This window comes from Psychrobium sp. 1_MG-2023 (assembly GCF_030689115.1).
In the GTDB taxonomy this organism is placed as follows: Bacteria; Pseudomonadota; Gammaproteobacteria; order Enterobacterales; family Psychrobiaceae; genus Psychrobium.
On the sequence record NZ_JAUYVJ010000001.1, the window covers coordinates 173,015 to 230,685 of the forward strand.

The 57,671-nt window shown below is 40.5% G+C and carries 47 protein-coding genes (2 of these 47 running past the window's edge); 29 read left to right on the top strand and 18 right to left on the bottom strand.

Features of this window, described 5'->3' with window-relative positions:
- The 4 genes from Q8W26_RS00680 to Q8W26_RS00695 all read left to right on the top strand — a co-directional run.
- Positions 1 to 2,074: the 3' portion of a cache domain-containing protein gene (locus tag Q8W26_RS00680; RefSeq protein WP_101212858.1), read on the top strand. 434 nt of this gene lie to the left of the window's left edge; the window shows 2,074 of its 2,508 coding nt (coding positions 435–2,508); its start codon lies off the left edge, out of view; it ends in the stop codon at positions 2,072 to 2,074.
- Positions 2,075 to 2,133: 59 nt separating this feature from the next.
- Positions 2,134 to 2,889, top strand: a complete 756-nt coding sequence (locus Q8W26_RS00685; RefSeq protein ID WP_101212860.1) for an ABC transporter substrate-binding protein — start codon at positions 2,134 to 2,136, stop codon at positions 2,887 to 2,889.
- 16 nt (positions 2,890 to 2,905) lie between these two features.
- On the top strand, positions 2,906 to 5,050 hold the full coding sequence (locus tag Q8W26_RS00690; RefSeq protein ID WP_101212862.1) for a bifunctional diguanylate cyclase/phosphodiesterase: 2,145 nt from the start codon (positions 2,906 to 2,908) through the stop codon (positions 5,048 to 5,050).
- Between the two features lie 96 nt (positions 5,051 to 5,146).
- Entirely contained in the window at positions 5,147 to 5,683 is a 537-nt protein-coding gene (locus Q8W26_RS00695) for a hypothetical protein (protein ID WP_101212864.1), read from the top strand.
- On the opposite strand, the gene Q8W26_RS00700 is transcribed toward Q8W26_RS00695, so the two are convergent.
- The 3 genes from Q8W26_RS00700 to Q8W26_RS00710 form a co-directional block, all read right to left on the bottom strand.
- Positions 5,661 to 6,953, bottom strand: coding sequence for a glycerate kinase (locus Q8W26_RS00700; RefSeq protein WP_101212866.1), 1,293 nt, complete (start codon positions 6,951 to 6,953; stop codon positions 5,661 to 5,663). The genes Q8W26_RS00695 and Q8W26_RS00700 overlap by 23 nt on opposite strands.
- A 54-nt stretch (positions 6,954 to 7,007) precedes the next feature.
- Positions 7,008 to 8,654, bottom strand: a complete 1,647-nt coding sequence (gene pgm, locus Q8W26_RS00705; protein WP_101212868.1) for a phosphoglucomutase (alpha-D-glucose-1,6-bisphosphate-dependent) — start codon at positions 8,652 to 8,654, stop codon at positions 7,008 to 7,010.
- 129 nt (positions 8,655 to 8,783) lie between these two features.
- The gene (locus Q8W26_RS00710) at positions 8,784 to 9,914 is read right to left on the bottom strand and encodes an S-(hydroxymethyl)glutathione dehydrogenase/class III alcohol dehydrogenase (RefSeq protein WP_101212870.1); all 1,131 of its coding nucleotides are present in this window, start codon (positions 9,912 to 9,914) and stop codon (positions 8,784 to 8,786) included.
- A gap of 113 nt (positions 9,915 to 10,027) precedes the next feature.
- On the opposite strand from Q8W26_RS00710, the gene Q8W26_RS00715 reads away from it, so the two are divergent.
- A complete protein-coding gene (locus Q8W26_RS00715; RefSeq protein ID WP_101212872.1) occupies positions 10,028 to 10,246 on the top strand; it encodes a DUF6500 family protein in 219 nt (72 codons plus the stop codon).
- A 4-nt stretch (positions 10,247 to 10,250) separates the two neighbouring features.
- Here Q8W26_RS00715 and Q8W26_RS00720 read toward each other — a convergent pair whose 3' ends face one another.
- Both Q8W26_RS00720 and Q8W26_RS00725 read right to left on the bottom strand, forming a co-directional pair.
- A complete protein-coding gene (locus Q8W26_RS00720) occupies positions 10,251 to 10,463 on the bottom strand; it encodes a hypothetical protein (protein WP_101212874.1) in 213 nt (70 codons plus the stop codon).
- A gap of 91 nt (positions 10,464 to 10,554) precedes the next feature.
- Positions 10,555 to 10,992 (bottom strand): universal stress protein, encoded by a 438-nt coding sequence (locus tag Q8W26_RS00725; protein ID WP_101212876.1) that lies wholly within the window; start codon positions 10,990 to 10,992, stop codon positions 10,555 to 10,557.
- 277 nt (positions 10,993 to 11,269) lie between these two features.
- On the opposite strand from Q8W26_RS00725, the gene Q8W26_RS00730 reads away from it, so the two are divergent.
- Positions 11,270 to 13,663, top strand: a complete 2,394-nt coding sequence (locus Q8W26_RS00730; protein ID WP_101212878.1) for an EAL domain-containing protein — start codon at positions 11,270 to 11,272, stop codon at positions 13,661 to 13,663.
- Positions 13,664 to 13,689: 26 nt separating this feature from the next.
- The gene (locus Q8W26_RS00735; protein WP_101212880.1) at positions 13,690 to 15,000 is read left to right on the top strand and encodes a GGDEF domain-containing protein; all 1,311 of its coding nucleotides are present in this window, start codon (positions 13,690 to 13,692) and stop codon (positions 14,998 to 15,000) included.
- A 10-nt stretch (positions 15,001 to 15,010) separates the two neighbouring features.
- On the opposite strand, the gene Q8W26_RS00740 is transcribed toward Q8W26_RS00735, so the two are convergent.
- Positions 15,011 to 16,405, bottom strand: coding sequence for a carboxylesterase (locus Q8W26_RS00740; RefSeq protein WP_101212882.1), 1,395 nt, complete (start codon positions 16,403 to 16,405; stop codon positions 15,011 to 15,013).
- A 30-nt stretch (positions 16,406 to 16,435) separates the two neighbouring features.
- Positions 16,436 to 17,248, bottom strand: coding sequence for an ABC transporter substrate-binding protein (locus Q8W26_RS00745; protein WP_101212884.1), 813 nt, complete (start codon positions 17,246 to 17,248; stop codon positions 16,436 to 16,438).
- 151 nt (positions 17,249 to 17,399) lie between these two features.
- Here Q8W26_RS00745 and Q8W26_RS00750 point away from each other — a divergent pair, with 151 nt between their 5' ends.
- On the top strand, positions 17,400 to 18,011 hold the full coding sequence (locus Q8W26_RS00750; protein WP_101212886.1) for a fumarylacetoacetate hydrolase family protein: 612 nt from the start codon (positions 17,400 to 17,402) through the stop codon (positions 18,009 to 18,011).
- Between the two features lie 6 nt (positions 18,012 to 18,017).
- On the opposite strand, the gene Q8W26_RS00755 is transcribed toward Q8W26_RS00750, so the two are convergent.
- From Q8W26_RS00755 to Q8W26_RS00780, 6 genes are all read right to left on the bottom strand, one after another.
- The gene (locus Q8W26_RS00755; RefSeq protein WP_101212889.1) at positions 18,018 to 22,958 is read right to left on the bottom strand and encodes a transporter substrate-binding domain-containing protein; all 4,941 of its coding nucleotides are present in this window, start codon (positions 22,956 to 22,958) and stop codon (positions 18,018 to 18,020) included.
- 101 nt (positions 22,959 to 23,059) lie between these two features.
- Complete coding sequence (locus Q8W26_RS00760; RefSeq protein WP_101212890.1) at positions 23,060 to 23,569, bottom strand: hypothetical protein; 510 nt, start codon at positions 23,567 to 23,569, stop codon at positions 23,060 to 23,062.
- Positions 23,570 to 23,639: 70 nt separating this feature from the next.
- Complete coding sequence (locus Q8W26_RS00765) at positions 23,640 to 26,483, bottom strand: FAD-binding and (Fe-S)-binding domain-containing protein (RefSeq protein ID WP_101212891.1); 2,844 nt, start codon at positions 26,481 to 26,483, stop codon at positions 23,640 to 23,642.
- A 3-nt stretch (positions 26,484 to 26,486) separates the two neighbouring features.
- The gene (locus Q8W26_RS00770) at positions 26,487 to 27,182 is read right to left on the bottom strand and encodes a lactate utilization protein (protein WP_101212892.1); all 696 of its coding nucleotides are present in this window, start codon (positions 27,180 to 27,182) and stop codon (positions 26,487 to 26,489) included.
- Complete coding sequence (locus tag Q8W26_RS00775) at positions 27,175 to 28,671, bottom strand: LutB/LldF family L-lactate oxidation iron-sulfur protein (protein ID WP_101212893.1); 1,497 nt, start codon at positions 28,669 to 28,671, stop codon at positions 27,175 to 27,177. Before Q8W26_RS00775 ends, Q8W26_RS00770 begins: the two co-directional genes overlap by 8 nt.
- Positions 28,672 to 28,673: 2 nt before the next feature.
- Positions 28,674 to 29,447 carry a (Fe-S)-binding protein gene (locus Q8W26_RS00780; RefSeq protein WP_101212894.1) on the bottom strand — a complete coding sequence of 258 codons (774 nt, stop codon included), beginning with the start codon at positions 29,445 to 29,447 and terminating at the stop codon, positions 28,674 to 28,676.
- A 235-nt stretch (positions 29,448 to 29,682) separates the two neighbouring features.
- On the opposite strand from Q8W26_RS00780, the gene Q8W26_RS00785 reads away from it, so the two are divergent.
- From Q8W26_RS00785 to tcdA, 6 genes are all read left to right on the top strand, one after another.
- Complete coding sequence (locus tag Q8W26_RS00785) at positions 29,683 to 30,585, top strand: LysR family transcriptional regulator (RefSeq protein ID WP_101212895.1); 903 nt, start codon at positions 29,683 to 29,685, stop codon at positions 30,583 to 30,585.
- Between the two features lie 23 nt (positions 30,586 to 30,608).
- Positions 30,609 to 31,022, top strand: a complete 414-nt coding sequence (locus tag Q8W26_RS00790) for a hypothetical protein (RefSeq protein WP_101212896.1) — start codon at positions 30,609 to 30,611, stop codon at positions 31,020 to 31,022.
- Positions 31,023 to 31,040: 18 nt separating this feature from the next.
- Positions 31,041 to 32,963, top strand: a complete 1,923-nt coding sequence (locus Q8W26_RS00795) for a hypothetical protein (protein ID WP_101212897.1) — start codon at positions 31,041 to 31,043, stop codon at positions 32,961 to 32,963.
- Positions 32,964 to 33,044: 81 nt separating this feature from the next.
- The gene (locus tag Q8W26_RS00800) at positions 33,045 to 33,938 is read left to right on the top strand and encodes an aspartoacylase (RefSeq protein ID WP_101212898.1); all 894 of its coding nucleotides are present in this window, start codon (positions 33,045 to 33,047) and stop codon (positions 33,936 to 33,938) included.
- A complete protein-coding gene (locus Q8W26_RS00805; protein WP_101212899.1) occupies positions 33,931 to 34,125 on the top strand; it encodes a hypothetical protein in 195 nt (64 codons plus the stop codon). The genes Q8W26_RS00800 and Q8W26_RS00805 overlap by 8 nt, the downstream gene beginning before the upstream one ends.
- A gap of 64 nt (positions 34,126 to 34,189) precedes the next feature.
- Positions 34,190 to 34,966: a tRNA cyclic N6-threonylcarbamoyladenosine(37) synthase TcdA gene (gene tcdA / locus Q8W26_RS00810; protein WP_101212900.1), complete on the top strand. Its 777-nt coding sequence runs from the start codon at positions 34,190 to 34,192 to the stop codon at positions 34,964 to 34,966.
- Between the two features lie 108 nt (positions 34,967 to 35,074).
- Here tcdA and Q8W26_RS00815 read toward each other — a convergent pair whose 3' ends face one another.
- Complete coding sequence (locus Q8W26_RS00815; RefSeq protein ID WP_101212901.1) at positions 35,075 to 35,479, bottom strand: SufE family protein; 405 nt, start codon at positions 35,477 to 35,479, stop codon at positions 35,075 to 35,077.
- Positions 35,480 to 35,772: 293 nt separating this feature from the next.
- Here Q8W26_RS00815 and Q8W26_RS00820 point away from each other — a divergent pair, with 293 nt between their 5' ends.
- The 7 genes from Q8W26_RS00820 (at position 35,773) to Q8W26_RS00850 (ending at position 44,886) form a co-directional block, all read left to right on the top strand.
- A complete protein-coding gene (locus Q8W26_RS00820; protein ID WP_101212902.1) occupies positions 35,773 to 36,111 on the top strand; it encodes a P-II family nitrogen regulator in 339 nt (112 codons plus the stop codon).
- 39 nt (positions 36,112 to 36,150) lie between these two features.
- The gene (locus Q8W26_RS00825) at positions 36,151 to 37,410 is read left to right on the top strand and encodes an ammonium transporter (protein WP_370694249.1); all 1,260 of its coding nucleotides are present in this window, start codon (positions 36,151 to 36,153) and stop codon (positions 37,408 to 37,410) included.
- 254 nt (positions 37,411 to 37,664) lie between these two features.
- A complete protein-coding gene (locus Q8W26_RS00830; RefSeq protein ID WP_305471889.1) occupies positions 37,665 to 40,040 on the top strand; it encodes a heavy metal translocating P-type ATPase in 2,376 nt (791 codons plus the stop codon).
- 1 nt (position 40,041) lies between these two features.
- The gene (locus Q8W26_RS00835; RefSeq protein ID WP_101212905.1) at positions 40,042 to 40,440 is read left to right on the top strand and encodes a MerR family transcriptional regulator; all 399 of its coding nucleotides are present in this window, start codon (positions 40,042 to 40,044) and stop codon (positions 40,438 to 40,440) included.
- 188 nt (positions 40,441 to 40,628) lie between these two features.
- Entirely contained in the window at positions 40,629 to 42,365 is a 1,737-nt protein-coding gene (locus Q8W26_RS00840) for a DUF1800 family protein (protein ID WP_101212906.1), read from the top strand.
- A 6-nt stretch (positions 42,366 to 42,371) separates the two neighbouring features.
- Positions 42,372 to 43,730, top strand: coding sequence for a DUF1501 domain-containing protein (locus Q8W26_RS00845; RefSeq protein ID WP_101212907.1), 1,359 nt, complete (start codon positions 42,372 to 42,374; stop codon positions 43,728 to 43,730).
- Positions 43,731 to 43,839: 109 nt separating this feature from the next.
- Complete coding sequence (locus Q8W26_RS00850) at positions 43,840 to 44,886, top strand: NAD(P)/FAD-dependent oxidoreductase (RefSeq protein ID WP_101212908.1); 1,047 nt, start codon at positions 43,840 to 43,842, stop codon at positions 44,884 to 44,886.
- 405 nt (positions 44,887 to 45,291) lie between these two features.
- On the opposite strand, the gene Q8W26_RS00855 is transcribed toward Q8W26_RS00850, so the two are convergent.
- Positions 45,292 to 45,798 carry a prepilin-type N-terminal cleavage/methylation domain-containing protein gene (locus Q8W26_RS00855; protein WP_101212909.1) on the bottom strand — a complete coding sequence of 169 codons (507 nt, stop codon included), beginning with the start codon at positions 45,796 to 45,798 and terminating at the stop codon, positions 45,292 to 45,294.
- Between the two features lie 393 nt (positions 45,799 to 46,191).
- On the opposite strand from Q8W26_RS00855, the gene Q8W26_RS00860 reads away from it, so the two are divergent.
- From Q8W26_RS00860 to bfr (Q8W26_RS00885), 6 genes are all read left to right on the top strand, one after another.
- Positions 46,192 to 46,644, top strand: coding sequence for an Hsp20 family protein (locus Q8W26_RS00860; protein ID WP_101212910.1), 453 nt, complete (start codon positions 46,192 to 46,194; stop codon positions 46,642 to 46,644).
- A 546-nt stretch (positions 46,645 to 47,190) separates the two neighbouring features.
- Positions 47,191 to 47,481 (top strand): hypothetical protein, encoded by a 291-nt coding sequence (locus tag Q8W26_RS00865; RefSeq protein ID WP_101212911.1) that lies wholly within the window; start codon positions 47,191 to 47,193, stop codon positions 47,479 to 47,481.
- 29 nt (positions 47,482 to 47,510) lie between these two features.
- Positions 47,511 to 48,173: a phage shock protein PspA gene (gene pspA / locus Q8W26_RS00870; protein WP_101212912.1), complete on the top strand. Its 663-nt coding sequence runs from the start codon at positions 47,511 to 47,513 to the stop codon at positions 48,171 to 48,173.
- A 129-nt stretch (positions 48,174 to 48,302) separates the two neighbouring features.
- Positions 48,303 to 48,503 (top strand): PspC domain-containing protein, encoded by a 201-nt coding sequence (locus Q8W26_RS00875; protein WP_101212913.1) that lies wholly within the window; start codon positions 48,303 to 48,305, stop codon positions 48,501 to 48,503.
- Between the two features lie 196 nt (positions 48,504 to 48,699).
- Complete coding sequence (bfr, locus tag Q8W26_RS00880; RefSeq protein ID WP_101212914.1) at positions 48,700 to 49,170, top strand: bacterioferritin; 471 nt, start codon at positions 48,700 to 48,702, stop codon at positions 49,168 to 49,170.
- A gap of 11 nt (positions 49,171 to 49,181) precedes the next feature.
- Positions 49,182 to 49,649, top strand: a complete 468-nt coding sequence (bfr, locus tag Q8W26_RS00885) for a bacterioferritin (RefSeq protein WP_101212915.1) — start codon at positions 49,182 to 49,184, stop codon at positions 49,647 to 49,649.
- Between the two features lie 147 nt (positions 49,650 to 49,796).
- On the opposite strand, the gene Q8W26_RS00890 is transcribed toward bfr (Q8W26_RS00885), so the two are convergent.
- On the bottom strand, positions 49,797 to 52,853 hold the full coding sequence (locus Q8W26_RS00890; protein ID WP_305471897.1) for a TonB-dependent receptor domain-containing protein: 3,057 nt from the start codon (positions 52,851 to 52,853) through the stop codon (positions 49,797 to 49,799).
- A 395-nt stretch (positions 52,854 to 53,248) separates the two neighbouring features.
- Here Q8W26_RS00890 and Q8W26_RS00895 point away from each other — a divergent pair, with 395 nt between their 5' ends.
- Positions 53,249 to 55,390, top strand: a complete 2,142-nt coding sequence (locus tag Q8W26_RS00895; RefSeq protein ID WP_101212917.1) for a winged helix-turn-helix domain-containing protein — start codon at positions 53,249 to 53,251, stop codon at positions 55,388 to 55,390.
- A gap of 34 nt (positions 55,391 to 55,424) precedes the next feature.
- Here Q8W26_RS00895 and Q8W26_RS00900 read toward each other — a convergent pair whose 3' ends face one another.
- On the bottom strand, positions 55,425 to 56,363 hold the full coding sequence (locus Q8W26_RS00900; protein WP_101212918.1) for a sensor domain-containing diguanylate cyclase: 939 nt from the start codon (positions 56,361 to 56,363) through the stop codon (positions 55,425 to 55,427).
- 370 nt (positions 56,364 to 56,733) lie between these two features.
- On the bottom strand, positions 56,734 to 57,372 hold the full coding sequence (locus tag Q8W26_RS00905) for a TetR family transcriptional regulator (RefSeq protein ID WP_101212959.1): 639 nt from the start codon (positions 57,370 to 57,372) through the stop codon (positions 56,734 to 56,736).
- Between the two features lie 205 nt (positions 57,373 to 57,577).
- On the opposite strand from Q8W26_RS00905, the gene Q8W26_RS00910 reads away from it, so the two are divergent.
- A protein-coding gene (locus Q8W26_RS00910; RefSeq protein WP_101212919.1) for an efflux RND transporter periplasmic adaptor subunit crosses the window boundary here: on the top strand, positions 57,578 to 57,671 show its beginning. The gene runs 1,043 nt beyond the window's last position; the window shows 94 of its 1,137 coding nt (coding positions 1–94); its start codon is at positions 57,578 to 57,580; its stop codon lies beyond the right edge, outside the window.

The following is a 57,671-nucleotide window of genomic DNA, read 5'->3' on the forward strand; positions in this document are numbered from 1 at the left end:
ACTTCCTCATATTGAAGGGCTCGAGCAGTGGGACTTTCAAGATGTGCGGGGCAATTATATCACCCGAGATATGGGGGATATCATCAGTCGTAATGGCGAAGGTTATTACCGTTGGTGGTTCGTTAAACCATTAAATAAACATCAAGAGTTTGAAAAAATAGGCTTTGGTAAATATTTCGCCCCGTTAGGTTGGTATATTGGTACAGGAGAGTATTTGGTTGATGTTGAAAATGATATTAAGCAGAGGCTACTAAAACGTATTGATAAAATGAATGAGCGTAACGATGAGTATATGTTCATTTTTAACCAAAAGGGGCAAGTGCTTTCACATGCTAACTCGGCTTATCATGGAACTAATCGATTAAATGTACGTGATGAAAATAATGTGTCATTAGTTGAGAGGCTGCTTAGTGTTGCAGAATCTAATTCGAGTGGTGGCTTCTTGCAATATATGGCTTCATTGCAACCATCAACAGGGTTGCCTGCAGAGAAAATTAGTTATGTCACTAAGCTGGATAAGTGGGACTGGATCATTGGGTCTGGTACTTATTTAAATGATATTAAAGCGTATATTTTACAGCGTGAAAGGGTGGTTACTGAACAAAATAGACAGAGTTTGAACAAGCTACTATTCTTGGGCTTAGTGGTCACGTTGTTTTTTGTCATTTTATCCTTTGTTGTTGCTAACTATTTGGCTCAACGCTTTGGAGACTATGAAGAAAGAATTAGCCAGGATTTTAATGAGTTGAACAAGGTTAAAGAGTTGCTGGAGCATCAAGCGCTCCATGACACCTTAACGAAATTGCCAAATAGAGTGTCATTAGATCGCCAAATAAAAAAAGGCATTGAGCGCTCTAAAGCGACTGATAGTAACTTAGCGGTAATGTTTGTTGATTTAGATGACTTTAAGAAGATCAATGATCGCTATGGTCACTCGGTGGGGGATAAGTTATTAGAAGTCTTAGGTGAACAATTTGAAGGTTTATTAGCCGAAGGTGATACCGTTGCTCGATTTGGTGGCGATGAGTTTATCTTTTGTTTCCCCGACTTAACGACCTACGCTCAAGCGGAACGAAAAGTTGATTTAATTCGAGAGGTATTCACTCGAAAATTTGCTATTGATGGTAAAGTCATTTATTCGACTTGTAGTGTTGGGGTCGCAATGTACCCTGATGATGGCGATGACCCTGAGTTACTGATATCTAAAGCCGATATTGTGCTTTATAAATCAAAGAGCACCAAAAAAGGTCACTTCCTATTTTTTAATCCAGAGATAAACACACAAGTTCAGCGTGATTTATTATTAGAGTCAGAACTACGCTCTGCTGTTATTAAGCAGGAGCTTAGCGTACTTTATCAACCGCAAATCGAAGTTAGTAGCGGTAAAATTCAAGGTGTTGAAGCGCTTGTACGTTGGCACAATGAATCTTTAGGGCACGTTTCTCCAGCTGAGTTTATTCAAGTGGCTGAAGATATAGATATTATTAGCCAAATTGGTTTTTTTGTTATCGAACAGTCTCTTCAAGATATTATGACTTACAATCAAGGAGTAAAGGAACCACTCCAGTTGTCTATTAATATTTCGCCAAAGCAACTAATGGAAGAATCGTTCTCTCAGAAACTGTTTGATTTAACTAATCGCGTGGGCGTCGACCGAAGTTTGATCACGCTCGAGCTCACCGAAAATGCATTGATCAGTGATTTAAATAAAGTAAGACCAATTTTACAAACATTACGCGATAGTGGTTTTAAGCTTTCACTGGATGATTTTGGAACAGGCTATTCGTCTTTAAGCTATTTAAGTAACTTGCCGATGAATGAAATCAAGATTGATCGCACATTTATTGATAAGTTTTTAACTAATAAACAAAGTGAATCGCTGGTTAAAACTATTATAGCGATTGGGGATTTTTGTGATTTGGCTGTTGTTGCGGAAGGGGTTGAAACACATGAGCAATATGAGCGTTTACAACAATATCAATGCCATTTAATTCAAGGCTATTACTTTGATCGTCCACTCTCTTTAAACCATTTAATTGAAAACTATCAACGGCAAAAGGTTAACTTGTCATAAAAAATGATTTATGTTTGATGATATGGGATTTAGGCGATTGGATCTCAAAAAGGGATTAGATGGTTAAAAAGTTATTTTTTATAGGGATGATTCTATGGGGACAGGCTGTTTCTGCGAGTACCGTTGAGATTGCCAGTTATTATATCCCAGGCCTTATCGAAGATGAGCATTCAGGTTCATTGGTTCAATTACATCAAGAAGTTATTAAGCGAGCACAGTTAGAGTCAAAATTAGTGATTATGCCTGCTAAACGGGCGCAGTATTCCTTTAAGAATGGTTTGATCTCTGCGTTGTTCCCTACACTTCGCGATAAACTACCGTTACCGATTGAACAAGTGATTACCTCAGAACCTTTTTGGTTAAAGAAAATCATTATTTTTAGCCGAAAAGACTTCCCTCTAATGACTGTTGAGCAGTTGAGTGGTAAAAAAATTGCTGCGGTTCGAGGCTTTAGTTATGGTGATAGTATTGAGAATAATCCACAAATTAAGATTCACTATCAAAAAAATGATCACCTTAATATAAAAAGCTTAATGGCTGGTCATGTGGATGCCATTATTGGTGATAATGTTTCAACGGTTTATGCTTTGCAGCAAAGTGGTCAGAGTCAATATGTAAGTTATAAAGACTCTGATGTAATTGATGTTCTTGATGTGTTCTACGTTTGTTTGAAAAATGAACAGGGACAAGCGTTGTGTGAACAAATTTCTCAGGCGATTAAAACGATGAAATACGATGGTACGCTACTGTTAGACGGGCCTACTGGTACATCTGAATTGAATATAAGCGCTAATAGATTAAATACTAAACCTTGATGAGTAGTAGGGTTAAATGCCAATAAATAAAATACAACAAGTAGTTGAAAGAATATCACGACATGATGGAGCCGATTTCTATCAGTCTATTTGCCTTGCGCTGGGTGAAGTTACTCTTGCTGATTATGTTTTCTTAGCTAAAATCGATCAAATTGAGCTAAAAGCCACGACCCTTGCTGTCGCTTATCAAGATAAAATACTTAATAATTTTAGTTATTTGTTGGCAGGAACGCCCTGTAATGTATTAGCTGGCAATGAGCTTTGTTCACATCAGAGTAATGTTCAAGCCCTATATCCTGATGATATCTTATTGCAGGATATGAATATTGAAGGTTATGTGGGTATTCCAATTGCTGCGCCTTCGGGTAAGGTTGAGGCTATTTTGGTTGCTTTATTTGAGACTGAAATTGCAGACCAGCAACCCATTAGAGCATTATTTTTACTTTTTTCTGGTTTGATAAAAAAAGAGTTGGAAAAGAAAAAGCTATTTGAACAATTACAATTAACAAATCGCGTTATTCAAAATAGTAAAGATGCTGTTGCCATTTGTGATAAGCATGCAAAAATCATTTATGTGAACCGTTCGTTTAGCTCCATTACTGGTTACAGTTTAGAAGATGTTCTAGGGCGGAACCCGCGTATATTAGGAGCGAACAAACAGCCTCCTGAGTTTTATAAAAAAATGTGGCATGAGATATTACACCATGGTGGTTGGCAGGGTGAAATTTGGAACAAACGTAAGAATGGTTCCATATTTCCTGAATGGTTATCTATCAGTGCAATTTATGATGAAAATAATGAAATATCTCATTTTGTCTCATTCTTTTCTGATATTACAGAAAGTAAGAGAGCAGAAGAGAAAATTGTATATCAAGCCAACTTTGATTTACTGACTGGTTTGGCTAATCGTTACCTTTTCATGTCGACATTACAACAAGCGCTTAATGTAAAACAAACTCAGCAACTGCACCTTGCTGTTTTTGTTATTGATGTTGATTTATTTAAAGAGATTAATGACAGCTTAGGCCATAAGTTAGGTGACCGCTTATTGGTTAAAGTGGCGCAGCGATTACAAGGAGTGATCTCAGCCCATGACTTAGCGGCGCGATTAACAGGGGACGGTTTCGCGGTTTTACTTAATAACCTTAATGATTATAAAGAGATTGATCACCTCGCTAGTGAGATAAACGCTGCGTTTTCTTTTCCCATCGAGATTGATCAACACATTATTCCTATCACGGTGAGCTTCGGTATTAGTGTAGCCCCCTTTAATGATATAACCGCAGAAGGGCTATTAAAAAAAGCTGAGCAAGCGATGGTTCATGCGAAGAAAAAACAGCGCGGTAGCTTTCATTACTTTACGCAAGAGATGCAAGATAAAGCCATGAGGCGCTTAAAGCTGAAAAAAGAGCTAGAGCTTGCGTTACAGAACCGACGTTTAAGTGTTGTCTTTCAGCCAATTGTGACATTAAAAACCCGTACAGTTGATAAATTGGAAGCTTTAGTTCGTTGGAATAATAACGGTATCTGGGTGTCACCTTTTGAATTTATAACGCTTGCTGAAGAATTTGGTTTGATTAATGACATAGGAGAGTTCGTCCTAGAACAAGCTTGCCAACAAGTCATTGAGCTTAAAGCTCTGGGCTTCGATCACATGACTATTAATGTCAATCGTTCAATTCATGAATTTAGTATGCAAAGTGCTGACAGCAATACTTGGTTGGAAGTGATCGAACGCCATCAATTACAACCTACTGATATCTGTTTTGAGTTAACTGAGACAGTGTTAGCGCCTGAACAGTCTGGTAATGTTGAGCAATTAACTAGGCTCCAAAATGCTGGTTCAACGATTGCACTTGATGATTTTGGCACGGGATATTCCTCGTTGAGTTACTTGAGGCGCTTTCCGATTGATTTCTTAAAGATCGATCGAGAGTTTATTATTGAAATGACTAACAATGATGATGACAAAGTGTTGGTAGCGACAATTATTGCGATGTCAAAAGCCTTAGGAATGAGAGTTGTAGCAGAAGGTGTTGAAACCAAAGAGCAGTTAGTGGCGCTTGAACTGCTAGATTGTGATTATATCCAAGGGTATTATTTTTCAAAGCCGCTAACACCTGAAGAGTTACCGCTTTTCTTGAAGCAATTTAATTATTAATCAATGCTTGTTAATAATTTCATTGAAGTTTCTTGAGTGTGAAGCAGGTTCGTATGTATCAGGTTATACTTGATGATATGACATAGAGAGGTAGAAATGCGCGTAGTTATAAATGTATTAATGGGCTGTTTCGCGATATTGATTGTGGGTAAAGCAATGGCTTCACAAAATGAAATTACAGTATCACCTGCGTTACTAGAAGACAGTTCTGGATTAGTTTATGTGGGCTACAAGGTTGAAGCGCACTTTGTGAGCCGTTATTTGCAACAAATGCATGCAATATTAGGGGAGAAAAGCTTCAACCAATATCGTGCCGCTCAAGCACTCCGTGATCATGGCAGCTTTCACATCACATTGCTTAACCCTTTTGAGTACCCTAAAGTGGCAACAGTTGATCTAAGCCAGTTAGGTGCTATCAGCTTTGATTTTCAAGGCTTAGGTCGAGCGAGTAATGACGAAAATACAACGTTTTTTGTAGTGGCAAGTTCGGACAAAGCGCAACAGATTCGAAAGCAATTAGGTTTGGGTTATAAAGACTTTCACGTCACTCTAGGTTTTGATAAAAGTGATGTATTTGGTGTCAGTAAAGGCATTGATTCATTAATCAAGGTTAATAAATCAGGATCGCTCTAAAATCATTCACATTGGTTCTAGTAGGGCCAGTGATAATCAAGTCATCGGTTAACTCAAAAAAGCTATAACCATCATTATTCGCTAAATACTCCCCAAGGTTTAACTGCTTTAAATGTGCCTGTTGCATTGTGCTAGGTTGAAATAGGCAACCAGCATTATGTTCGGACCCATCAATGCCATCAGTATCTGCGGCGATGGCATATACCTGCCGCTGAGTTTGTGGCTGCTTAGTTAACGATAGTATAAAGCTTAGTAAGAATTCGCTATTACGTCCCCCTCTGCCGCTGCCTTTTAGAGTAACAGATGTTTCGCCGCCTGAGATGATGACACACGGAGGCTTTATAGGTTGTGTGTGGTTAGCAATTTGTTGAACAATTGCGGCGTGTACTTTGGCTACTTCCTTCGCTTCCCCTTCAACACAATCACTAAGAATCCAGGGGGTAATGCCATAGGTTTGAGCTTTGCTTGCCGCGGCGTTTAATGCTTGTTGTGGCGTACTGATTAAGGTGAATTGATTATTGTATTTGGCTAAGTCGTGTGGTTTTGGCGTCTCTGAGTGAGGATTATTAAGCCATTCTCTAACCGATTTCGGAATTGTTATGACATATTTTTCTAATATAGCCAATGCTTGTTCTGACGTGGTGCTGTCAGGGGAGGTCGGCCCAGAAGCAATAACACTGGGATCATCACCGGGAACATCCGATATTGCATAGGTGTGAATGGTGGCTGGTGCGCACATTTGGGCTAAACGGCCCCCTTTAATGGCTGATAAGTGTTTTCGCACGCAATTAATTTCATCGATGGCAGCGCCACAGCGCAGTAGTGCTGTATTAATGGATTGCTTATCTTGAAAACTTATCCCAACAGCCGGTAAAGGTAACAATGCAGAACCGCCACCGGATAACAAACAGATGACAATATCATCAGCACTGAGCTTCTGAGTCAGAAGTGCTATCTTGTGACTGACCTGTACACCCATTTCATCAGGAACAGGATGAGCTGCCTCTATTACCTCTACATATTGACAGGCTTCCCCGTGTCCATAGGGTACGACAACCAAACCTGTGATTGGTCCTTTCCAGTGTTGCTCTAGGGTTAACGCCATTGCAGCAGCGGCTTTTCCTGCACCGATTACGGTAACGGAGCCTCTAGTATCTTTGGGTAGGTGCTTAGAGAGTGTTTGAGCTGGGTGTGAGGCGCTGATAGCCGTCGCAAATAATTCTTGTAAAAATGCTGTTGGGTTGAAGCTTTTACTATCTACTTGGTTCATCACTGCTCTCAAGACAATGCCCATTAATATTCAATGAGCATTGTCGTTAGTGGGTTATAGACCTGCCTGTTCAAATGCAGCACTGACTATTTGCTGTGCTTCAGTAATGATAGATGCTAAATGGTCTTGACTAACAAAGCTTTCGGCATAAATTTTATAAATTTCTTCAGTGCCTGAGGGGCGAGCGGCGAACCAGCCATTAGCAGTGACAACTTTGATACCACCGATAGCTGCATCATTTCCCGGTGCGTGACTGAGAATACGCTCAATTTTTTCACCGGCTAAGTCATCAGCACTTACAGAGTCGGCACTCAATGAGGTCAGTACTTGTTTTTGTTGTAAATTCGCCACGGCCTCGACACGACCGTAAAATGGCGCTCCTAATTGCTCGACTAACGCTAAGTAATGTTGATGAGGATCTTTGCCTGTAACTGCCAGGATTTCCGCAGCTAATAAGGCCATGATAAAGCCATCTTTATCTGTCGTCCAACAACTGCCATCGCGTGCAATAAATGATGCGCCAGCGCTTTCTTCGCCACCAAAGGCATAGCTTGAGTCGTGCAACCCATCCACAAACCATTTAAAACCGACGGGGACTTCAGATAGTGGGCGGTCAATTAATGTGGCGACTCGGTCAATAAGTGAACTTGAGACTAATGTTTTGCCAATTTTAGCGCTGGTTGGCCAATCACGGTTAGACATTAAGTAATGGATAGCCACGGCAAGATAATGATTAGGGTTCATTAGACCGCCAGAAGGAGTCACAATGCCATGACGATCAAAGTCAGGATCATTACCGACAGCGACGTCAAACTTATCCTTCATGGCAATCAAACCGGTCATCGCATAAGGAGAAGAACAGTCCATACGGATCTTGCCATCTTTATCCAATGGCATAAAGGCAAAGCTAGCATCAACAACGTCATTAACAATCTCAAGATCTAAACCATAGGTTTTAGCAATGACCGGCCAGTAACCGATACCTGCGCCACCTAATGGATCCACACCAATCTTAATACCCGCTTTAGCAATAGCCTGCATATCAATGACTTGGTCTAACTGGTCAACGTAAATTTGAATAAAGTCTTGGCGTTGTAGTAATGGTGAGCTCATTGCGTGCTCAAGGCTAACTTGTTTCACGTCACTTAAGCCATTGGCTAATAGCTCATTAGCGCGTTGCTCTATCTGCTTGGTGATTGCACCTTCTGCTGGTCCACCATGAGGTGGGTTGTACTTTATGCCACCATCAGTTGGTGGATTATGTGACGGTGTAATAATTAGGCCGTCAGCTTGCGACGCTTGCTGTTTATTATGGCTAATAATCAGACGAGAAATCACTGGTGTTGGCGTGAAACCTTCATCTTGTTGTATAACAACAGGGATATCATTAGCGATTAATACACTAAGCGCACTAATAAAGGCAGGTTCTGATAAGGCGTGGGTATCTTTGCCTAAAAAAAGTGGGCCTGTAAGGTTCTGTGCAGTGCGGTATTCTGCAACCGCTTGGCAAATGGCAACGATGTGTCCTTCATTAAAGCTGGTTTTTAATGCATTACCACGGTGGCCAGATGTGCCAAAACTAACTTGTTGTTCAACAAGTTGTACGTCTGGCTGCTTAGTGTAATATTCACTAACTAAGCGACCAATATTGATTCTATCTTGAGGGCGAGCTGGCTGACCTGCATGTGAATGAACGCTCATGAGACTCCTTTATCGTGGCTATTCTGTTTGAAATTGTCTGAAGTATAACGAATATTGGTAGAATTCAATAATCTATTTTATGGCGCTTTTGTGCGTTAAACTTGTTAACGCACGACGAGCTAATGATTATTACTTGTCAAAGTGAACCACACTTCGAATGCTTTCGCCTTGATGCATTAAATCGAAAGCGTTATTGATTTCCGATAATGGCATGGTATGAGTGATAAAGTGGTCTAGCTTGAACTCTCCGGCTAAATAGCGCTCAACATAGTTTGGCAGTTCAGTGCGCCCTTTAACACCACCAAAAGCCGTACCACGCCAGACGCGACCCGTTACTAATTGGAATGGCCGAGTTGATATTTCTTGTCCTGCTCCAGCGACACCAATAATTACAGACTCTCCCCAACCTTTATGACAACACTCCAGAGCACTGCGCATGACATCGACGTTACCAATACATTCAAATGAGAAATCGACGCCACCATCGGTTAGTTCAACAATCACTTCTTGAATTGGTTTATCGTGATTTTTTGGATTGATACAGTCTGTAGCTCCTAATTGCTTGGCTAAATCAAACTTACTTTCATTGATATCGACAGCAATGATACGACTCGCTTTAGCCATCACTGCACCGATGACCGCTGATAACCCAATACCGCCTAGGCCGAAAATAGCTACAGTGTCACCTTCTTGTACTTTGGCTGTATTCATTACTGCACCCATACCTGTTGTTACACCACAACCCAATAGGCAGACTTCTTCAAGTGGTGCTGATGGGTTTACTTTGGCTAATGATATTTCGGGCAGGACAGTATACTCCGAGAAGGTGGAACAGCCCATGTAGTGATAGATAGGTTGGCCGTCTTTGTAAAAGCGTGTGGTTCCATCAGGCATTAACCCTTTGCCTTGTGTCTCCCGAATCTTTTGACAAAGATTGGTTTTTCCGGAAGTACAAAATTTACATTCTCCACATTCTGGAGTGTATAGAGGGATTACATGATCGCCTACAGCTACGCTCGTGACACCTTCACCAACTTGCTCGACAATGCCACCACCTTCATGTCCAAGAATCGTAGGAAAAATGCCTTCAGGATCTTCTCCTGAAAGTGTGAAAGCATCAGTGTGACAAACGCCTGAAGCAACGATTTTCACCAACACCTCACCGGCTTTAGGCAGCATAACATCAACCTCTTCAATGCTTAACGGTTGGTTGGCTCCCCAAGCGATAGCCGCTTTAGATTTGATAAATTGTTGTGACATTATAAATTACCTCGATTTTTGCGTATGATGTGCAGGCTGAATATAGCTAAAAGTATAAGCTAATTAGCTAACATCCAATATATGGAATTAAAAATAATTATTAGGAGTGTTTTATGAGAGAAAGTTTAAGAAAAAAGATTATTACTGTGTGTGATGATAAAATTGCCAAAAAAGGGGATACCGTTGGTGTGTCATTTTATGCTTTCTTTCGAAATAAAAATGATGATCCAGAGCAACTAATGGAAGCGGCACAATGGTGGATTCAAACTCACCAACTGGATCATTTCGAAAAGGCAGTCAAAATTAAACAAATGGTTTTAGAGGGCTGCTAGAGACTTAGGGGTTGTCTTGTTCATTGTCCTCTTGCTTGGTAAATAATCGTTGTTGTAAATGACTAAACAACAAGAAGTAGGTTAGGGAAATAATGATACTCAATAGCCAGTTTTCAAGGTACTGGTCGACATACTCAACGCTGTCATTAATCATTAGCCAACGAAACGTGAAATTGGTACAAATTGCTGTAGCCAATAGACATAAAAATGTTCTCATAAAACACCTTCCTTAATACAATTAATTAAAAAAGCATTAAGGAAAGTGTAGTAGACTTTAGTCTAATTTTCCGTGTTTTCAGTAAATTTTTTTATGGGACTAATACTATCGGTAACCCAACGATATGAACTAACTTATCTGCAGTACTACCTGTTATTAAATTGGCAATAACCGATCGCCCACGACGGCCAACGAAGATCATGTTGGCACGGCTCTTTTTCGAATGTTCATGCAACATTATGGCAGGTTTTCCCCATAAAATATTGGTCGTAATATCGACTCCGCTATCTTGATATTCAGACGTTAGAGAGTCTAATACATCGGCTTGAATCTTAGCTAACTGCGCTTGTTTGTCTTCATCACGATGCGCCATCTCTTCCAGTGTTAAACTCTCATGACCACTCCAGTCAATAATGTAAACCAAATTAACTTGGGCCTGAGTTTGTTGGGCTAAATTTATAGCTCGTGATACAGCTCGCTCAGACCATTCACTACCGTCTACGCCAACAACATAAGTTTGTTTGCTCATGCCGTTTCTCCTTATTAAGTTGTCTATAAATTAAGCATAGCAAAGTGAGGATTGAATAACTTGAGGTAACGCAATAAATCAATCGTTTATATATATTATTAATAATTAATATGGTAATAATAATGTAATATTAAGTTTAGTTCCTTTTTATTATCAAATGGATAATAAATGTTACGATGATGTTTTGTTAATGTTATGCTATAACGATGGTTTCGACTTTAGTCTGTTATTTGTCTTGTTTTGAGTGTATCTAGTTTGTGTGTTGGGAAGTGTAGTAATGAGTAATATGAGTTCTTCTGCAATTGAACGGCATTATTTGTCGGTTGTCAGTGAATTGGCTGTCGATCTGGTTTCAATGAACCGCGTAGAACAAATACTATGGCATGTAGCCAAAAATGTGGTTGCTGAGCTGGGTTTTGATGATGTTGTTATCTATTTATTCGACCCTCAAACACAAGTGCTTAATCAGGTGGCTGCTTATGGTAATAAGAATCCACATGAAGATGATATTTTAGAGCCTATTGAAGTTCCATTAGGCGAAGGGGTTGTCGGTCATGTAGCCCTGACTAAACAGCCATTGTTGATTCCTGATACACGTAATTATCCAGCTTATATTATTGATGATGAAATTAGATTGTCAGAGCTTGCAGTTCCCATTATTGCCGATAGTCAATTGATTGGAGTGATTGATTCAGAGAGTCCAACGGTTAACTTTTATAATCAAGATCAATTAAGAATCTTAGTTGCTATTGCATCAATGGTGGCTACTCAAGTGAGCAAGATACGCTCGGTAACTGAATTACAAAAAGCCGTTGATGAGCTTGAATATAGCAGTAAAATTCAAGATTGCTTATTTGAAATTGCTGAGTTAATTTTTAAAACCGATAGTCTTCCCGCGTTCTATCAACGCCTACATACCTGTATTGGTAAACTAACGTTTGCTGAAAACTTTTACATTGCCATTCTAGATAAAGACAAGAGCGAGCTCACGGTCACATACTGTGTAGATGAAATGTATGAGAGTGAGGAAAATGAAGTTATCGCTTATGATCGACATAAACCTAGTATCACAGGTTATGTGATTGCTTCAGAACAATCGTTATTACTGTTTGAAGAAGACATTGAACGTCTTATTGATGAAGAAGCGATTTATATCTTAGGTGATCTTCCAAAGGCTTGGCTGGGTGTGCCTTTTGGTGATGGTGAGATACAGGGTATCGTGGCGGTTCAAAGTTATACTGATGGTTATGCTTTTGACCAAAAAGATCAAAAGCTTTTAACTTTTGTTGCTAAGCACATTCATAATGCAATAGAGCGGATGCAAAGCAAGTCAGATTTACAATTTATGGCGCTACATGACCCATTAACGCATTTACCGAATAGGTTATTGTTTATTGATCGAGTTGAGCACGCTATTACGGCGACAAAGCGCCACGTTGATCGATCGATAGCGATATTATTTTTAGATTTAGATCGCTTTAAGCAGGTTAATGATACCTACGGCCACCATATTGGTGATGAACTATTAGTAGGTATATCACATCGAATTTCGAGTTGTCTGCGCGAGGTGGATACTTTATGTCGCTTAGGTGGTGATGAGTTCGCAATCTTGCTTGAGAATATAACCGATGAAGCCGATGTTGAAACCATTGCAAATAAAATTATTTTTGCGGTTCAGCAAACGGTATTGCTGCATGACTTTAGAATTAATATTTCAACGAGTATTGGGATTACTTTCTATAAACAAGGGCTTATTAGCTCTGAGGTTTTGCTAGTCCAAGCTGACAAGGCGATGTATCAAGCGAAATTACATGGCCGAAATCAAATTTACTACTTTCAACAGCAAGACCAAAATGACTTACAAGTTAGTTACAAAATAGAGCATGACTTTTTAGTTGCTCTTGAAAAGCGGCAATTATTTTTAGAGTTTCAGCCTATTGTAGATCTGCAGTCTGGCATAATTATTAGTGGCGAGGGGTTGATCCGTTGGTCTCACCCTGAACGAGGATTAATTCCGCCAAATGAATTCTTATTAGAAATTCAGCGAGCAGGATTATTACATCAACTCGATTTATATGTTTTACAACGCGCAATCGATTTTCTTGGCTGTTGGCTTGATGAGCTACCGTCTGGCTTTCGACTCAGTATTAATATCTCTGGAGCGGGTTTTACAGCCCCTGCGCTACTAGATAGACTTCAGTTACTATATCAAGAGTCTCCTCATCTTCTTCAAGCATTATGTATTGAAATAACGGAACAGACGACTGTTGATAATGTTGAACAAACGCAAAATATGATTAAACGACTTGGATTAATGGGTATCGAAGTTGCCTTAGATGACTTTGGTACAGGTTATTCTTCGCTCAGTTATATTCATCAGCTTACCTTCGACACTTTAAAAATTGACCGCTCATTTGTTAAGAACGTTGAAGAAGGCAAGTATAACCAAACGATTCTAGAAACGATTATTTCGTTGTCACGCTCACTAAATATAAAAACCGTGGGTGAAGGGGTTGAAACTGCCGAGCAGTATCAACTGTTAGCTCAATTAGGCTGTCAACGAGGCCAAGGCTATTTTATGTCAAAACCAGTTAGTGCAGGGAACTTTATTCATTTGATTAAGAATAAAGTAAACTATTTAGGTTGTGCTAATGTATCTAAAGCCGTTTAACAGTAAATTTCATTAAGGTATTAACGATGATAGTAAGGAGTTTGAAGTATTTAAATCGCTCGATTTCACTTTTAGTGCTTTTGACACTTACGGTGATTTATTTACAGCAAAACCACCTGAACCATATTTATCTGGTGGATCACTCTTCAGGTTTGTTTATTGAAGGTGTGTCAGATGGCACGGTTAATACAGGGACATCAACTAATCAATTGCTCATCGAAGATGAAAAAATAATCCTAGAATGCGAAATTAAAAAGTCGAGTTATAACTGGCCTTTTTGTGAAATCTCGATTTTCTTACACGACCCTGATATTGCATCCCGCCGTTACGGGGTGGATTTATCGTCGTATGATTATGTCAAAATTTTTGCGAATCAAGAGGGAATGGATGATTATGGAATTAGGTTTCATATTCGAAATTATAATGAAGCATATTCAAAAGTTGATGATCAGTTCACTTGGAAATACAACGCGGTAACTTATAAAACTCAAGAGCAAGGCTATCCAGCCATAATTCCTTTAAATTCGCTGCAAGTGACTACATGGTGGTTGGCTGAACAAGATATTCCGCTTACACATGCAGGTCCTGAGTTTTCAAATGCCATGCAACTAGAGATCGTTACCGGCCATTATGTACCAGCAGGTAAGTATAAAATTATATTGGATAAAATTGAGTTTCACGGTAAGCGGTTCAAGTCTGAGAGTGTATATCAAGCAATCATTGCAGTATGGGTTGTCGCGGCAATTATTCTCATCATGCTTCAACTATTGCAATCACGCTATCGATTACAACGTAGTGAGCAAAAAGCGCAAGAGTTAAAGCAATTAAATAAGTTACTTAATCTTGAAACTCAAGAGCTAAAAGATCGCGCCGATCGCGATCCATTAACTGGAGCACTGAACCGAAAAGGCGTTGAAGCTGTTTTTGCTGCTGACTTACCTGTATTGTCAATAATATTTCTTGATATAGACTTTTTTAAATCGATTAATGACAATCATGGTCATAATGTGGGAGATGATGTATTAAAAATATTCTCGCGCTTGGTGAGTCAAAGTTCTCGAGATACTGACTTTTTAGTTCGTTGGGGTGGTGAGGAGTTTTTATTGGTTTGCCCGAATACTCACCTCAAGCAAGCGAAGTTATTGGCCGAGTCATTGCGTGTTATGCTCGAAAAGTATCAATGGCCAAATGACATCCCACTTACCTCCAGCTTCGGTGTTGCTGAGAAGGAATCTAATGAGGATATAACATCATTTATCCATCGAGCAGATAAAGCGCTATATGATGCTAAAGCTCAAGGGCGAAATCGCGTTATCGCTTCGCATAGTGAAGGTTAAATACGATAAATTATTTAGTTGTATTAGATAAAAACTGTAATAACTGTGTCGTCATCGTATCGTATCGAGGGTTAAAGGTTAATCGTTGTATTGGCTGTTGACCCTCAACATTGTCTGAGGTTTTCTCTCCTAATCGTTGTACTCTCCCTTGCTTGCACAATAAAAAGAAGCGGTGCTCGGGAGAGTAATGGCTGCAATTTTTATTAATACCGTTGATACCGTAATATAGATTTTCTGGTGAGTTTATTATTGCGGGGTGAGCAATTTCCGTAATCTCTTTCCTCGCTTTTGTGCTACTTGCTGGCATGGAGTAAGGTGGGGGCGATACATTTACTGGTAATCCAGTATTGGTTGGAGAAGAAGCTAGGGCACCATAGTAGATGATTTCGGATTGAGATTTCACTTGCACTGGTGTGTGTTTGTACCATCGTTGGAAGTATTGCAAAGTTGCTTGAGTTTTTACTGTTTGATCGTGTTCGGAAACAACCAAAAACAGCGGGGGTAAGAAGGGCTGAGCTTGCTCCGACAGTGAAACCAAATTATCCTGCATAAGAGATTCCACAAGACTCGCAGCATGATATGGAAAGGATTCATATTTAGCGAAATCAAGATCTTCTTCTTTGTCTATCCAATCAACAAACGGAATTAAATCAACATACCCTGCAAGCCAAGCTAGATCACTTGTAGCCTCAATAGCAGGAGACCACATCATGAGCCCTCGAAGCTTAGGCTGGGGTTTGTTTTGGCGACTTAAATAATCAATGATGAGTGCGCCTCCGGTAGAAAAACCACCAAGGTACACTTGCTCGTAATCTAAAAGCATCCGCTCAATGGCATAGTTTGTGGCTTGTCGCCATTGTGTTAATGATGTGTGCATTAAGCTTGCTGGCGCAGTTGCATGCCCTGGTAATAATAAAGTTCGTACATTATGCCCCTGACCATACAATTTTGCAGCGATATCATGATAGGTAAAAGGTGAGTCGGTCAGACCATGAATAAGTAATATACCAGTCTTTTTCGACTGGTGTGTTAACTCAAAAGGACTAAGTAACTGTTTAACTATCGGGGAAGATGGCCATTGTTGCTGTTTTTTTAATATTTGATAAGTTGGTGTCTCTAAAGGGCAGGGTAATTCGGCTCGAGGGTTGGCTTGTTCGATTAATTGTTTGGCATAGTTTAAATAGTCTTGATAAGGGGAATTTATCTGAAAATCAAAGGAAGTGGTGTTGCGCGTCTTTACACTCTGAGGGTAACGATACGTCCCTTGAGCTCGGTAATGAGTGAATTGTTCAATCTCTTGATGAATACTTAAACAAGTGCTGTTTTGCCGAGCTTGAGCCGGCGTCGTCAAGAGAGTGAAAAGTAATGATAGTTTTAAAAGACATAAAAAATGAAAATGACTCATATTTATTCGTGGTAATGTTTGAATAATGAATTAGTCAGTATGTAGTTTCTTAAACGTATTCTCAATGGCTTTATGTTCTGTTTCGGGGAAAGGAGCTTGATTAACTTTAATTAATTCTTCTATATTGCTCTTTAGATGTAATTGTTGATTGAATAACTTGATCGCATATTTCCCCTCGCGAGACTTAGAACATGCTATATAGCCATAGATAAACTCTTTAGCGTTACTTAATTGATGAAAAGATAGGTGCTCAATGGGAATGTTAATGTTTTCATCGTGAAGCAACACTGCGGAGTATTCAATAATGGCATCAAGTTTTCCTTGCATAAACATTTCTCTAAGGCGCATAGCGCTGAGGTAACCAGATAAAACAACAAGCTGAGGCTTTATTGTGGCTATTTCTTGATCAAGGGCTTCACCATACGAGCGACCTTCAACAATGCCGACTCTTAATTTATGTGTATTGACCATGTCAGTTAGGGACACACTATAAGGAAGGCCTTTGGCGTTAAAAACGATGAGGCGGTTAGGCGGAAAAACTGTAATCGGATATTGAGTGAACTCAGCAAGCAGTTCGCGTTGAGAGTTTTTAACTTTGTTGTAGACACAGACATTTGGTAGGTCAGTTAATAGGCGCCATTCTCTTCGATGACTTGAGCGAACAGAATCAAAAGAGATTTTATGAGATAATTGTGACTGTAATCGATACAAATAAGCCGAGGCAAAATCGATAGATGGCGATGCTTGGTTGTCAGAAACAAAAATTATTTCAGGCTTACTGTCCCTAGCAAGTAATTGAAAGCTTGCTAAAAGAGTTATTAAGAAAACATAAATACGAGGCATAAACACCTTAAAATAATTAGAATTATATTAAATCACAATTGATTAGACATTTGGGCTCAAGCTGTTATTTAAGTAGCACTACTTATGTTTTAGTATAGTAATTTAGACGCTTTTATCAACAAAAATAAAATGGTTAAACACGGAAAGGCTTATGAATAGGATAGAAACTTTAGGTAAATTAATCTCACCTAATAAGGTTATTTGTATAGGGCGAAATTATGTTGAACATATTACTGAATTGGGTAATGAAATACCTGATGATATGGTGGTATTTATTAAACCCAATTCGTCAATATCACAACAACTGATTAGCTTTCATCAAGAAGAGTTACATTATGAAGGTGAGATCTGTTTTGTTTATAATCAAGGGCGCTTTGACTCGGTGGGCTTTGGCTTAGACTTAACTAAACGCAAGTTGCAAGGTTACTTGAAATCTAAGGGGCTGCCCTGGGAGCGCGCGAAAGCTTTTGATGGATCTGCCGTATTTAGCTCTTTTGTTGCTTTAGAGCAGGGCATCGAAGAATTAACGCTAGAACTGTCTATCGATGGAGTATTAACTCAGCAAGGGGGAGTCTCGTTAATGATGTATAAACCCGCTCAAATACTTGAAAATATACAACAGTTCATGACGCTGGTGGACGGTGATATTGTTATGACTGGAACCCCTAAAGGTGTGGGTGTCGTGACTAAAGGAGCGTCGTTCCATGGGAAAATTAAACAAGCAGGGCAGCTGCTCATAGAGCAGCAATGGATCGCTAGCTAATACCCATTAGCTATCGATGAGTTTTGCTTTAAATTTGATAACAAACTGGGTGCCTCGCCCTAATTCGCTGATACATTCAATTGAACCGTCGAGTTGGTTGGTAATAATGTTATAGATAATATTTAAGCCTAAACCACTCCCTCCGTTCTCTCTATTAGTGGTAAAGAAAGGTTCGAAGATTTTAGATTGAAACTCTACGGGAATTCCTTTGCCATTATCTGCCACACTCAATGTTATTAACTCAGCCTGATGTGATACTGCAATGGTCATTTTTCCTTTTTCATTTGGCGAAAAGGCATGGATTGAAGCATTGAGCACTAGGTTAGAAATTATTTGTGATATAGCGCCGGGATGACTTTTGATAACGATGTTTGTGTCATAGTCTTTAACGATCTCAATTTCAGTGTGTTTTAAAACACTTGCAACACTGATCAGTGTATCGTCAATGTAGCTTGATAGGTTAAATGAGCGAACTTCATCGCTGCTTTGGTCCACTGAGATCTGTTTGAAACTACGAACCAATTCTGCGGTCTTTTCTAAGTTATTATGAATTAATGTGGCGGCTTGAGATGCATCACGTAAATAGCGTTCAAAATCATTTTTAGCCATCGTTTGTTGATTGTATTTTTCAGTGAGCTCATCAGTCATCATCTGGAAGTGTGAGATTCCTGTTAAGCCTATACCAACAGGTGTATTAATTTCATGCGCTACTCCTGCAACTAGGCTACCCAAACTTGCCATTTTTTCTGCTGCAATGAGTTGCTCTTGCGCCTCCTCTAAATGATTAATCGTTCCCTTTAGTTCAGATTGAGTTTCAACTAATTCGTCTACCGTGATGTTCAATCTGTCATTTGCTTGGGCCACTCGGCGATTAGCTTTTAATAATACTTGAACAAAGTAAAGCCCGATGAGAACAATGATGCTAAATATTGCGACTGCACGATACAATAGGGTGTAATCAACATTATCTTCCACATCTACAGAAATCCATCGGTCTCGTATCGCTTGGCGCTGCTCAAAAGTTACTGAAGCAATAGCTTTATTGAGAATAGAAAGCAACGTTGCTTTATGTTTGTTAATTAAAACAAAGTGCTCATACTTGTCATCCGTAACCCCAGCGATTTTCAGATCTGGAAAGTTATTCTTAACTTGGAAAACTGAAACCGCAAGGTGGCCAACAAAAGCATCAACTTTCCCTTCTCGCACTAGGGTTAACGCTTGTTCAATGGTGTCTGTAGTCGTTAGGTTGATTCTTGGGTGTTGTTCTTTGATTAGAGTGTGCGAAGAATAGGTTCTTGGCACCGCCACTTTTTTATCATGTAGATAGGTTAAGTCAGCCATGAAGTTACCATTTTGGTGCGTTACAATGGCGTAATTATAATCAGTGAACTTTTCACTGAGAAAGTGTGAACCATATTGTCTGTTCACAGAGGGAATGATATCGATATCACCATTATTTAAACGTTGATGAAGGGTATTCCAATCAGCGACAGGGGTAAAACGAAATTCTAACCCCGTTTTTTGGCTGAGTAGTTCCAAATAGTCAGCACTTAAACCACTTAACCCTTCTCTATTAGCGATGGTGATTGGTGCCCAAGTAATATCAGAGTATTTAACCACGGGATGATTAGCAATATAGTTTCGCTCTTCTTCGGTAAATAAAGCTTCAGAGCTAAGAAAATTAAATTTTTCATAAACTTGCTTAATATGATGGAAAGCCTCTAGCGACGAAAAATGATTGAGTGGTGGAATAAGTTCATTTTGATGTATCGCCTGATCAAGTAATGCGTTATCAAAGCTAATACTGATAGAACCCACCAAATTAGGACTATTATTTAACTGATAATAGCTCCGTTTATTAATGGGTAAATGTGGGCTATAAGGGTTGATGTCTACTAGTTCATTTTCAATTGTATTCTTAATTTTGATACTGTTAATAAAAGGTTGCTTAAGTAATTGAGCTAAAATATCTAACTGTGCGTGATCTTTTTCAAACAGCGCTTTGGCAATCAGTGAGGCAGTAAACGTGGTGTATTGATGCTTAGCGATGATCCGTCCAGATAAGTAATCGTTGATGACATATTGATAGTCACCATTTGCTTTTATTTTATTGAGGTTTGCGTCAAAAATGTCACGCAACCTGCTGTCTTTAAAAGCGACTCGAATGGGGGTGTGTTTTTTAAAGACATAATCGAACTTATATTGGCTGTCATCCTTAATGCCGGCTTGACGAATAAGCCAGTGGAAAATTCGTTTATCAATAATTAATACATCAACCTGATGAGCAATAAAGGCGTTAACTTGTTCTAAATTTGTCATTTCTTGGTATGATTCTGAACGGTTTTTTACTGAGAACAGCGCCTGATACTCAGGTGACAGTATGGTTGAGGCATTAGAAAAAGCTGCCACTCTTTTGTTAAGTAAATCTCTTAAATCATTAATAAATAGATTATCACTCTGGCGAGTAACGGCGACATTTTGGTAGTCGATTAATGGTTCAGACAAGACTTGTCCTTTATATTCTGTGGTCTCCCCATCAAATAACTCAAATTTATCTACGACCAAATCCAAATCGGGGTATTGAGTTAATCCACTTTTGAGTGAAGTTAGTGGAAGGTATCTTGAATTAACAATCTCAATATTATTAAAGCTGAAAACTAGTTTAATTAGGTCGGTATAAATACCTTGATAAGTGGCATTCTTGAATACGTATGGTGGCTGAGGCGGACGTAAACCAGCACTTAAGCGATTTTGCACAATGGGACTGCCAATCCACCTTTTTAGAATATCATTTTTAGTTTTTAGCGGAATCTCATATAGTGACTTACGGATAATCGAAGCCAGTAACTCGTTGCTTTTTTCTGTTAAAATACGTAATGACTGTCGGTTGATATGATATTGAGGAATTGCCCTTAAATTATCTTGAGGGCGATAACTTAACCGGTGTTTTATTGCTAAATCCATACCTAAAAGAGCATCGCTATCACCTGATTGCAGGCTATTAATTTGCTCATCAGTCGTCTCAAACTCTATCAAGGTAATCTTGGGAAATTTAGTACTTAAAAAACCTTTATTGAAGCTATCTTTCAAAATAGCGAGCCTTTTTCCTTCAAGGGACTGGAAACCTGTAATCGAAGATTCATTTTTATCAACATAAATCATCGGCTTCATCTGTAAATAGCCTTCGCTGAAGAAGCCCCAGTCCTGTCGCTCTTTCGTTTGTACTGTCGCAGGTAGTATATCAATTTTCTGTTTTTTAAAGTTCTCAACAAGTTGAGGCCAATTATCGAAGACTGGCTCAAAACTAATATTGGTGATTTTACTAATCTCGCTTAATAAGTCTGCGACGACTCCGCCGATCTCATCATTACTGTCTTGAAATACAACTGGCGACCAAGATTCAATACCAACAACCAGTTTAGGATTGTTTTTGATAAAATCTAACTCAGGCCCTGTAAAGAGTTTGTGACTGCGGTCGTTTTTTAACCATGTGTTTTGCAGTTCACTCATTTCATCGAGTGAGATACTATTCAGACCTTTGCGAATAATATTTGCCAAAACGGGCTTATTACGAATCGTGCCAATGGATAGCTCTCCAGAGTCTAAAAAAATGGAGTTAGCTATCTTTAAACTATTACGCTCCAATGGTCGCCAGCTGGCAAATGAGATAAGAACGGCATCCACTCGTTGTTCTTTCATTGCTTTAAAGCCTTGTTCTACTGTTGAGATATAGTAAAGTTCGGCTTCTGGAGCGACACGTCTAAGCTCGTCATTAATAGCTGTGTTTTTAAATGTGGCAACGGTTTTATAATTGAGATCGGTCAGGGTATTGATCGTATTTTCAAACATCGGAACAACGATGTCGACAGGGGCGTAGAGATAGACAGGAGAAAAATTAACATAGTTAGTTCGCTCTTCTGTCCAAGATAGGCCAAATACACCATCGATTGCTGCGGTTTTTATATCATTAAAGGCTCTGTTCCAAGATTGGTATACTCGCGGCTTAAAATTGGTACTTAATTTCTCATTAAGGCGTTTTAATAGCTGTGCATGAAACCCTTTTAATTCACCTTGTTCGAGGTAACTTACCGGCTTCCAGTTAGCATCAACCGCCAATTCGATTGTTGGGTTATCTGCAAGCCAGCGTCGTTCATAGCTGGATAAAATATCTTCTTTTTGGTTAGACAGTTGCTGTTGATTGATATTTAAGTTATGCATCCATTTGGTGCTAAGTTGGGCTAACTCACTATCGCTAATTTTCTTTTGGCCCGCCTCTATCAGTTGAATTAACTGGGGGTTACCATTAGGTATCGCGGCATAAAAAGTGTCGTTATAGCGTAATTGAGGTAATACGCTAAACAATTCTTGTCGCTGTAAGGTGTTTATACGTGTCCATACTGACTGCTCCTCACCAATGATTGCATCAACTTGTTCGGAGGTGAGTAACTCAATTAATTCATTGGTATTATTGGCTCGTTCAATAATAATTCCTGCTTGTTGTTGCAGTAAGAAGGAGTCATAAAAAGAGTCAGCAATGACTGCAATTCTCTTTCCTTGAAAGTCTTTTAAGGTGCTATACCTTTTCTGATGCCGGTTGTTAATAAAGACAGAGCTATTGGTTTGATAAATTGGAGCAACAAACTCCATGGCTGATAATCGCTCCTCATTTTTAAATAACCCAATATGAATATGCGCTTCATTTTTAGCGATTGCTGCCAATGTTTCAGACCATGGCATCACTGAGAATGAGACTTGTTGGCCGGTTTTTTCCGCCCATAATCGCCAGTAATCAACTAAGTAGCCAGCGGGTTGTTGATTTGAGTCTATAAATGAATAAGGCGGCAAGCCATCTGACATCACGACAGTCAAAGGCGGTTGTTGCTGAGGAAAGGCTAACAACTTAAATGAAAATATTATTAATAACAATAAGGTGCTAGCAAGTTTCATTGATTAACCTGAGAATCTTCACACTTTAATAATACTAGAGTGTATTAATCTATAAGTAAATCTTAAGCTAAAAAAACTAGGCTGATATATACCGAATACGACTAAGGCTTTTCCTCACATACGTCGCTAACATCACTAAACTTGAGTACAACTTGAGCGTATATTACCCAAGCTAAGAATGCTCTTAAGCGCTCGAAATAAGCGCCATCGAGTCGCTGTTGCCCCGCAACAGCTTGGTGCTTGCGTCGTTCTAAGTCAGTGCGAATGGCGATTAATTGCTTCTTAGCCTGTTCTTTTGTTAAGTGGCCTAAATTGAAGAGTGGTAACTCGCGATAATGGCCCTTTTCAGCCAGAGGGCTTTTATTCCAAGCAATAATTGCTTGCCATTCTTTTTTACAGGCAAGCCCTTTGGCGTGACAATTAGGGCAGTTAACGAAATAAGCTGGCTTTGTGGTGTACTTATTTCCTGTCTGTTGATTGCCCGGTTGCTGATTGGCATGGGGTGTATCAAAGACACAATCAAGCTGTGTTTCTTGGCAATTTGCACATGGTGCAATATGGTGGCGACTTTGTTCGATGGGGTCAAACTCCCCATAAAAGCGATTATTCATTGAAGGTACTCAAGTAAAACTAACTTTAACTTAAGTATCCTCCAATATAGTCAAAAAAAGTTGATGTAGATTAACTATCAGGACTATTTAGCGTGGTCGCCCTATCAACTAAATAGAGAATTGACTGGTAGTCAATTGCGCTATGGTGAGACAGCCCTATTTCACAAGTGCGACTGTTGCTATAACCATTAATACAGCCAGAAGGTACTTGTGACTTTAATGTGGCTAATGCATGTGCGTTTAGTTCTGGGGTATTAAAGCCTTTGTCTCCAGCAAAACCGCAACATTGAATATCTTTAGGAACAATAACGTCACTCGCGCAACGCTTTGCTAATGCTATCATGGCCGGGCCTAATCCCATTTTTTGACTAGAGCAGGTAACATGAATCATGACGCTTTCGTTGATAGGTTTGAAGGTTAGGTGAGGTGTGAGAATTTCACTAACAAATTGAACAGGCTCATATATATTAAGACCTAACTGTTCACTTTCACCTTCTAGCATCATCGATTTACATGGGCTAGTATCAAATAAAATTGGGTACTCGCCTTGATTACTCACATTAAGTAATTGATGGGCGAGCTGCGATCGTTTTTGAGAAGCTTGTTCGAAGAAACCTTTACTGTTAAACGGCATTCCACAACATTGGCCTGAAAAGTCTGGACGAATGATATCAAAACCTGCTTTTGTCAGTAACTGGTATGTAATTTCTGGCAGTGACCGCTGTTCAGTAGCGTTAATGCTCGGGCCCATTGTTCGGCTAGCACAGCTTGGCATATAAACAACTTTTGGACGATTATCACGCCCTTCAATTTGAACTGCTTTCGCATGATAAGCTGCTTTACTTGGCATTGCGCTAGTCCATAGCGGTACCTTGTTAGCGCTTACTTTACGAATACCATCAGTCATGCGTTGCATTAGACGATCACCCAGTAGTTTTTGACCATAACTAGCCAAAGTAAGACCGATACGAGTTGATTGCTCAATTCGTTTAAACTGCCGCCCGAACACATTTGCGACTTTGTGGTAGCTTTGATTGTTTTCATGACGAAGCTGACGAATAAGATCACCAGTGTTAATGCCAACAGGGCAACGATCAGCGCATAGACCTGTGGCTGCACAGGTATCGATACCTAAATAATTAAAGTCCTGTTCTAGTTCGGCTAACTGTTGTGGTTCATTACCGCTTGCCCTTAATCGTTGAATTTCCCGATAACTGGTAATGCGCTGTCTAGGTGTAAGGGTGAGCCCTTTCGATGGACAAACTGCTTCACAAAAGCCACACTCAATACATTTATCAACGATCTCATCGGCAGGTGGTAAGGCTTTTAAATCATTTATATGCGCTAGAGGGTCATCATTAATAATCACCCCTGGGTTTAATAGCTGCTGCGGATCAAACAATTTTTTTATTTGTACCATCATGTCATAACCGTTACCGCCCCATTCCATTTCAACAAAAGGAGCCATATTTCTCCCTGTTCCGTGTTCAGCTTTTAATGATCCTTGATAATCTACTGCAACAAGGTGACAGACGTCATCCATAAAAGCTTGATAGCGTTCTACTTCGGCTTGAGTAGAGAAGTCTTGGGTAAAGACAAAATGGAGATTACCCTCGAGGGCGTGCCCAAAAATAATGGCTTCTTCATAATGGTATTTATCAAAGAGTTGTTGCAATTGAGAAACGGCTTTGGCTAGGTGTTCAACAGGGAAAGCAACGTCTTCGATAATGACGGTAGTGCCGGTTTCACGCACTGCTCCAACTGCTGGAAATGTTGATTTTCTAATCCCCCAAAGTTTAGCGTATTGCTTAGGGTCTTTAGTGAAGTCGATTATCGCTTGCTGTTCAAATTGGCTGAGTAATTGATTTAATTCGTTGATCTGCTCATCCAATAATGTGTCGTTGGCAGCAGCTGTTTCAATAAGTAATGCAGACACATTAAGGTCAAATGCTTTAATAAACTCAGGGAGTCCTGGCATATCATTCACAGAGGCAAGAGACCGGCCATCGAGTAACTCTACAGCCGTGACGTTAGCACTTGCTAACGCAGATACTGCATGACAAGTGATGTCTATCGTAGGAAAGAAAACCATCGCCGATGCTTTATACTTATGTTCCACCACAGTGTTATAGGTAATATTAGAGATAAACCCTAAACTTCCTTCCGAGCCAATCATCAGGTGAGCAAGGATATCAATGGGATCTTCAAAATCGAGTAAAGAGTTAATGCCGTAGCCTGTTGTGTTTTTTAAGCGGTATTTATGGCGAATTAACTCAGAAAGCTGCTCATCGTCTTTGAGTTGCTGTTGTAATTCAGTTAGCCCGGCTAATAACTGCTGGTGACTATGTCTAAATTGAACAATGCTCTCGGGGTCGCTCGTATCTAATACACTGCCATCAAAGAGTACGATACGGATATTGGCGAGGGTGTTATAACTATTATGAGCAACACCACAACACATACCACTAGCGTTATTAGCGGCAATGCCGCCAATCTTACAACTGTTAATTGAGGCGGGATCTGGTCCAATTTTTCGGCCGTAGGGTGCGAGTATCTGATTTACATCATTACCAATGAGCCCCGGTTGCAGCTTGATTTGCTGACCTAAATCAAGCACCTCATAATCGCGCCAGCTATCTGTTAGCATAATTAAAATTGAGTCGGATTGCGCCTGTCCTGACAAGCTAGTGCCTGCGGCTCTAAACGTCACCGCAAGGCTTAATTGGACTGCTAACTGTAAAATAGCAATTAATTCGTTTTCATTATCGATTAACACTACAACTTCAGGAGTTAATCGATAAAAACTTGCGTCAGTCCCATAAGCAAATCGTTTGCTGTAGTCACTGATAATGCGCTGTTGTGGTAGTAAAGTTTCTGCTTGTTGAATAAATTGCTGATAGTTTTTTGATCTCATCCGTTAAATCTCGTCACTATTAATTAATAAGACAATGAGCTCTTTGGGGCCATGGGCGCCATAAGCTAATGTCTGTTGAATATCTGCTGTTTTAGAGGGGCCCGAAACTAAGACAATATTAGTGGGCAGTTTATTGTGCCATTGCTGAGTATTGATTAACTGCTCAAATCGAGCAAAAAGCTGCTTAGCATCGACAATAACAAAATGCACTGGAGGCACTAACGATAAGGTTCTTGGCTCTTGCGGTGTTGGCCATAATACAATGGTTCCCGTTGCTGCAATGGCACTATGGGATGTGGTCACACTCGCGGGCATTTCATTGAACAAACGCTCTTTATTGCCGTCAATAGTGAAGTCGTAGGCGACTAAATCAATGCTGGATTGGACGCTATTATTACCTTGCTGGTCATTGTCCTTAACTTGCTCTATAAGCGAGGAAAAGTGGGTTTCTTTTCCATACAAGAGTCTTGATATATCGCGTTGCTTTAGTTGTTGTGAAATATGTGTTGGTATGTCACTCGCAGCCGTTTTAATGACTTGAGTATGGTTAGACTCCAATTGACTAATGAAATGAGCGAGCTGTTGTTGTCTCGAACGACTGGCATAAGCATAGCTAGACTCTTGCGGCAGCTTTTCATAATCAACATCACCGATACTAGCATGCAGTTTTGATAAAATGTTCGCTCTGGCATTATTCATTGCCTGACTCCTGCTTCTGGCTGTTACGTAATTTAACCCGCTCGTGTAATGTCTGAGCTGCCACTTTGGGCGCTGTTCGTGCTTGCGTCCATGGTCCGAGTTTTTGCGGCAATATCGCTCGGGCACGAGTTACAGCCCACATGCTAAGTGCGTATAAAGTGGGTGACTGGTGTACCGCAGCCCACGCTTTCCATACACTGGCCTCAATGGGTTTTCGGCCACTGCCTTGTCCCTTCATGATAAGAGGGATATCACCGACAGGTTTGACACTTTCTTCACGTAAACGTAGCAGTATCTTTGGGATCGGAATTTTAACTGGGCATACCTCACCACATGCACCACACAACGAAGACGCTGTGGGTAAATTAGTCGTTGCTTCTAACCCAAGCATGTGCGGAGAAACCATTTTTCCTATAGGACCTGGGTATACCGTACCGTAGGCGTGGCCGCCAATACGGGTATATACTGGGCAGTGATTCATACAAGCGCCACAGCGAATACATTGCAAGGTTTGGCGTAACTCAGGGTCGCTATACATTTGACTGCGCCCGTTATCAAGTAAGACTAAATGAACTTCTTTAGGACCATCCTTTTCGCCGGTTTGACGTGGGTGACTAATCATATTGAAATAGGTTGAAATCGCTTGCCCAGTAGCACTACGAGTAAGGAGACTTAACAGCGGTGGTACATCGTTAAGTGACTCCACTACTTTTTCAATGCCAGTAATTGCAATATGCAAATCAGGCACCGTGGTACACATTCGGCCATTCCCTTCATTTTCAACTAAGCATAAGGTGCCTGTTTGAGCAACGGCGAAATTCACGCCAGAAACGCCCACATCGGCGTGACAGAATTTTTCACGTAATACTTTTCGCCCTTGCTGAATCAAAGCGTCGACATCGGTTGTGTGTTCGAAGCCTTCGATATTTTTTGCAAATAAATCGGCTACCTGACGCTTATTTTGATGAATCGCTGGCATAATAATGTGTGAAGGGTGCTCATGAGCCAATTGGACGATATATTCACCCATATCGGACTCTAAACATTCAATATCACGTTGCTCGAGATGATCGTTGAGTGCGGTTTCTTCAGATACCATCGATTTACCTTTCACCACCGTCTTACCTTGCTTACTTTCGATAATTGAGGCGATGATTTCGTTGGCTTGAGTGATGGTTTCAGCCCAATGAACCTTAATCCCATTACTGGTTAACTGCTGTTCTAGTTGCTCCAATAAAAGAGGTAGCTTGACTAAGCAGCGTTGTTTAATGAGCTGGCACTGGCGACGTAAAGTTTCTAGCTCATCTTGATCACTAAATGCACTCTGGCGTTTGTCGATTAAGTAATCCATTGCACCGCGAAAGTTACTTCTCAATTCATCATTAGCGAGGTCTCGTGCGACATTCTGTCGAAAGTTGCGTGCCGAAGCCGCATATTTACTTTCATCTTCAAGAGGCTGAGTTTGGGAGGCAGGCGTTGTGTTATTCATCGCTATTGCTCCTTAGTCTGAGTTCGGTTAAGCAGGTAGCTGGCAATGTGTTCACCTCGCAATGACTTGCCTTGATATTCTAATGCACCATTAATATTCATCATACAACCCCAGTCAGCACTGACATAGCGCACGACACCGGTCTCGGCTAGGTGTTGGCTTTTATCATTGACCATCGCAATAGAGATATCGCCATGTTTGACTGAGAAGGTGCCACCAAAGCCACAACACTCGCTTTCATAAGGGTGGGTGACAAGCTCTACATGTTCTAATTGACCTAAGAGTTCACGTCCTGTTAGGTGAACTCCCATTTCTCGCCTTGCGGCGCAAGAGGTATGCAGAGCAACACGTTCAGGCTCACCATTATCGTTAAGTTTGATCTTTAATACATTGACAAGAAACTCTGTAAACTCAAAAATTCGATCACAAAACTGGGAAATTTCAGGTTCTCCATCAAGTAGTTCTTGATAATGGTGACGCATCATACCGCCACAGGAACCTGAGATAACAACGATCGGTATATCCAGCGGGAATTGTTTAATTTGTTGCTTAGCTACGGTACGGGCTTGTTTGGTATAGCCTGAATTGTAAGCTGGTTGACCACAACAAGTTTGGCCTTGCGGGTAAATAACTTCAATACCTTGACGTTCTAAAAACTCAATGGCATCAATTCCTGAATCGGGGAATAAGGTGTCTGCCAAACAAGTACCGTACAGGTATATCTGATTTGGCGGGGCAGGGTAGTGACGTTGGTGTTGACTATTGGTTAGGGTCATTGCTAAGTCTCTATTGTTATTATGGAGCTATTTTTATGTTTGTTAAGCACTTAGGTAACAGCTAACCCTAACAAAGCGGTGACTAATTTAGCTATATCACATTGGTATAATAGCTTAGACAATTTATCTTGAACGAATATTGTACAATCACTTTGATTTACCTACTCTAGATTGAATTTGATTGTTAATATATAGCCTGTAAATTAATTTATTGTTTCCTAAATGGTGGTAATTAATGACGAATGCTCATGACCTATCGTTATTTGTGATGGTAGTTGAGGCAGAATCTTTCAACAAAGCGGCTCAATTGGCGCAAATATCGACCCCAGCATTAAGTAAAAAGATCACCAAGCTCGAAAAAGAATTGGGTGTGCAATTGCTTTATCGTACGACTAGACGCTTAAGTTTAACCGAAGCGGGTAAAGCGCTTTATCATCACGCTCGAGGAATTAATCAGCAAGTCAACCTAGCAATCAGCTCGGTAAGTAATTTCAGTGATGAGCTTAGTGGCGTCATTAAAATGACCGTACCGACTATCTCGGGTGAATTATTACTGGCTCAGGCTGTTGCTGAATTTTGTCAGTTACATCCGAAAGTGACTGTTGAAATGCGACTTGAGAATGAATTCGTTGATTTAGTGAAAGAAGGTATCGATTTAGCTATCCGAACAGGGGTGTTAGAAGACTCGAGTTTGATTGCCAAACCCTTATTACAATCAAATTGGGTCGTTTGTTGTGCCCCTGCTTATATTAAACGTTGCGGTGAGCCTCAAGGCATTGATGAACTGATAGCCCATAATTGTTTAGCCTATACCTATCAAACTAAAGGAGCTCATGATTGGCGCTTTTTGGTCAATGGTATTGAACAAACAGTTAAGATCAATGGTAATTTTTCGACAAATAATGCTCAAGCCTTACGTCAAGCGGCATTAGTGGGTAGTGGTATTGTTTATGTGCCCCGTTGCAGTGTTTATCAGGACTTATTAAAAGGCGATCTAGTCGAGCTATTAACAGATTTCAAACCGAGATCATTAGGGATTTATGCTGTTTATCCTTATACTCGCTACCAACCTGAAAAGATACGCTGTTTAATTGAACACATAGCGACAGCCTATCAAAACCATTATTACTATTTTTAACCAAATTGTTGTAAGAAGACCGTATGGAATACCTAGATTATTTTGTTTTTATCGCCCTTGCTTGGGGTTGTTTTAGCTTGATTAGTTTGTTTTTTGGAGAAAACAAACCTTTTTGTTACAATAAATTAACAGTTGTTTTTATCACTGCGTCTTGGGCTTACTTAGTTGCTTGTGTGCCAGTATTTAGAGATGGTCTATTTATTGCGGATAATATGCAATTATTTTATGCCATTGTCGCTGGCGTATTGTCAGTTGAAGTTTGGTTAATTATCTTTTCAACGCTGCTAAGTGTTGGCTTGGCAAAAACTGCCCACGACCCTGAACATGAGTCATACATTGTGAAGTGGCATAGACCATTGCGGCAAGTCATAAAACCGCTGTGGTATTTAACTGCATTAGTCAATATAGGCAATGCTGCTTACTTTTTAACGCTCTAATTTAGAGAAGGGAAGTTTATGCGATATGCATCGAGATTATTGGCCCTTTGTGCCATAGGGACACTAGTAGGTTGCGGTTCTTCAGGAAGCGCAAAGCTGACTGGAGAGTCAAATGATAACAATAATGAAACACCGCGAACGCTAGTTATTTCTGGCGATCTAACCCCTGCGGTAGGTCAATCAGTCGCATTGATGGCCATGATTGAAGGTCTGTCATCTGACAGCTCAACCATTGAATGGCAGCAAACGTCCGGTGCCAATGTCGAGCTTGTCGCAACCAATAGTGCAGTTCTTGCTTTTGATATTAAATTAGCGGGTAGCTATGGCTTTTCGGTTAATGTCACAGAAGAGTCTGGAAAAAACTACACCAAAGAGATCAGTCTAACGACAACTGATACCAATAATCTCTTAAATATCCGCCGTGATCATGCCGCACGGGAAGGCAACAAAGTCTCTTTAAAGTTATCAGCACCTGTTGATCCTGACACGGGTAATGTTGTCTCTGGAAACTACACCAACATTAAGTGGGCGCAAGTCAGCGGCCCAGCAGTCACTTTTAATGAGAAGAACATTAACGAAACAGTTGTTATTTTTAATGCGCCTAGTGTCGACAAAGATACGGTGCTTGAGTTTACTGCCACAGCAACTCACCCGAATGGCGAAACGTATAATGACTCTGCTTATGTGTTAGTACAAAACACACAAAACATTAAGGCAAATGCGGTTTTTGATTCACCTGTAGCACGGGTACATGCATATAATAGTAACTCAAGATACGCACAAGCCACTGAACAGTGCGTTTATAGTAATTACTTTGCTGTACCGTGTTCAATGTCTCAGCTTAACTTAATTGGTCAGGATCATACCAAGCCTACTGTTGAAGATATTATGGATCGCGTAGTGACCTCTCACCCTTGGATGGCTGAAAACTTTAAAATGTTTCTTGAGCAACAAGATGTTCATGGTGATTTCAAGCACTTGCTACGTTCTGTCAGCGCTATTGTGATTTCTTATGATATCCGTCCGTCATTTTACTGGGTTAGGACGGGGGCTATCTACCTTGACCCTGAGTTTTTTTGGTTAACCCCTGCTCAACGTGATGTTATTGATGTCGCACCAGATTTTCGTTCTGAATTTGGCCAAGAGCTACAATACATCATGCCGTGGCGTTATGTTAAGAATAATCAATACGCAGGTAATTATTACCCAAAAGATTTACGTATTACTCGAACAATAGAGGATTTAGTGCCTAATTTAGCACCGTTGCTCTATCATGAGTTGGCGCATGCTAATGATATTTTCCCATCATCGACACTTGATGACGTAAGAGGCGGTAGCGTTTTGGAAGCGTTTTACGTTAGAAACGAAGAAAAAGCTCAGGTCGCTGAATTATTAACTCGAGACCACCCTAAAACAAGTGCTGAGATGGCCGCCTTAGCTCAAGTAAACTTTCACGGTGCATCACCGACAGCTGAACAAATTGCCTATTTGCCGGAAGATATCGCTCAGTTCTTTAGTAATGATACTGCAGCAGCAGAATATGGCTATAGTAGTAAGCAAGAAGATGTTGCGACATTATTTGATGCAACAATGATGAGTTATCGTTACGGTATTGAGCGTGACGAAGCTGTGACAAACCCATCGACTGGCAGCCGTGATAGCATTATTTTAGCTTGGGGACAGCGTGGAAGAATTAATGATACAAATGTAGCACCGCGCGCTAAATATGTCTTCGAGTTATTCATGCCAGAGCTTAATAGTGACGATGTTTTTGCACAAATTCCACCGGCAAAGTTATTATCTGTTGGCGCAAGCTGGGATGATAGCATCAATCTTGATGCAAAAAATGAATATATTAAGCGACCTAGACTGAAAGTGCGCCAGCATGGTGCAGTGCGTGAGCGTCCATTTATCTTAGATATTCAGAGAAGATATAAATAAAGTTGATCTAACGCTAATCAAACGCATCGTAATTGGTTAATATGAGCCTAATACGATGCGTTTTTTTTGAGGGTTTAACTAGTGATAAAGCAATTAGCTATTGTGGGCGGAACCCACGGTAATGAATTTACAGGTATTTACTTACTACAGAAATGGCAAAAAAATCAGGCACTGATCGCTCGCTCAACGTTTGAAACAGAGACACTATTTGCGAACGCTCAAGCTTATCAACAAAACAAACGCTATATCGATCATGATCTGAATCGCTGTTTTTCTCATCAAGATTTGGCAGATAGCTCATTAGACAGTATCGAGCAAACTCGCGCAAAAGAGATTAATCAACTTCTTGGCCCTAAAGGTAATCCTCGGGTAGATTTTATTATCGATTTGCACACCACAACCACAAACATGGGCCCAACGCTGTTAATAACCAAAAAAGGTAAATTTTATAATCAGCTTGCTGCTTATGTGAAAATGCACATGCCCGAAGCAATGATCTCTTGCGATGAAGATCATAAAACGAATGACGAGCACCACTTCTTATCAACTGTTGCACAAGATAGTGTAATGGTTGAAGTCGGTCCTGTACCACAATCAGTACTCCGTCATGATGTGTTTGAACAGTCAGAGCAAATGACGTTGTTAATCTTGGACTTCATTGAACTACATAATAAAGGTGAAGTGCCAAAACTACCTGAAACTGTTGATGCATATCGTTATTTAGAAAGTATTAAATTACCATTAACCGCGACAGGTGAACGTGCAGGTATGGTGCATCGCGATATTCAGGATAAAGATTTTGCTAAAATTGAACCGGGTCAGGTGATTTTTGTAACGTTTGATGGTGAAGAGATCACTTATCAGGGAGACAAAGCCGTGTATGGCTCTTTCATTAATGAAGCCGCTTATTATGATAATAATTTAGCGATGTCATTGTTAGAGAAAACAACGCTAAGTACGACTGCCGATGATTAAGTTTTTCTTATATCTTCATTTGGCAGGGCTGTGTTTAATTGGTGTCGGTCTTTATATGTTATTAATGACTGATGCATCAGCCCAAGTCTCTGGTATGGTTGCATTAAGTAGCGCACTTGGTTTGGGTGGTGTGATGATTTCACCTTACCCGGTGATCAAAGCTATTGAGTGGATGAAACGTCAGTAATTAAGCAAGGCATTTATTGTATCTAGTTGGTATAATTACCGCGATTAATTTTTAGGTAAGATAAATGTCTAGTCAGTTTGATTTACGTTTTGGTGGTACCAAGCGCCTTTATGGCGAAGATGCCGTAGAAAAGCTAGCCAACGCTCACGTGTGCGTCATTGGTATTGGTGGTGTTGGTTCATGGGCTGCTGAAGCACTCGCTCGAAGTGCGGTTGGGGAAATCACCCTGATTGATTTAGATGACATTTGTGTCACTAATATCAACCGTCAAATCCATGCCCTATCTGATACTGTTGGTCAGTCAAAAGTGGAAGTTATGGCGCAGCGTATCCGCGCTATTAATCCCGATTGTAAAATTAATGAAGTCGAAGACTTTGTCGACCCCGACAATTTATCAGAATTAATCACTAAAGACTTTGATTATGTGATTGATGCAATTGATAGTATTCGGGCAAAGGTTGCTTTGATTGCTTATTGTAAGCGTAATAAGATTAAGATTATCACCGTCGGCGGGGCGGGTGGTCAGCAAGATCCCACTCAAGTGCAAGTGACTGATTTAGCAAAAACATATCAAGATCCTCTTGCAGCGAAAGTGCGTAATGAGCTACGTCGTCACCATAACTTTAGCAAAAATGTTAAACGCCGCTTTCAAATAGAATGTGTGTTTTCAAGCGAACAATTGGTTTACCCTAAAAGCGATGGCACAGTGTGTGCGCAAAAATCACAAGCTGATGGGCCGATGAAGATGGACTGCGCCAGTGGCTTTGGCGCTGCAACTGTTGTCACTGCAAGTTTTGGCTTTGTTGCTGCCGCGCGGGTCATTAATAAACTCACTCAGTAACGGTTTAATCAGTTCTAATAACGTAGTCTTGGAGAGCTTTCCATTCAGGACTTCACTTGCTTATCAAGGCAAAAGATACTGACTAAACCGTGTCAGTATCGCGTATTTTTACTCTTGAGCCGTATCTTTTATCGCCTGAATAATCGCTTTAATACCGTTCCCACGTGAAGGGCTCAAATGATTAAGCAGCCCTAGTTCAATTAAAAAATTCTCACAATCGAATTTAGCAATCTGCGCTGTCGATAAGTCTTGATATGCGGAAACAATAATAGAGATAAGCCCCTTAACGATTTTCGCATCTGAATCTACGGTTAATTCAACCCCCTGCTGATGTTTTCGGGCATGGAACCATACTTTACTCTCACAGCCGTGCAATAGTGCTTCATCAACTCTTAGCGAATCATCTATGCGCGGTAAGGTTTTACCAAGGCGCATAATGGTGCGATATCGATCTTCCCAACTACGTAAGGCATTAAATTGGTCTAACAGGGCTTGTTGTGATTGTGTGTACATCTGAATTCTCTATCTGCTGGCAGTGTATTTTAATGCCGTATTTGCTTGGAGTCTGTAATCACTATTTTAACAGTCTCATTGATGAATACCAATCACGGCACTGTAAGGGGGCAAATTGGCATAGTACGTTCCAAGTTAGGGCGTAAGGCGATTTATTGTGCACCAAATTAGTGCTTTGATTGTGTTTTGGAATGCACTTCTATTTTAAGTCTATGATATTAAAGTTTTTGTTTGGTTGGTCTAAAACGTGCTTAATACAGTTTAATTAAATTGATAGACCCTAGGAGGGGACTTTGAAATTAATCACAGCGATTATTAAGCCTTTTAAAGTAGATGATGTTCGTGAAGCATTAGCTGATGTTGGCGTTCAAGGGGTAACACTAAGCGAAGTACGAGGTTTTGGCCGCCAAAAGGGTCATACCGAACTTTATCGGGGAGCTGAATATGCGGTTGATTTCCTACCTAAAGCAAAGTTAGAGATTGCCATTTGTGATGAGCAAGAAGATAGCGTAATTGAAGCGATAACCAATGCCGCTCATACAGGTAAGATCGGCGATGGTAAAATTTTTGTGCGACATCTTGAGCAAGTGATTCGTATCCGTACTTCTGAACAAGGTCCTGAGGCTGTCTAAATGAAAAAGTTAAGTATCATTCTAAGTTTATTTTTATCAATGTGCTCTTTTGGTGCAATGGCACAAGAGCCTGAACTTAATGGCGCAAACACCGCGTGGATTTTAACGTCAACGGCGTTAGTGTTAATGATGACACTACCAGGTCTGGCATTATTTTATGGTGGCTTAGTCCGAAGTAAAAATGTGTTATCTATACTAATGCAGTGTTTTTCTATTGCTGCAATTAGCTCTGTGTTGTGGCTGGTTATTGGCTACTCATTGGCGTTTGCTGAAGGGAATGCATTTATTGGTGGCTTAGATAAAGTGTTGCTTATGGGAGTTGAACGTAGCGATTTAGCAGGCGATATTCCAGAACCACTCTTTATGCTATTTCAAATGACTTTTGCGGTGATAACGCCAGCGTTAATTATTGGTGGCTTTGCCGAGCGCATGAAATTCTCAGCTGTATTACTCTTTTGTGCCATGTGGTTACTCTTTGTTTACACTCCTGTGACTCATTGGGTGTGGGGCGGCGGCTGGTTAGCTCAAATGGGCTTCTATGACTTTGCGGGTGGTGCGGTAGTACATATTACCTGTGGTGTCGCCGCTTTGGTTGCTGCAATCGTATTAGGTCCACGTAAAGGGTTTCCAAAAACGGCAATGTTGCCACATAACATGACTATGACGGTCACTGGTGCAGGATTATTGTGGGTTGGCTGGTTTGGCTTCAACGGTGGTAGTGCGCTAGCAGCGAACGGCGACGCGGCGATGGCTATGTTAGTAACTCATATTTCGGCGGCCATGGGTGCGATGACATGGGCTGCGATCGAATGGAGAAGATTCGGTAAGCCAAGTGCGTTAGGTATTGTGACTGGTATGGTCGCGGGTTTAGGTACTATTACGCCGGCATCTGGTTTTGTCGGCCCTGGTGGCGCATTAGTTTTAGGCTTGTTAGGTGGCTTCGTTTGCTTTAACGCCACAGTTTATATCAAGCAAACATTAAAGATTGATGATTCGCTAGATGTTTTTCCTGTACACGGTGTCGGTGGTATTTTAGGTACGCTATTAGTGGGTGTCTTTAGTTCGACTGATCTAGGTGTCTTTAGCGGTTATGGCTTTGGTGAGGGTAATGAAACCATGGCTGATCAGCTATTGGTACAGTTCATTGGTGTGACGGCTACGTTGGTTTATACCGCTGTCGTGAGTTTTATCTTGTTTAAAGTTGTCGCACTCTTTACTAAAGGTTTACGTGTTGATGAAGAGCAAGAAGTGACTGGATTAGATATCTCACAACATGAAGAAACGGGTTATAGCCTATAAAACCACAGTCGTTTCAGCATGCTTTTAGCCGAGAGGTCTCATTTGGGCAATGTAGATAGATCTTGAATAAAAACCTTTCAAGATGACAGGCAACAACGAATTCAGAAAGCCATCGTAGTGCCATCTTACTGATGACACTGCGATGGCTTTTTGCTGCTCTAAATTTAGAACTATTCAGTAATAAAAGGGTTTACCTTCCCCTAAGGGGAAAGGTTACAATGTGTGCATAGTTAACAACAATGATGATGTTTATTATGGAAACTCAATTAGGAATCAGTGGTTTACGCTGCAATGGCTGTGCAAGTAAGCTGGAAAAAAGACTCAATGAACTCGATGGTGTAACCGCGCAAGTGAGTTTTGCTTTATCGAAGGTGTCTTTGTCATTTTCCCAACCATCACAATTAACCCTTGCCCTTAAACTCATCAAAAAGGCTGATTATCAACTGATTACCGAGCTGCATACGTTTAGTGTGATTGGTTGGAGCTGCGGCGGTTGTGCTAATAAAACTAAAAAAGCACTGCTTGAATTGGAGGGTGTTGAGTCCGTTGCTGTTAACCCTACGACAGCCCAATTAGAGATAGAAGCGATAACAGGTGTGGTGAAACAAAGTGATTTTGCCATAGTTTGTCAAGGTTTTGGTTATCAGCTGCAACTAAATACCGCAAATCAAATAGACCAGCAAGAGCAGCAACAAATATTGTTTGAGCAGCAGAATAAAGAGCAACGTCAGTTAGTTATCCTATCCAGCTTATTCACACTACCGTTAGTTTTACCGATGATCCTGATGGTGTTTAATCAAGCACTAATGTTAAACCCATGGCTGGAGTTCGCTCTGGCCACTGTGGTGCAGTTTGTCGTAGGGGCTAAGTATTATCGTGGTGCATGGCTTAACCTTAAAACGCTCAGCGCTAATATGGACACACTCGTTGCTTTGGGTACCAGCGCTGCCTATTTCTATAGTTGTTATGTACTGTTTTCTGATTGGCGGACAGCACATGGGCAGCTATATTTTGAAGCTAGCGCCGTGATTATTACATTTATCTCTATCGGTAAGTGGATAGAGCACCGTGCTAAACATAGTACTAGTGAAGCGATTAGAGAGTTGATGGCATTAACTCCAGTGACAGCAACCGTAATCCGACAAGATAAAACTCAGCAGCTACCTATAGAGCAAGTGTTATCAGGCGATCTAATACGCGTGATAGCCGGTGATAAAATTCCTGTTGATGGTGTAGTGTTATCAGGCGAGAGTGAGGTTGATGAATCGCTGATCACTGGAGAGAGTCTGCCAGTACGTAAGGCCGTTGGTGATCAGGTTGTAGCAGGCGCTGTCAATGGTCATGGCGTGATGACAGTCGAAGCAAGCGCCGTTGGTGAAAACAGCAGTTTGAACCAAATTATTAAGATGGTTGAGCAAGCACAAATGAGCAAGGCACCCATTGAAGAGTTAGTTGATCGTATTGCTAAAATATTTGTGCCTGCGGTGTTGTTGATTGCATTGGTTACTTTAGCGACGTGGTTAGCATTGGGTGCAAGCTTCGAAACGGCGCTGATTAATAGTGTTGCTGTGCTTGTTGTTGCCTGTCCTTGTGCACTTGGGCTTGCAACGCCTGCAGCTATTGTTGCTGGTAGTGGCGTCGCTGCGCAACATGGCATTATTATCCGTGATGTAAAAGCATTGCAAATGGCGGGTAATTTGAGCCGGATCGCTTTTGATAAGACAGGTACGTTAACCGAGGGTAAACCACAAGTCGTTAATACTACGCTGGTTGATAACACGCGTGATCAAGATACAGTATTGGGCCAACTAGCTTCTTTAATGGAGCAAAGTGAACACCCCTTGGCCCGAGCTATCAAATGTTATACACAATCTCACCACGTTGTTTTAAGTGCAGTCAGTCAATTTAAGGTCATCGCAGGGAAAGGGGTGAGTGGTTCATTAAACGGACAACTTGTGCTTGCTGGTAATCGTGAACTAATGAAAGAACACCAGGTCGTTATGCCAGATGAATTAACACAAGGTACTAGCGCATCTGAGGTTTATTTTGCAATTGACGAGCAGCTAGTCGCGCTAATCGAACTTAATGACCAAGCAAGAGAAAGCAGTAAATTAACGATTAGCCGACTCAACTCGTTGGGACTAACAACGTCGATGCTAAGTGGCGATAATAAGGGGGCGGCGCAAGCAATGGCTCAACAACTCGGCTTGCGACAAGTGTTTTCGGAACTAAAGCCCGAGCAAAAACTAAATCAACTCAAGCAATGGCAAGAGGCCGATGAGCAAGTTGCAATGGTGGGTGATGGCATTAACGATGCGCCTGCATTAGCGCAAGCTGACTTAGGTATTGCGATGGGGTGCGGTACCCAAGTGGCGATTAGTAGCGCGCAAATTACCTTAAGTCAAAGTAACCCTTTACTAGTGGTTGCTGCGATTGAGATTGCTACGTTGACTTGGAGTAAAATAAAACAAAATTTATTTTTAGCCTTTATTTTTAATTCGCTCGCGATACCGCTCGCCGCGATGGGGCACCTGAGCCCACAATTAGCTGGGTTAGCTATGGCGCTTTCGAGTATCACTGTACTCGGTAATGCACTGTTATTAAAACGTTGGCAGTTTAAAGAGAGTTAATATGGCAAGTAAAACGATTGGTCAAGTTGTGGAACTGACAGGCTTGTCTGCAAAAGCTATTCGTTATTATGAAAGTAGTGGCATTGTGTCCGAAATTCCACGGGCTAACAATGGCTATCGTTTTTATAGTAATGAAAATGTTGATGAGCTCTTGTTACTCAAAGGAGCTAGAGAGGCGGGGTTTTCGATTGATCAGTGTCGACAGCTTATGGCGGTATTTCATGATCAAAATCGTCATAGTAGCGATGTGAAGGCGATGACATTAGCGCAAATTACTCAAATAAAACAGCGCATCGAAAAGTTGCAAAGTATTGTGTTGAAATTAGAAGCGTTAACGGAGCAATGCCAAGGGAATGATCAGCCTCAGTGCTCGATTATTGATGGGTTATTGAAAAGTTAGTAATGCATGAGGGATTAGATTAAGAGGCTCTAAACGCTTTAGCTAATAATTTACAAATGACTGATATTGGTACTTTATTCGTATTTATTAATCTTTAATGGTTCTTTATTCTTTCTCTGTTAATTGGGTCTGACGACAGTGTTTGCTGTCGATTTTGATTTAGCCATCAGCGAATGTAAGGAACAATCATGAAGCGTTGTTTAATGAATACAGCTCTAGCTCTCAGTGTCTGTGGTGCCCTCAATGCACCTACGTACGCTAATGACAACATCAATTATTTCTCTTTTGGCTTATCAACAGAGTCGATTAACCCTAATTATGACTACCTGACTGATTGCAAACGGGATTGTGACGATCAAGCTAGAATACAAGATTTGGAGTTTTGGTTTAATACTCGCCTTGGGCAGGAGCAAGCAGGGTATGACTTAAAGCTTAGTCAAGCGACAGCGCAATCTGCTCGATTTTTAATTCAATCGACGTACGGGCCGACAGCGCAGGGCATTAATCAATTAGCGGACTTGATTGCCGTTAAAGGTGAACAAGCCGCCATTGAGCATTGGTTGACTGAGCAAATGCAGTTACCTGCCAGCCAATTAACATCGCTGGTATCTAACGCGACAGATCACTTGCAAACATCAGCATGGTGGCATCAATCGCTAGTCGCTCCGGATCAATTACGCCAGCGAGTTGCCTTTGCATTAAATCATGTACTGACTATTTCAACCGTCGGATCAATTAGAAAAGATGGCAGTATTGCTGAGTATTATGACGTGTTGGCTAACAATGCGTTTGGCAACTTCCGTACTTTACTTAACGATGTCACCTACAATATTGCGATGGGCGTTTATCTCGATAATGTGCGAAATAATTCGCGTCACCAAGCGAATGAAAACTATGCCAGAGAATTGATGCAGCTGTTTACCCTTGGTACTGAACGCCTAAATCTTGATGGTAGTGCGCAAGTCGATGAAAACGGTCAGCCGATCGAAACATATACAGAAGCCGATGTTGTTGAATTAGCAAAAGCACTCAGTGGTATCGTTCGTGGTGGTCAATGGTATGGTCAAGCCAAAGTTAGACAGCGCCTCCACTTCGGTGGAGAAAAAGTGTTATTTGCGGGAACAGATCAAGTCGCTTATGTTGATGGTAGTTCAGCTAAAGGGGATATAGCGCAAGCTCTCGACGCTATTTTTAATCACCCTAATGTCGGTCCGTTCATCGCTAAGCGATTGATTCAGCATTTGGTCACTAGTAATCCGTCGCCACAGTATATTGCAAATGTTGCTAGCGTGTTTAATGACAACGGTCAGCAAGTACGTGGTGACATGGCTGCAGTGATTAAAGCGATTTTATTAGATCCTGAAGCAAGGCAGCCACAGCAAGTCGCAGATATGAGTTTTTACGGTAAGTTAAAAGAGCCAGTGCTCCGCTTCACTGGTTTGTTACGAGCGTTTGATGTCAATCCTGCGCGTTTAACTGCATTTCAAATTAGCCGTATCCAGCGCCCGTTGTATGCTGATAGTGTGTTTAGTTTTTTCCAGCCAGATGATACTCACTCAGGGATTATTGAAGATGCGGGCAAAGTGGCTCCGAATTTCACCTTAGCAACTGAGGTCAATCAAGCAACACTTTATAACGCGCTATATAAAAATGTGACCGAATCTCGCTATGGCAAAAAAGCAATGAGAACAGGCAACTACAATCGCTATAACTTGGATAAAGAGGCCGCATTAGCCATAAATTCTCCTGAGTTGCTAGTGGATCGTTATAACCTGTTGCTAATGGGGGGGACGATGAGTGATTCAATGAAAGATAAAATTGTTAAGCATTTGGCTGGTGTTTCAACTTCAGATGGCGGATATCAACGTGCACGTCAGGCATTATTAGCCGTCGTTACTTCACACCAACAAGCTATTCAGCGCTAGGAGAGAATGATGAATAAAAGTATGCAACGTCGTCAGTTTTTAAAAAGAGCGCTTTACCTTGGTGCCGGTGTGAGCTTGGTTAACTCACCATTGATCTTTGCCAGTGAGCAGGACTTAAACTCACAAACTATTGATAAGACGGGCTATAAAGCGTTGGTGTGTATTGACCTAAGTGGCGGTAATGATAGCGCTAATATGTTGGTTCCCTATAGCCTATCAGCCTATGAGAGTTATAAACAATTACGCACTAATGTTGCGTTAGAGCGAGAGCAATTACTGCCCATTAACCCTGCTGGAATGAGCGAACAATCCTTAGCTTTACATCCTAGCTTAACAGGCATACAACAGCTTTTTACCCAAGAGCAAGTTGCCTTTGTTGCTAATGTTGGACCCATGGTGACTAACGCTGGTGCAATAGGGGTGACACCTAAACGCGGAAGTCACCGTAATCAGCAACAATATTGGCAGGGGCTTGATCCCGTACAAGCCGCCACATCAAAGCAGGGTTGGCAAGGGCTAACGGCTGATTTATATCAAGGCTCACACCAAATGAACTCATCAATTTCTGGAAAGAATGTGTGGCAGACAGGCCGATATAAGAGCGCTTATGTCATGGGAGAAAATGGCCCTGAAGACTTTATTAATCATGATAATGACCAGTTAGAAGCATTAATTAGTGAGTTGGCCGATGATGCTATGCATCATGATAATGCGTTAGTGAGTGAATATAGCTATAACGATCAAAACGCTCGCTTATTATCGAGTGAAATGAAACAACGTTTATTTAGCGAAGCAGTTAATGGGCAGATTGATAATTTAAATATGGCGTTACCGGCGAATAAACTTGGTCGCCGTTTTGAAATGGTGCTGCGTAGCCTGTTAGCAAATGATACAACAACTACGTCGCGTCAAAGCTTCTATATCAAGCATGGTGGTTATGACTTCCATAGCGATATGCTTGTTCGTCAAGCCAAGAAGTTAACGGAGCTTAATGATGCCATTGTTGCATTTCAAGCGGCTTTAGCGCAGTTTAATTTAACTGATCAAGTGACTAGCTTTACTATTTCAGACTTTGGCCGCAGCAGCACGACTAATGGAACAGGCACAGCGCACGGCTGGGGGGGACACCAAATGATTATTGGTGGTGCTGTTGCTGGTGGGACTGTTTACGGGAAAATGCCAAACATGGCGGTTGGAAGTGATGACTTGACTCAAGATAAAGGCATTATGATCCCAACCACCGCGGTGGATCAATATTCTGCAACGTTAGCGATGTGGTTTGGCGTACCGCAATCACGCCTTGAAGAAGTATTACCGAATATAGACTTGTTTAGTAATAAAAACCTTGGCTTCATGCGTACGTAACGGTGCCCGGTTACTGAGCTTGTTAATTATTGCTTAATGTAGCCAGTTTATTCAATCTTTAGCTCCCTCCATTCATTACACTGATTTCAATTATTAAGAGGTCAGTGTAATGAAACAAATTAAAACGAATACAATTGTTATTGGTGCTGGGCAAGTGGGGTTGGCGCTTGGCTATTATTTAAAACAAGCGAATATTGAATATATCATTCTAGAACAAGGCTTTGAGATCGGCGAGCAGTGGCGAAAACGCTTTGATAGCTTGACACTGTTTACACCAAATAGCCTAAATCGTTTACCGGCTTATTCTAAACCAATATCTCAAAGTGAATTTCAAACCAAGGATGAGTTTGCAGACTATTTACAAGCCTATCAACAGCATCATCAGCTCAACGTTCAATGTAACCAGAAAGTAAATTCAATAAAACAAGGCGATATGGGAGGCTATATTATTAGCACCGATGAGCGCACGTTTTATGCGAAGCATATTGTACTAGCTAATGGTGCGTTTCAGGATGGTGCAGGTAATGATAACGGTGTGAAATATAGTGATGAACAAAACGTTATTAAACATTATCAAGTTAATGATCTTAGTGATAAGAAAATCGCGCAGCAGCTTGTTTTAGTGGTAGGTGATGGTGCTTCTGGGCGTCAAATTGCTAAGCAGCTAGCTAAAAATAACCAAGTTTATTTAGCGCAGGGGCGAACGCGACATTTGATTAAGCATAAGCTGCTTGGCATTAATATTTTTCATTGGTTACGTGCCTCTGGTTTATTAACACTGAATAAAAATTTCTCACTAGCCCAGTGGATTAAGGGGCGCGATCCCTTCCCTGATACTCAAATTAATGACCGGACCCTGATGAATGCTGGGGTTCGCTTCTTACCGAAACTGACAGCATTGGATAGCGTTGCTCACTTTGCTGGTGGTGAAAAAATAGTTATTGATTCAGTAGTTTGGGCGACAGGCTATCGTAATCGTTATGATTTTATCCACGTAGCCGATGTTTTAAATTCAAACGGCGATATCACAACGGACAAGCTACCCAAAGGTTTTTTTTGTGCAGGCTTAGCATGGCAACATAACCGTGCTTCTGCATTAATTTATGGTGCTAAATTTGAAGCGAAAAGGGTGGTTGATGAGATAACTAAGTTGTAGTAACTAAATCCAACGGATAATGACTCATCATGGATAAATCAATTGGATGAATAGCATGAGCTACTGCCTTTCTATAACAAGGTTTACTGTAATTATTGGTATCTCAACATCGTGAAGGTTCAAGGAAGCAACTACCTTACTTTATGCTATACCATTTCCACTAAAAACCTGATCATTTTTTACGCTCTAAACAAATGATAGCTACGTTATTTATTATCTATGTAGAATCACTACGTACGCTAATAAATACCTTGCGACATGGATGTCGGTACTTAGGTTCTGTTTGGCACGTAGGACCTGTGCTTTAATTCGTTTATCCTAGTTACAAAATGGATCACTTAATTAATGGAATTGGTCTTAGTGCCAGTTTAGGTGTGGCTGGCAGCTTGCAGGTAACATTAGAAATTAGCAACCGCTATCTTCAATCTCATAATTAACTGAAACCTGTTTTCCTGGTGTTTTTATTGTTTGATAAAGTAGGTAGCAATTATCATCGACGGAATATCCAGGGTTAGTGATATAGGCTAAGTTTAATGTTGGTAAGAAATATAAGCCAAAGTCACTTTCTGCAACCGCATCACGACTCGAAAGCGTTTCAAATGCTAAGTTCATTGAGGCGATTAATGATTTATCAAAATCGCTACTAATCCGAATTAGCCCGTCTTCGATGGCGACCTCACCGTCATCTAATTTTAGTGTTTCAAGGCCCTCTTCTTGTCCCTCAATGACCGCCATGCTTTGAATTAACGTGTTGGTTGAGTTGAGTGAGCCGCTGACCGATGCTAAGACTGCTTCATTGGCCTTATCGCTGACGTTAAGAAACTTAGGAACGGCTACGACTGATAATATTGCAATAACGCTGATCACAATGACGAGTTCGATTAATGTAAATCCAGATTGTTTTAACTTCATTTTAACTCCTATTAGGTGTTACTTAATTTGTGCTTGTTCGAGGGATGTTATAGCGAATAGTTGTTAATTTCTGTTTTGAAGTGTGATTATTTGTAATTAATTAATCATTTAATTTCAGGTGGATAACATTTTATTTCTTTTTTTGTTTAGCGATAGGCTTGAAAATAAATCTAGTAGTCGCATATCTATTTATAGCGAAGGCCTGATTAGGGTTCGCAGAAAAACAGTCGCATTTGCGATGTTAACTTTAATAATGGTGCAGCATTAGCTGGCCGACATTTACTGAAAAATCACCTATTAATCGATAATGAGCAAGGCTCTCAGTCATTGTCTTTGATATAGAAAAATTATGATTTTTAATCAGTAAACATATTGCTTCTTAGGAGAATATTTATGCGTAATATCGATCTTTCACCTCTATACCGTAGTGCTATTGGCTTTGACCGTTTGGCTCACATGATTGAGTCAGCCTCATCAGGCAATGGCAATAGTAATCAAGGTTATCCTCCGTATAACATCGAACAGCTTTCTGAAGATGAGTATCGCATTACTCTCGCTGTTGCTGGCTTTGATGAGTCTGAATTAGACATTACTAGCCATCAAAATACCCTGCTAGTGAAAGGGGTTAAAGCAACTAAAGAACAAGCTGAAACAAAATTTCTCTATCAAGGCATAGCAGAGCGCGGCTTTGAAAGAAAATATCAACTCGCTGATTATGTCACAGTTCAAAGTGCTGATTTAAGTAATGGCTTATTACACATTGAGTTAAAGCGCGAAGTGCCGGAAGCCATGAAGCCTCGCTCAATTGGTATTGGTCAACATACTAACAAGCGCATCGCCAGCTAGTTAGTTTAAACACAGTTTCCCCCTTTTTAAGCCGCTGAGGATGCTCAGCGGCTTTTTTATTGCTATGTCGCAGAGCGTGTATCAAAATCGCTTCCGTTAAGGTGGCTATCTAATTGAAAGTAAATAACTTCGGTTCTCCTTTGTGAGAAACACCCTTGCCATTTGTGCTGCGGACCAGCTAACGCTATCTAAATTGTTCCCTGCCATTTAATCTTCCGTGTAAAAGCTAGGCTTATAGAAATCGGCTTGATGTTCATAAAAATTGTCATCCTGGCAGTCTTTTAGCCGGGATCTTTGTTGAGTGATTCAGTGCTTTATTAGCTTAAATTACCTGGAACTAGTTAGCCTACAAATCCGGTGGTTATATTAACCATAATGTGGTTTGTATGACTTATGCTGATTGTGTTTCTTAATGTCACAAAATGCCTGTATTTACTTAAGGTATTGATTTTTAAGGTTTGTTTGTTGTTGGCACACCACCTGCAATAACTAGATTGTAGTTCAAACAATCTTATTAATTATCAAACAATCTATTAGGAGTCTGACATGGCTAACGTAACAAACACATTTCGCGCAGTAGTAGTAACAACCACAATCGCTATCGCAAGTTTAGGAGTTAGTGCAAACGCCGCAGAACTTAATAGCCAAACAAAACAAGATTTGTTTAACGCATTAGGCAAAGTTTTCAGCTCTCAAGTGAGTGCCATCGCTGGTGAAATTAGCAGTGATATTGAGCGCACCATTAATGAAAACTTAGTTGAGTTAGGTCTGGAAATTGCTGAAAAAACTAAGCAGCAAGATGCCGACAATACTGACAAAGCAAACTCAAGCAAATAATTTAATTTTTGAAGAAACGGAGAAGTATTATGGGTATTTTTAGCAGATTTAGTGACATTGTAAACGCCAATATCAACGCGATGTTAGATAAGGCGGAAGATCCTAAAAAGTTAGTACGTTTACTAATTCAGGAAATGGAAGAAACCTTAGTTGAGCTACGAAGCGGTGCAGCCAAGCATATCGCTGAGCGAAAGGAATTAGAAAAGCAATTAGCACGAGCCAAGCAATGTGCTGCACAATGGCAAGCTAAAGCAGAGTTGGCACTGAGCAAGGGCCGTGAAGATTTAGCGCGCAGTGCGCTGAGCCAAAAACAACACAGCGCTGAGCAAGTCACTTTATTAGAGCAGGAGCTAGAGCGTTATAACGAATTATTGAGCGGTGTAAATAATGACGCAGATCGCCTAACACAAAAAATGACCGAAGCACGTGCGAGACAGAGTTCTTTATTAGCGCGTAAAACACAAGCGGTTACCCGTTTAAAAGTGAAGCAACAACTAGACAGCCATAAAGTAGAAGATGCGCTGGCACGCTTTGAGCAAATGGAAAAGAAAATTGATGCTTTAGAAGCAGAAGTTGAAAGCTATGATATAGGCACTGATGAACAGTCAATTGAAGCACAGTTTAAAAAAATGGAACGTGATGAGTCGATTGAAGATGCGTTAGCCGAATTAAAACAGAAGATGGCTTCGTAATCATGTTCATGTTTAGCACAGTTTTATGGATATTTCTGTTGCCAGTCGCCGGCATGCTAATTAGCGCCGGCGCAATTTCACTAATCAGTGAATATTTTTAGTATTAATAATAGTTTTAGGAGAGTTTATATGAGTATTTGGCATCGAATTACAACGGACAAGGCGCATGGAAAATTGTTTGGTGTGTGTTCTGGATTAGCAAAAGCGTTTGGCTATAGTCGCCTTGGTGTTCGCTGTGTTGCTGTACTAGGTTTATTGTTTATGCCTGTTGTTACCTTCACTATCTATGCAACTGCTGCAGTGCTTTTACCAACGAGGCAACAGGCGTGAGATGATTAACTATTTAAAATATAAACTAAAACGCTCTGCTTGCAGGGCGTTTTTTTATTGTAACGGGAAACGATTTAGCTATGATAACGATAGCGATTATCATTATTAAGTAATTGATTTTAAAGAAAAAGTTGATTTATTATTATTTGGGTAGCATAATTATTGTTCAACCTGTTCGCAGAGCACTGAGGAACTCATGAAAGCAAATAGCGATATAGTTAAACAACTCAACCGCGTTTTAACGGTCGAGCTAACATCGATAAATCAATTTTTCTTACATGCCCGCATTTTTAAAAATTGGGGCTTAGAGGCGTTAAATCATAAAGCCTATAAGAAATCGATTAAAGATATGAAGCAGGCCGATAAGCTCATTGAGCGAATCTTGTTTTTAGAAGGCTTACCTAACTTACAGCAACTTGGACGATTACGCATTGGTGAACACACACAAGAAATGCTTGAGTGTGACTTACACTGTCAAAACGATCAAAACCAATTAATGGCTGAGGTTATCCAAGCGTGTGAAGATGCAAATGATTACGTGAGTCGAGACATTTTGGTCGAAATCTTAGATTACGAGCAAGAATATATTGATTGGCTCGAAGCGCAGCTCGACCTAATCAAAGGTATGGGCGTTGAAAACTACCAACAAGCAATGATGGATAAATAAGGGGATTAAAAATGAAAGGCGATAATGAAGTAATTGATGGTTTAAATATGTTGCTCGTTGGTGAGTTAACCGCGATGGATCAATATTTAGTGCACTCAAAAATGTATGAAGATTGGGATTTGTCAAAACTACATGAGCGTATCGCTCATGAATTTGATGATGAAAAAGAGCATGCCCAGAAGTTAATTGAACGAATCTTATTTCTCGAAGGTAAGCCTGATGTGACTAAGCGAGAAGGTTTGGCGATTGGCTATACCGTTCCTGATATGTTGCAAAATGACCTTAATCTTGAATATCAAGTGGTGACCAACTTACGTAAAGTGATAGCTCTTTGTGAAAGCAAGCAAGACTTTCAAACACGAAATATGTTGATGCCTTTACTGGAAGAGACTGAGCAGGATCATGTTTATTGGTTAGAGCAACAGCTAGGCTTGATTGATAAGGTTGGTTTAGAAAATTACTTACAATCGATGATGTAACTGTCAGGGAGAAGGGAGCCAATGGCTCTCTTTTTGACATGTAATAAATGGTTTTGCATGTTATAGCTGAAAAAAAGCCCCGATAACGGGGCTTTGCCTTCAGTTTTAATCGCTCACTTGAGAGAGAATAAGCGTTTAAAAAACTGTCTAGAATTTAGCTTCAGCACCAAGATAGAAGAAGCGCCCTACACCACCGCCGTAAACGCTAGAGTAATTCCCTTTACCACTAATAATGAACGGTCCATTATTATCGAAAATGTTATTTACGCCTCCATAAATACGAACTGATGCATCACCTTCTAAATCAACCATGTAAGAAGCAGACACGCTATGTTTGATATAAGAACCAATGTCTTGGAATGCCAAAGGTTCAGGGTTTTCAACACACTTATCGGTTGCACTGGCACATTCCTCAGCATTACTTTCTAAATAGCCTTGGTATGAGGTTTCACGTGCGAGACTATCTTTAACACTGCCTTTAAACTTGGTACTCCAACGAATACGTAAATCGTCTAAGCGCCATGTTGCAGAAGCTGAAGCGACATCCTCGAATGAGTAAGATCTGTAGCCTAGAGTGTCGGTTGTTTCTAGCGCACCATTGACTTCCTTAGTTGTTGAATCTTCAAGAAGGTGAGTGTAATGGGCTTTTAGCTTTAACGAACCTAACTCATTCAAGTCAAACGCATACTCTGCTGCAACGTCATAACCGCGTGTTGCCATCATGTCAGCATTAAAATAAGTCTGTACAACTTCAGTTAATCGGCCTTCACCGTCACGGGTAATTGCATTACAGTACTGATTGCCTATGCCATACTCAACGCCTGTTGGTGGGTTATAACACCCTGATAGAATTTGTTCGTTACTTAACGTGGTAATAACATCTTCAATCTCAATATCAAAATAGTCGATAGCTAAACGAAACCCTTCTAGTTGTGTCGGGGCAAATGTCATACCAAAGGTAAATGTTGTACCTGTTTCTTCAAATAATTGATCATTACCAGCACTTGGAGAGTAACCAGTATCAGGCAGGTTGAAGATTCCATCTTCATCAGAGTCTATTGTCGCTTGGATGCCAGAGTCTTTTCGGCAGTTGTCATGGCCTGGCTTAGTTGAATCTGCCGTTGTGTCCTTACAGATGTCTGCAATGGTGTCATAATCACCAGCAATGGGAGAAAGTAGCTCTTTAATGTTTGGTGCTCGCTGTGCGACAGAGTAGTTGGTGCGCAGTGCATAGCCCTCAACTGGCTCCCAGATAATACCTGCTTTGTAACTTCCAACATTTCCCACTTGTTCCATACTGTAATCGGCAGCACGTACAGATACTTCTGCAGATAAGTTTTTAGCTGCAAATGAATCTTTTAGTAATGGAAAAGCAAACTCAGCAAAGATTTCTGATACTTCAACTTCACCTGAATATGAAGGGATATAGTTGAAAGAAATACCGCCAGTTTTTGATATTTCATCAGTTTCTACTGACTGGGTGTCTCTACGATACTCGGCGCCAAATACGGCAGAAACTGGCCCCGCAGGCAGTTCAAATAAATCTCCCGCAATGTAGCCTAATACATTGAATTGGGTTAAGTCTGAATCAAGTGTTGCATTATGACGAATGTAGTCAGCTGCCTCTTCTGAAATAGAGCCTATACCAAATAAGTTAACTGGCACACAACCATCGGCTCTTGCCTCCGCCTCTTTACATTGAATGGTAACGCCATCTTCTGCGTATTCGGCTTTTAATGCTGAGTTTAATTTGGCAACATTAATTTCATTGAGACGAAGCTGTTCTTGTTTGAATGTACCGTAACCAACTGAAACATCCCAATCCCAGTCGCCATCAAATAGCGTACCTTGTAAGCCTGCCCATGAACGTATCGTGGTACGGGTATTGTCAGTTGTCACTTGACCTACCTCGTGTAAACGACGATCAAAATAAATTCTTCCGTTCTTTTCCCACAGTTCTTGATGAGGCTTCATCGCTTCAGGGATATAAGGATTATCCCATGTCATGTAATCTAACCTGACATCAAAGGGTTCGCCATTACTGTCGTAGGCAGCGCCTTTTTCACGTTCGTAAATATCTTCTGGAGATTTTTTATTGAGGGACTTATTTTGGCTAAATTGAACCTGAAAGTATGATGCAATATCATCATTTAAGTCATAATCGACTTTAACGGCAGCGACCAATGCTTCGTCAGGCACTTTAAGCGCGACCCATTGTGTCGAGTTAACACCATAGATTTCCTCATTACCTTTCCAGTCATCACGAAGACCAGACTCGTCATACCAAAATTGTGTATCGTTTGACGAGTCTTCACCAAAAACACCACCAGCGGTGCCATCAGAGAGATTTACCCAAGAAGTTTGCCCGTCTTCAAGATCACGCATACAGGCGTATTCGCCACTTGTGGTCCACATTGCATTACACATTTTCTCGTCGTCGTAGGTATAGGCATCTGCCACCTGTGCACGCTTACGGTCACTTGCGAATAGCCCGTGTTGGCGATCATAGCTAGCGCTGGCAAAAACATAACCTCGCTCATCACTAAAAGACGTACCAAAGCTTAAATCTAGACTGTTTTCTTTGCCACCACCATCGGCACTTTCACCGACTCGAACATTGGCGCTAAATCCTTCTTTATCTTTTTGGGTAATAATATTAACCACACCAGCAATAGCGTCGGAACCATAAGCCGCTGAAGCACCACCTGTGATAGTTTCAACTTTTTGAACCATCCCCGCTGGGATGGTACTAAGGCTAACATAACTACCGCTGTGACTATTTGAAACAACACGGCGGCCATCAATTAATGTTAAGGTTCGGCTTGTTCCTAAGCCACGCAAATCGATAGTCGATAAGCCAGTGGCTGTAACACTTGATTGGGTGGTGCTGTTACTTGAGCCTTCGTGAATTGCTGGCATATTATCGATTAGAATTTCAGATAAAGAACCTAAGCCAGTGTCTGAAATAGCATCTTTATCCATTGTTACTAATGGTGTTGCTACTGAGAAACTATCACGTCGTAGTCGCGAGCCTGTCACTGTAATTTTTTCTGGTGCTTGGTAATTCGCTTTTTGTTGTTTAACGGTGTCTTTATCTGTTGCTTTGCGGGCAACGGCTTCATCGTTGTCTTGTGCTAACGCGGGTGCGGTACAAGCGAGTGCTATTGCAGCTGATATCGCATGTCTTTTAAAGTGGGGAATCATTGCCATTTCCTTGTTACTATTATACGAGCTGGGTTTTTATTGTTGTTATGGTTAGGCTTTTAACCATTGGAGAGCCAATAGTTAAAGCGTTTACCTGTTTTAGGCCACTCGAAGTGCAAGCTCAATTGTTAGCGGCTCTTTTCTTGCTCATTTATATATCTTTTTAATATCTATTCTTTTAATAACAGTGATTTAATTGTTCTTTGTGGTTGTGTGATTAAGATCCTGTTTTAAGTCTTTTTGCCTCTATTGCCGCGTTCTTTACTGATTAAGGATTGTGGTTAGAGGGGGTAAGTGATAGTTTTAAGAGGTATGCTTGATTGTATTTTTTATTGATTAAGAGTTTTATCTACACTGTTGCTGAATGATATTCAGTCTTGGATTTTTTGCCTTTTATGAGCTTACAAGCCCCCTTCAAACTTGAACGTTTTACTGTGATGCCACACGAAAATAAAGTGGTAAAGAGTGATGAGCAGTTATTAATTCAACCTAAATTTATTGATGTTTTAGCTTATTTAGCGACGCAGTACCCGCGTTTAGTTAGCCGTGAGGAATTAATTGAAAATATCTGGGAAGGCAATCAATATGTGGGTGAAAAAGCATTAACTAACGCTATTTGGAATTTAAGAAAGGCGCTGAAAAGTGATGACGTTCAGTTTATTGAAACGGTAAGAAAAACTGGTTATAGGTTGTTAATTGAACCAGAATATTTACCGGAGCCAGTGGCTAATTTGACTCAGACAGTTGAATTGGCCGTTGAACCTCAGCAACTAAATAAATCAAGGTTTTCGCTCGGTAAACTGATTGGCGTTGTTCTTTTTTTATCGTTTATTGGCGGGCTAAGTTATAACCTTGTTGTTCACTTTATTATTGAGCATCAGCAAGATGAGGAATCCGCTTTAGTTATCTCTAATTTAACCGCGGCACCGGGCCGTGAACTGTATCCTGCGGTATCTCATGATCAACGTTATCTGATTTATTCATGGCGTCGTATAAATCAAAAGGCCGATATTTTCTTAAAAGATTTAACTCAACCGGATCTCTTGCCTCGACAGCTGACCTTTACTGATGAATCTGAGTCGTCCCCTATATGGGGAAAGCGTGGTAAATATATATTCTTTGTCAGGAAGTCATGGTTAGGGGCGGATTGTTTTGTCATTAAGATGGATATTGCTACAGCAAGTGAAAAAGTTGTGGCTAATTGTCCGCCTGGAATAAATATTTATTTATCGTTGACTGCTGATGGTAACCAATTGGCTTACACGGGCTTTGAATCAGGCATGGGAACCGGGATTTATATTAAATCTTTGATCGAACCTCACTTACCTGCTATCCGTTTTTCTTGTGCTAAAGATTGTAACTATAGTGATAGAAGTATCGCTTTTTCTCCCGATGGGAAATATGCAGCGGTTAGTCGCCGGGCCGAAGATTTAGTTGAAGATATTTATCTTGTCAATTTACAAACAAAACAAACACAACAACTTACCTTTGGTGAAGGGGATATAAAAGGCTTTACTTGGACTGCAGACAGCAAACGTTTAGTTTATGCATCCAAAAGTTCGTTAACTCGTTCGGGACATATTATTTCAATAGATAACGGAAAAATTGAGCCCCTTAATGTTGAAGGTTTCAGTTTTCCATCGTTTATTCCAAACAGCAGCAGTTTGGTTTTTCATCGCTGGAATGTTGCAACATTTATCTCATATTTACCATTGGCGGAAAAGGTTAACGCAACGCCATTTCCATTGATTCAGTCGGATTATAGCCATAGTTCAGCACATTATTCCCAAGCAAGAGAGCGGCTCACCTATATATCGAATGAGTCTGGATACAATGAAATTTGGACGGCCAATTTAGATGGTACTCAACGAAAAAAGCTCACTAATCTTGAAAATAACTTAAGCGCACCAAGGTGGTCTCATAACGGCTTGCACATTGCATTCTTAGGCACGGTGTCTAATAGGCAAAGTAGCAGCATTTATATTTTAAACGTTGAAACATTAGCCGTTGAAGAATTAAAGACTGAGTTTGACACGTTATATAGGCCAACTTGGGGAATTAATGATAACGCATTGATCGTAGCTGCTAAGACTCAGGGGACGTCTAAATTATATCAAATACCATTAAATGGAGAGGAGCCCGAAATTGTTGCTAATACACCCGCTCGTTATGCAATACAAACGAGTGATAAGTCCATTTGGTATGTTAAGGGTAGTAAAAGTGGCTTATGGAGAGTGAACCCTAGTGATAAAAAGCAGCCGTTAGCGGTAATTGATAAAGACAATTTTAAGCAACGTTATAATTGGACGGTAACGGATAAAGGAGTTTTCTTTCAATCGGACTATAAAGATCATCATCGCATTATGTTTTATGACTTTGCCAAAGAACAGCTGACACCGATGATGAAGCTACCATCAAGGACGCTCGAAAGTTCTGGGTCAATGTCTTATGTAGCTCAAGATGACAAGTTACTGTTTACGCAAAGTCAATTTCCCCAAGTCGATATTAAAAGCTTGAGTCACCCACTGTTACAATAGTGTTATGTATGGGGAGTTAGTCGTAAACAATGAACTAGGCGGAACAGCACGTCCTTTCGAGTAAGCTAATCTGGTTTCTTCCAGACGATTTTGCTTGATACAAGCACCTATCAGCAGAGGACATTGCTTGATCTAAGGTACCTTTTGTATAAGAAGATAAACCAATCGAAACAGTGACTTTGATTTGGCAGCTACCATACAGCGCTGTCATTTTTTCGACGCTTTCTCTAAGCCTTTCTGCAATAAGTAACGCCGTCGCATTGTCTGTTTCTGGAAGTAAAATTGCAAACTCTTCACCACCAAGGCGGCCAAATATATCATATGGGCGTAGTTGATCATTAATTGTTTGACAGAAGTCTTTTAATACTTGATCGCCAGCAGCATGACCAAATTGGTCATTAATCTCTTTAAATTCATCCAAATCGAGCATTAATATACTGCTGTGGGTACCGATACGCTGACAACGTTTTTGCTCTATGTCTGCTAAACAAAAAAAGTGACGACGATTATGAATACCGGTTAATTCGTCTGTCGTTGCTAATTTGAATAAGTTATTGGAGTGCGAGGTGAGTTCAGCTTCGACTAATTTGGTTTTAGTGATATCAGTCGCAAATAAAAAGATATGGTCATCAGCAACAAGTTGTTCCGTTACTTGCAACCAGCGTTGATCGTGTAGATCAATTTCAAAGCGTCTATATTCTTGAGTTCGTCTTTTCTTTCCGGCTTGATGGAGCCAATGATCGAGGTCGGTCGTTTCAACGATGACACCAACATTGTGTAAGTAGCAATGTTCAATTAAAGATGAAAAAGTTTGGCCTGTGGCGATAACTTTTGTTGTACCAAACATTTCAGCGAGGCTGTCATTACAAAATATGAGCTGGTCATTTTGATCGAATACACCAAAGCAATCATCGGTTTTACTTAGCGATTCAAAAATCAGCTGTTCAATATAAGTTCCGTTTACATGTTCCATGAGGTATAAGCCGTGATATCTGATTAGTTATCCAATATTGGATGCTCAAGGGTAAAGTAATTAGCTCTCCTGCTGCTAATCAATTCGTATGATTTATGAACTAAATTAACGTTAAATTGATCTAGATCAATATGTATGGGGTTTTACAGGTTTCTAATTAAAAATATCCTAAAAAAGCGTTGGTCTGCAGTCCTTGTATGAGTAGTTATTAGCCGCAAACGAATTGTACCAATTCGTTTGGCCATTCTCTTTCTGAACGCTGTCAGTTTTATTTTTCAAGTACAAGCTGTACAGCCATCGTGTATTTAAAAACTTAAGCTCACAACAAAAGTCGTCGAGAATATTTTATGATGATTCATCATAAAACACCTCAGGACTTTTTCCGTAAATGAGGGCTGTTCTTGAGCATGAAAAAGTAATTATCCACTAGAGACTCAGCCATGGCGGCTAAATCGAAACGCTGGGGTTGATAAAGCCAATTGTCGATTAATCCACAAAAATAGGCATGCTTGGTGATGGCTGCTTGTTCAACATCTAAATCATGTGGCAGTTGTTGTCGTTTGATCGCATTAGTGAGTGTGCGCTTGATATTGTCATCAATGGTCAAGAAGTTATCCAGTTGGCGCAGTTCAATTTGTTCAACTGTACCGTTATATTCGAACTTATGCTGGATAATGCTAAACACCCTTTGCTGGCGCTTATCATGGGCTAGGTTTTTGAGTAAGTTAACTGAAAACTCTCGGTATTTTCCTAGTGGATCAGGTTCATTTTCATCCGTTAGAGCCAATGACAGTTGATCGATTGGCGAGCAGACTCGCTCAAGCATTGCTTGGAATAATTCGACTTTGTTTTTAAAGTGCCAATAAATGGCCCCACGGGTTAACTGTACATGGTTAGCAATATCCATGAGGGTGGTTTGGCTAAAACCTTTACTAAAAAAAACCTCTTCAGCACCATCAAGTAATAGGGCGCGAGTAGCAGCGGCTTGTTCTTTGGTTTTTCTGACCATAACGACCTCAAAAATAAAAATACAATCAGTAACAAATTTTGGTAAAAAACTGGTTGAATTAACAACAGCTATTACCATACACTTTAAACATACATGAATGTATGTTTAAAGTCGAATTGAGACATGATGACAAATAGTTCTATTGTCGTAACTGATGTAGTAGCTAACCATCAATGGCTATTTTTCTCGTTATTTTGAGGCCCCCATGAAATTAAATTTATTAACTCTGGCGCTTGCTAGTAGTCTAGTTGCGTTACTCGTCGGTTGTGACTCAACCACACCACAGGCTGGTTTTCAAA

Coding starts and splice junctions, on each gene's coding strand:
- Q8W26_RS00685 (WP_101212860.1), top strand. CDS start 2,134: ATGGTTAAAAAGTTATTTTTTATAGGGATGATTCTATGGGGACAGGCT.
- Q8W26_RS00690 (WP_101212862.1), top strand. CDS start 2,906: ATGCCAATAAATAAAATACAACAAGTAGTTGAAAGAATATCACGACAT.
- Q8W26_RS00695 (WP_101212864.1), top strand. CDS start 5,147: ATGCGCGTAGTTATAAATGTATTAATGGGCTGTTTCGCGATATTGATT.
- Q8W26_RS00700 (WP_101212866.1), bottom strand. CDS start 6,953: ATGAACCAAGTAGATAGTAAAAGCTTCAACCCAACAGCATTTTTACAA.
- pgm (WP_101212868.1), bottom strand. CDS start 8,654: ATGAGCGTTCATTCACATGCAGGTCAGCCAGCTCGCCCTCAAGATAGA.
- Q8W26_RS00710 (WP_101212870.1), bottom strand. CDS start 9,914: ATGTCACAACAATTTATCAAATCTAAAGCGGCTATCGCTTGGGGAGCC.
- Q8W26_RS00715 (WP_101212872.1), top strand. CDS start 10,028: ATGAGAGAAAGTTTAAGAAAAAAGATTATTACTGTGTGTGATGATAAA.
- Q8W26_RS00720 (WP_101212874.1), bottom strand. CDS start 10,463: ATGAGAACATTTTTATGTCTATTGGCTACAGCAATTTGTACCAATTTC.
- Q8W26_RS00725 (WP_101212876.1), bottom strand. CDS start 10,992: ATGAGCAAACAAACTTATGTTGTTGGCGTAGACGGTAGTGAATGGTCT.
- Q8W26_RS00730 (WP_101212878.1), top strand. CDS start 11,270: ATGAGTAATATGAGTTCTTCTGCAATTGAACGGCATTATTTGTCGGTT.
- Q8W26_RS00735 (WP_101212880.1), top strand. CDS start 13,690: ATGATAGTAAGGAGTTTGAAGTATTTAAATCGCTCGATTTCACTTTTA.
- Q8W26_RS00740 (WP_101212882.1), bottom strand. CDS start 16,405: ATGAGTCATTTTCATTTTTTATGTCTTTTAAAACTATCATTACTTTTC.
- Q8W26_RS00745 (WP_101212884.1), bottom strand. CDS start 17,248: ATGCCTCGTATTTATGTTTTCTTAATAACTCTTTTAGCAAGCTTTCAA.
- Q8W26_RS00750 (WP_101212886.1), top strand. CDS start 17,400: ATGAATAGGATAGAAACTTTAGGTAAATTAATCTCACCTAATAAGGTT.
- Q8W26_RS00755 (WP_101212889.1), bottom strand. CDS start 22,958: ATGAAACTTGCTAGCACCTTATTGTTATTAATAATATTTTCATTTAAG.
- Q8W26_RS00760 (WP_101212890.1), bottom strand. CDS start 23,569: ATGAATAATCGCTTTTATGGGGAGTTTGACCCCATCGAACAAAGTCGC.
- Q8W26_RS00765 (WP_101212891.1), bottom strand. CDS start 26,483: ATGAGATCAAAAAACTATCAGCAATTTATTCAACAAGCAGAAACTTTA.
- Q8W26_RS00770 (WP_101212892.1), bottom strand. CDS start 27,182: ATGAATAATGCCAGAGCGAACATTTTATCAAAACTGCATGCTAGTATC.
- Q8W26_RS00775 (WP_101212893.1), bottom strand. CDS start 28,671: ATGAATAACACAACGCCTGCCTCCCAAACTCAGCCTCTTGAAGATGAA.
- Q8W26_RS00780 (WP_101212894.1), bottom strand. CDS start 29,447: ATGACCCTAACCAATAGTCAACACCAACGTCACTACCCTGCCCCGCCA.
- Q8W26_RS00785 (WP_101212895.1), top strand. CDS start 29,683: ATGACGAATGCTCATGACCTATCGTTATTTGTGATGGTAGTTGAGGCA.
- Q8W26_RS00790 (WP_101212896.1), top strand. CDS start 30,609: ATGGAATACCTAGATTATTTTGTTTTTATCGCCCTTGCTTGGGGTTGT.
- Q8W26_RS00795 (WP_101212897.1), top strand. CDS start 31,041: ATGCGATATGCATCGAGATTATTGGCCCTTTGTGCCATAGGGACACTA.
- Q8W26_RS00805 (WP_101212899.1), top strand. CDS start 33,931: ATGATTAAGTTTTTCTTATATCTTCATTTGGCAGGGCTGTGTTTAATT.
- tcdA (WP_101212900.1), top strand. CDS start 34,190: ATGTCTAGTCAGTTTGATTTACGTTTTGGTGGTACCAAGCGCCTTTAT.
- Q8W26_RS00815 (WP_101212901.1), bottom strand. CDS start 35,479: ATGTACACACAATCACAACAAGCCCTGTTAGACCAATTTAATGCCTTA.
- Q8W26_RS00825 (WP_370694249.1), top strand. CDS start 36,151: ATGTGCTCTTTTGGTGCAATGGCACAAGAGCCTGAACTTAATGGCGCA.
- Q8W26_RS00830 (WP_305471889.1), top strand. CDS start 37,665: ATGGAAACTCAATTAGGAATCAGTGGTTTACGCTGCAATGGCTGTGCA.
- Q8W26_RS00835 (WP_101212905.1), top strand. CDS start 40,042: ATGGCAAGTAAAACGATTGGTCAAGTTGTGGAACTGACAGGCTTGTCT.
- Q8W26_RS00840 (WP_101212906.1), top strand. CDS start 40,629: ATGAAGCGTTGTTTAATGAATACAGCTCTAGCTCTCAGTGTCTGTGGT.
- Q8W26_RS00845 (WP_101212907.1), top strand. CDS start 42,372: ATGATGAATAAAAGTATGCAACGTCGTCAGTTTTTAAAAAGAGCGCTT.
- Q8W26_RS00850 (WP_101212908.1), top strand. CDS start 43,840: ATGAAACAAATTAAAACGAATACAATTGTTATTGGTGCTGGGCAAGTG.
- Q8W26_RS00855 (WP_101212909.1), bottom strand. CDS start 45,798: ATGAAGTTAAAACAATCTGGATTTACATTAATCGAACTCGTCATTGTG.
- Q8W26_RS00860 (WP_101212910.1), top strand. CDS start 46,192: ATGCGTAATATCGATCTTTCACCTCTATACCGTAGTGCTATTGGCTTT.
- Q8W26_RS00865 (WP_101212911.1), top strand. CDS start 47,191: ATGGCTAACGTAACAAACACATTTCGCGCAGTAGTAGTAACAACCACA.
- pspA (WP_101212912.1), top strand. CDS start 47,511: ATGGGTATTTTTAGCAGATTTAGTGACATTGTAAACGCCAATATCAAC.
- Q8W26_RS00875 (WP_101212913.1), top strand. CDS start 48,303: ATGAGTATTTGGCATCGAATTACAACGGACAAGGCGCATGGAAAATTG.
- bfr (WP_101212914.1), top strand. CDS start 48,700: ATGAAAGCAAATAGCGATATAGTTAAACAACTCAACCGCGTTTTAACG.
- bfr (WP_101212915.1), top strand. CDS start 49,182: ATGAAAGGCGATAATGAAGTAATTGATGGTTTAAATATGTTGCTCGTT.
- Q8W26_RS00890 (WP_305471897.1), bottom strand. CDS start 52,853: ATGATTCCCCACTTTAAAAGACATGCGATATCAGCTGCAATAGCACTC.
- Q8W26_RS00895 (WP_101212917.1), top strand. CDS start 53,249: ATGAGCTTACAAGCCCCCTTCAAACTTGAACGTTTTACTGTGATGCCA.
- Q8W26_RS00900 (WP_101212918.1), bottom strand. CDS start 56,363: ATGGAACATGTAAACGGAACTTATATTGAACAGCTGATTTTTGAATCG.
- Q8W26_RS00905 (WP_101212959.1), bottom strand. CDS start 57,372: ATGGTCAGAAAAACCAAAGAACAAGCCGCTGCTACTCGCGCCCTATTA.